General features: G+C 66.1%; 61 protein-coding genes and 2 pseudogenes (1 of these 63 running past the window's edge). 40 read left to right on the forward strand and 23 right to left on the reverse strand.

Annotation, left to right across the window (positions count from 1 at the left end; genetic code table 11):
- Positions 1-62: 62 nt before the first annotated feature.
- A complete protein-coding gene (locus DQP57_RS08010) occupies positions 63-434 on the reverse strand; it encodes a hypothetical protein (RefSeq protein ID WP_112632469.1) in 372 nt (123 codons plus the stop codon).
- A 106-nt stretch (positions 435-540) separates the two neighbouring features.
- Here DQP57_RS08010 and DQP57_RS08015 point away from each other — a divergent pair, with 106 nt between their 5' ends.
- From DQP57_RS08015 to DQP57_RS08035, 6 genes are all read left to right on the forward strand, one after another.
- Complete coding sequence (locus DQP57_RS08015) at positions 541-1,014, forward strand: GtrA family protein (RefSeq protein WP_240631705.1); 474 nt, start codon at positions 541-543, stop codon at positions 1,012-1,014.
- A gap of 83 nt (positions 1,015-1,097) precedes the next feature.
- Entirely contained in the window at positions 1,098-1,382 is a 285-nt protein-coding gene (locus DQP57_RS08020) for a hypothetical protein (RefSeq protein ID WP_112632471.1), read from the forward strand.
- Between the two features lie 54 nt (positions 1,383-1,436).
- Entirely contained in the window at positions 1,437-2,177 is a 741-nt protein-coding gene (locus DQP57_RS08025) for an SDR family NAD(P)-dependent oxidoreductase (protein ID WP_112632472.1), read from the forward strand.
- A gap of 99 nt (positions 2,178-2,276) precedes the next feature.
- The gene (locus DQP57_RS08030; protein ID WP_112632473.1) at positions 2,277-3,710 is read left to right on the forward strand and encodes an FAD-binding oxidoreductase; all 1,434 of its coding nucleotides are present in this window, start codon (positions 2,277-2,279) and stop codon (positions 3,708-3,710) included.
- A 111-nt stretch (positions 3,711-3,821) separates the two neighbouring features.
- Positions 3,822-3,992 carry a hypothetical protein gene (locus DQP57_RS26835; RefSeq protein WP_165821771.1) on the forward strand — a complete coding sequence of 57 codons (171 nt, stop codon included), beginning with the start codon at positions 3,822-3,824 and terminating at the stop codon, positions 3,990-3,992.
- A 177-nt stretch (positions 3,993-4,169) separates the two neighbouring features.
- Positions 4,170-4,847 carry a Crp/Fnr family transcriptional regulator gene (locus tag DQP57_RS08035; RefSeq protein WP_112632474.1) on the forward strand — a complete coding sequence of 226 codons (678 nt, stop codon included), beginning with the start codon at positions 4,170-4,172 and terminating at the stop codon, positions 4,845-4,847.
- A gap of 24 nt (positions 4,848-4,871) precedes the next feature.
- Here the strand turns inward: DQP57_RS08035 and DQP57_RS08040 are convergent, their stop codons facing one another.
- Positions 4,872-5,747, reverse strand: a complete 876-nt coding sequence (locus DQP57_RS08040; protein WP_165821775.1) for an alpha/beta fold hydrolase — start codon at positions 5,745-5,747, stop codon at positions 4,872-4,874.
- Between the two features lie 113 nt (positions 5,748-5,860).
- On the reverse strand, positions 5,861-6,199 hold the full coding sequence (locus DQP57_RS08045) for a nitroreductase/quinone reductase family protein (protein WP_112632475.1): 339 nt from the start codon (positions 6,197-6,199) through the stop codon (positions 5,861-5,863).
- 161 nt (positions 6,200-6,360) lie between these two features.
- Between DQP57_RS08045 and DQP57_RS08050 the strand changes: the two genes are divergently transcribed.
- On the forward strand, positions 6,361-6,714 hold the full coding sequence (locus DQP57_RS08050) for a UBP-type zinc finger domain-containing protein (protein ID WP_112632476.1): 354 nt from the start codon (positions 6,361-6,363) through the stop codon (positions 6,712-6,714).
- Positions 6,715-6,794: 80 nt separating this feature from the next.
- Here DQP57_RS08050 and DQP57_RS08055 read toward each other — a convergent pair whose 3' ends face one another.
- Entirely contained in the window at positions 6,795-7,646 is an 852-nt protein-coding gene (locus tag DQP57_RS08055) for a LysR family transcriptional regulator (RefSeq protein WP_112632477.1), read from the reverse strand.
- 169 nt (positions 7,647-7,815) lie between these two features.
- Between DQP57_RS08055 and DQP57_RS08060 the strand changes: the two genes are divergently transcribed.
- The 5 genes and pseudogenes from DQP57_RS08060 to DQP57_RS08080 all read left to right on the forward strand — a co-directional run bounded on the left by DQP57_RS08060 (position 7,816) and on the right by DQP57_RS08080 (position 11,621).
- Positions 7,816-8,739 (forward strand): DMT family transporter, encoded by a 924-nt coding sequence (locus tag DQP57_RS08060; RefSeq protein WP_112632478.1) that lies wholly within the window; start codon positions 7,816-7,818, stop codon positions 8,737-8,739.
- Positions 8,740-8,839: 100 nt separating this feature from the next.
- Positions 8,840-9,571 (forward strand): esterase, encoded by a 732-nt coding sequence (locus tag DQP57_RS08065; protein WP_112632479.1) that lies wholly within the window; start codon positions 8,840-8,842, stop codon positions 9,569-9,571.
- A gap of 26 nt (positions 9,572-9,597) precedes the next feature.
- Entirely contained in the window at positions 9,598-10,035 is a 438-nt protein-coding gene (locus DQP57_RS08070) for an SgcJ/EcaC family oxidoreductase (protein ID WP_112632480.1), read from the forward strand.
- Positions 10,036-10,075: 40 nt separating this feature from the next.
- A complete protein-coding gene (locus DQP57_RS08075) occupies positions 10,076-10,666 on the forward strand; it encodes an arsinothricin resistance N-acetyltransferase ArsN1 family B (protein WP_112632481.1) in 591 nt (196 codons plus the stop codon).
- Positions 10,663-11,621, forward strand: a pseudogene (locus DQP57_RS08080) (dipeptidase). The gene DQP57_RS08075 and the pseudogene DQP57_RS08080 overlap by 4 nt, the downstream one beginning before the upstream one ends.
- A 28-nt stretch (positions 11,622-11,649) precedes the next feature.
- Here DQP57_RS08080 and DQP57_RS08085 read toward each other — a convergent pair.
- Both DQP57_RS08085 and DQP57_RS08090 read right to left on the reverse strand, forming a co-directional pair.
- Complete coding sequence (locus DQP57_RS08085; protein WP_112632482.1) at positions 11,650-12,363, reverse strand: Mce protein; 714 nt, start codon at positions 12,361-12,363, stop codon at positions 11,650-11,652.
- Positions 12,354-12,959 (reverse strand): hypothetical protein, encoded by a 606-nt coding sequence (locus tag DQP57_RS08090; protein ID WP_112632483.1) that lies wholly within the window; start codon positions 12,957-12,959, stop codon positions 12,354-12,356. Before DQP57_RS08090 ends, DQP57_RS08085 begins: the two co-directional genes overlap by 10 nt.
- 264 nt (positions 12,960-13,223) lie before the next feature.
- On the opposite strand from DQP57_RS08090, the gene DQP57_RS08095 reads away from it, so the two are divergent.
- The 13 genes from DQP57_RS08095 to DQP57_RS08155 all read left to right on the forward strand — a co-directional run bounded on the left by DQP57_RS08095 (position 13,224) and on the right by DQP57_RS08155 (position 25,950).
- Positions 13,224-14,099, forward strand: a complete 876-nt coding sequence (locus tag DQP57_RS08095) for an MlaE family ABC transporter permease (protein WP_112632484.1) — start codon at positions 13,224-13,226, stop codon at positions 14,097-14,099.
- A gap of 1 nt (position 14,100) precedes the next feature.
- Positions 14,101-14,958: an ABC transporter permease gene (locus DQP57_RS08100; protein WP_112632485.1), complete on the forward strand. Its 858-nt coding sequence runs from the start codon at positions 14,101-14,103 to the stop codon at positions 14,956-14,958.
- Positions 14,959-16,524, forward strand: coding sequence for an MlaD family protein (locus tag DQP57_RS08105; protein ID WP_112632486.1), 1,566 nt, complete (start codon positions 14,959-14,961; stop codon positions 16,522-16,524).
- Positions 16,521-17,600 (forward strand): MlaD family protein, encoded by a 1,080-nt coding sequence (locus DQP57_RS08110; RefSeq protein WP_112632487.1) that lies wholly within the window; start codon positions 16,521-16,523, stop codon positions 17,598-17,600. Before DQP57_RS08105 ends, DQP57_RS08110 begins: the two co-directional genes overlap by 4 nt.
- Positions 17,593-18,639, forward strand: a complete 1,047-nt coding sequence (locus DQP57_RS08115) for an MCE family protein (RefSeq protein ID WP_112632488.1) — start codon at positions 17,593-17,595, stop codon at positions 18,637-18,639. Before DQP57_RS08110 ends, DQP57_RS08115 begins: the two co-directional genes overlap by 8 nt.
- Positions 18,636-19,751 (forward strand): MCE family protein, encoded by a 1,116-nt coding sequence (locus DQP57_RS08120; RefSeq protein ID WP_112632489.1) that lies wholly within the window; start codon positions 18,636-18,638, stop codon positions 19,749-19,751. The genes DQP57_RS08115 and DQP57_RS08120 overlap by 4 nt, the downstream gene beginning before the upstream one ends.
- A gap of 2 nt (positions 19,752-19,753) precedes the next feature.
- On the forward strand, positions 19,754-20,986 hold the full coding sequence (locus tag DQP57_RS08125) for an MlaD family protein (RefSeq protein ID WP_112632490.1): 1,233 nt from the start codon (positions 19,754-19,756) through the stop codon (positions 20,984-20,986).
- Entirely contained in the window at positions 20,983-22,233 is a 1,251-nt protein-coding gene (locus tag DQP57_RS08130) for an MlaD family protein (RefSeq protein WP_112632491.1), read from the forward strand. Before DQP57_RS08125 ends, DQP57_RS08130 begins: the two co-directional genes overlap by 4 nt.
- Before the next feature lie 36 nt (positions 22,234-22,269).
- Positions 22,270-22,866, forward strand: a complete 597-nt coding sequence (locus DQP57_RS08135) for an Mce protein (protein WP_112632492.1) — start codon at positions 22,270-22,272, stop codon at positions 22,864-22,866.
- 12 nt (positions 22,867-22,878) lie between these two features.
- Complete coding sequence (locus DQP57_RS08140; protein WP_112632493.1) at positions 22,879-23,664, forward strand: mannan-binding family protein; 786 nt, start codon at positions 22,879-22,881, stop codon at positions 23,662-23,664.
- Between the two features lie 162 nt (positions 23,665-23,826).
- Entirely contained in the window at positions 23,827-25,056 is a 1,230-nt protein-coding gene (locus DQP57_RS08145; protein ID WP_205869065.1) for a TetR/AcrR family transcriptional regulator, read from the forward strand.
- 270 nt (positions 25,057-25,326) lie between these two features.
- A complete protein-coding gene (locus DQP57_RS08150) occupies positions 25,327-25,551 on the forward strand; it encodes a hypothetical protein (RefSeq protein ID WP_112632533.1) in 225 nt (74 codons plus the stop codon).
- A gap of 9 nt (positions 25,552-25,560) precedes the next feature.
- Complete coding sequence (locus DQP57_RS08155; RefSeq protein WP_240631708.1) at positions 25,561-25,950, forward strand: hypothetical protein; 390 nt, start codon at positions 25,561-25,563, stop codon at positions 25,948-25,950.
- A 39-nt stretch (positions 25,951-25,989) separates the two neighbouring features.
- On the opposite strand, the gene DQP57_RS26840 is transcribed toward DQP57_RS08155, so the two are convergent.
- The 3 genes from DQP57_RS26840 to DQP57_RS08165 form a co-directional block, all read right to left on the reverse strand.
- Positions 25,990-26,157 carry a hypothetical protein gene (locus DQP57_RS26840; RefSeq protein ID WP_165821776.1) on the reverse strand — a complete coding sequence of 56 codons (168 nt, stop codon included), beginning with the start codon at positions 26,155-26,157 and terminating at the stop codon, positions 25,990-25,992.
- Between the two features lie 110 nt (positions 26,158-26,267).
- Positions 26,268-26,957, reverse strand: a complete 690-nt coding sequence (locus DQP57_RS08160) for a class I SAM-dependent methyltransferase (protein WP_112632494.1) — start codon at positions 26,955-26,957, stop codon at positions 26,268-26,270.
- A 96-nt stretch (positions 26,958-27,053) separates the two neighbouring features.
- Entirely contained in the window at positions 27,054-27,953 is a 900-nt protein-coding gene (locus DQP57_RS08165) for a class I SAM-dependent methyltransferase (protein WP_112632534.1), read from the reverse strand.
- Between the two features lie 157 nt (positions 27,954-28,110).
- Between DQP57_RS08165 and DQP57_RS08170 the strand changes: the two genes are divergently transcribed.
- The 4 genes from DQP57_RS08170 to DQP57_RS08185 all read left to right on the forward strand — a co-directional run bounded on the left by DQP57_RS08170 (position 28,111) and on the right by DQP57_RS08185 (position 31,993).
- Complete coding sequence (locus DQP57_RS08170) at positions 28,111-28,533, forward strand: nitroreductase family deazaflavin-dependent oxidoreductase (protein ID WP_112632495.1); 423 nt, start codon at positions 28,111-28,113, stop codon at positions 28,531-28,533.
- Between the two features lie 291 nt (positions 28,534-28,824).
- Complete coding sequence (locus DQP57_RS08175) at positions 28,825-30,366, forward strand: SulP family inorganic anion transporter (protein ID WP_205869066.1); 1,542 nt, start codon at positions 28,825-28,827, stop codon at positions 30,364-30,366.
- Between the two features lie 129 nt (positions 30,367-30,495).
- Positions 30,496-31,419 (forward strand): 2-hydroxyacid dehydrogenase, encoded by a 924-nt coding sequence (locus DQP57_RS08180; RefSeq protein WP_430918495.1) that lies wholly within the window; start codon positions 30,496-30,498, stop codon positions 31,417-31,419.
- Positions 31,420-31,570: 151 nt separating this feature from the next.
- The gene (locus DQP57_RS08185; RefSeq protein ID WP_205869067.1) at positions 31,571-31,993 is read left to right on the forward strand and encodes an ATP-binding protein; all 423 of its coding nucleotides are present in this window, start codon (positions 31,571-31,573) and stop codon (positions 31,991-31,993) included.
- A gap of 18 nt (positions 31,994-32,011) precedes the next feature.
- Here the strand turns inward: DQP57_RS08185 and DQP57_RS08190 are convergent, their stop codons facing one another.
- The 5 genes from DQP57_RS08190 to DQP57_RS08210 all read right to left on the reverse strand — a co-directional run bounded on the left by DQP57_RS08190 (position 32,012) and on the right by DQP57_RS08210 (position 38,023).
- A complete protein-coding gene (locus DQP57_RS08190; RefSeq protein WP_165821777.1) occupies positions 32,012-33,211 on the reverse strand; it encodes a cytochrome P450 in 1,200 nt (399 codons plus the stop codon).
- 205 nt (positions 33,212-33,416) lie between these two features.
- Positions 33,417-34,775: a WS/DGAT/MGAT family O-acyltransferase gene (locus tag DQP57_RS08195; protein ID WP_112632500.1), complete on the reverse strand. Its 1,359-nt coding sequence runs from the start codon at positions 34,773-34,775 to the stop codon at positions 33,417-33,419.
- A 330-nt stretch (positions 34,776-35,105) separates the two neighbouring features.
- Positions 35,106-35,759, reverse strand: coding sequence for a phosphate signaling complex protein PhoU (phoU, locus tag DQP57_RS08200; protein WP_112632501.1), 654 nt, complete (start codon positions 35,757-35,759; stop codon positions 35,106-35,108).
- Positions 35,760-35,828: 69 nt separating this feature from the next.
- On the reverse strand, positions 35,829-37,160 hold the full coding sequence (locus DQP57_RS08205) for an MFS transporter (protein ID WP_112632502.1): 1,332 nt from the start codon (positions 37,158-37,160) through the stop codon (positions 35,829-35,831).
- Between the two features lie 287 nt (positions 37,161-37,447).
- A complete protein-coding gene (locus DQP57_RS08210; protein ID WP_112632503.1) occupies positions 37,448-38,023 on the reverse strand; it encodes a hemerythrin domain-containing protein in 576 nt (191 codons plus the stop codon).
- Between the two features lie 352 nt (positions 38,024-38,375).
- Between DQP57_RS08210 and DQP57_RS08215 the strand changes: the two genes are divergently transcribed.
- The 3 genes from DQP57_RS08215 (at position 38,376) to DQP57_RS08230 (ending at position 40,559) form a co-directional block, all read left to right on the forward strand.
- Positions 38,376-39,260, forward strand: coding sequence for a cyclopropane mycolic acid synthase family methyltransferase (locus DQP57_RS08215; RefSeq protein ID WP_112632504.1), 885 nt, complete (start codon positions 38,376-38,378; stop codon positions 39,258-39,260).
- 349 nt (positions 39,261-39,609) lie between these two features.
- Entirely contained in the window at positions 39,610-40,125 is a 516-nt protein-coding gene (locus DQP57_RS08225) for a hypothetical protein (protein WP_240631709.1), read from the forward strand.
- Positions 40,126-40,205: 80 nt separating this feature from the next.
- Positions 40,206-40,559 carry a VOC family protein gene (locus DQP57_RS08230; protein ID WP_112632506.1) on the forward strand — a complete coding sequence of 118 codons (354 nt, stop codon included), beginning with the start codon at positions 40,206-40,208 and terminating at the stop codon, positions 40,557-40,559.
- Between the two features lie 31 nt (positions 40,560-40,590).
- On the opposite strand, the gene DQP57_RS08235 is transcribed toward DQP57_RS08230, so the two are convergent.
- Both DQP57_RS08235 and DQP57_RS08240 read right to left on the reverse strand, forming a co-directional pair.
- Complete coding sequence (locus tag DQP57_RS08235) at positions 40,591-40,857, reverse strand: YdeI/OmpD-associated family protein (protein ID WP_112632507.1); 267 nt, start codon at positions 40,855-40,857, stop codon at positions 40,591-40,593.
- Positions 40,854-41,747 carry an SCO6745 family protein gene (locus DQP57_RS08240; RefSeq protein WP_112632508.1) on the reverse strand — a complete coding sequence of 298 codons (894 nt, stop codon included), beginning with the start codon at positions 41,745-41,747 and terminating at the stop codon, positions 40,854-40,856. The genes DQP57_RS08235 and DQP57_RS08240 overlap by 4 nt, the downstream gene beginning before the upstream one ends.
- Before the next feature lie 81 nt (positions 41,748-41,828).
- Here DQP57_RS08240 and DQP57_RS08245 point away from each other — a divergent pair, with 81 nt between their 5' ends.
- On the forward strand, positions 41,829-42,548 hold the full coding sequence (locus DQP57_RS08245) for an NUDIX hydrolase (RefSeq protein ID WP_112632509.1): 720 nt from the start codon (positions 41,829-41,831) through the stop codon (positions 42,546-42,548).
- A 55-nt stretch (positions 42,549-42,603) separates the two neighbouring features.
- On the opposite strand, the gene DQP57_RS08250 is transcribed toward DQP57_RS08245, so the two are convergent.
- The gene (locus DQP57_RS08250; protein ID WP_112632510.1) at positions 42,604-43,359 is read right to left on the reverse strand and encodes a haloacid dehalogenase type II; all 756 of its coding nucleotides are present in this window, start codon (positions 43,357-43,359) and stop codon (positions 42,604-42,606) included.
- A 169-nt stretch (positions 43,360-43,528) separates the two neighbouring features.
- Here DQP57_RS08250 and DQP57_RS08255 point away from each other — a divergent pair, with 169 nt between their 5' ends.
- Complete coding sequence (locus tag DQP57_RS08255) at positions 43,529-44,419, forward strand: SAM-dependent methyltransferase (RefSeq protein ID WP_112632535.1); 891 nt, start codon at positions 43,529-43,531, stop codon at positions 44,417-44,419.
- Positions 44,420-44,440: 21 nt separating this feature from the next.
- On the opposite strand, the gene DQP57_RS08260 is transcribed toward DQP57_RS08255, so the two are convergent.
- A complete protein-coding gene (locus DQP57_RS08260; RefSeq protein WP_112632511.1) occupies positions 44,441-45,007 on the reverse strand; it encodes a PadR family transcriptional regulator in 567 nt (188 codons plus the stop codon).
- Between the two features lie 124 nt (positions 45,008-45,131).
- Between DQP57_RS08260 and DQP57_RS08265 the strand changes: the two genes are divergently transcribed.
- Together DQP57_RS08265 and DQP57_RS08270 are read left to right on the forward strand one after the other, a co-directional pair.
- Complete coding sequence (locus tag DQP57_RS08265) at positions 45,132-45,554, forward strand: nuclear transport factor 2 family protein (RefSeq protein WP_112632512.1); 423 nt, start codon at positions 45,132-45,134, stop codon at positions 45,552-45,554.
- Between the two features lie 10 nt (positions 45,555-45,564).
- Positions 45,565-46,602, forward strand: a complete 1,038-nt coding sequence (locus DQP57_RS08270; RefSeq protein WP_112632536.1) for an LLM class F420-dependent oxidoreductase — start codon at positions 45,565-45,567, stop codon at positions 46,600-46,602.
- A 20-nt stretch (positions 46,603-46,622) separates the two neighbouring features.
- Here the strand turns inward: DQP57_RS08270 and DQP57_RS08275 are convergent, their stop codons facing one another.
- Positions 46,623-47,837 carry an MFS transporter gene (locus DQP57_RS08275; protein WP_430918483.1) on the reverse strand — a complete coding sequence of 405 codons (1,215 nt, stop codon included), beginning with the start codon at positions 47,835-47,837 and terminating at the stop codon, positions 46,623-46,625.
- Positions 47,838-48,058: 221 nt separating this feature from the next.
- Between DQP57_RS08275 and DQP57_RS08280 the strand changes: the two genes are divergently transcribed.
- Entirely contained in the window at positions 48,059-48,340 is a 282-nt protein-coding gene (locus tag DQP57_RS08280) for a hypothetical protein (protein WP_112632513.1), read from the forward strand.
- Between the two features lie 157 nt (positions 48,341-48,497).
- Positions 48,498-49,457: an alpha/beta fold hydrolase gene (locus DQP57_RS08285; RefSeq protein ID WP_112632514.1), complete on the forward strand. Its 960-nt coding sequence runs from the start codon at positions 48,498-48,500 to the stop codon at positions 49,455-49,457.
- A 5-nt stretch (positions 49,458-49,462) separates the two neighbouring features.
- Here the strand turns inward: DQP57_RS08285 and DQP57_RS08290 are convergent, their stop codons facing one another.
- From DQP57_RS08290 to DQP57_RS08305, 4 genes and pseudogenes are all read right to left on the reverse strand, one after another.
- Positions 49,463-50,680 (reverse strand): GNAT family N-acetyltransferase, encoded by a 1,218-nt coding sequence (locus DQP57_RS08290; protein WP_112632515.1) that lies wholly within the window; start codon positions 50,678-50,680, stop codon positions 49,463-49,465.
- A gap of 30 nt (positions 50,681-50,710) precedes the next feature.
- Positions 50,711-51,130 carry a hypothetical protein gene (locus DQP57_RS08295; protein ID WP_112632516.1) on the reverse strand — a complete coding sequence of 140 codons (420 nt, stop codon included), beginning with the start codon at positions 51,128-51,130 and terminating at the stop codon, positions 50,711-50,713.
- Positions 51,131-51,191: 61 nt separating this feature from the next.
- Entirely contained in the window at positions 51,192-52,403 is a 1,212-nt protein-coding gene (locus DQP57_RS08300; RefSeq protein ID WP_112632517.1) for an acyl-CoA dehydrogenase family protein, read from the reverse strand.
- Positions 52,400-53,049: pseudogene (locus DQP57_RS08305) on the reverse strand (TetR/AcrR family transcriptional regulator). The gene DQP57_RS08300 and the pseudogene DQP57_RS08305 overlap by 4 nt, the downstream one beginning before the upstream one ends.
- A 225-nt stretch (positions 53,050-53,274) precedes the next feature.
- On the opposite strand from DQP57_RS08305, the gene DQP57_RS08310 reads away from it, so the two are divergent.
- Both DQP57_RS08310 and DQP57_RS08315 read left to right on the forward strand, forming a co-directional pair.
- Positions 53,275-54,603, forward strand: coding sequence for a sensor histidine kinase (locus DQP57_RS08310; protein WP_112632519.1), 1,329 nt, complete (start codon positions 53,275-53,277; stop codon positions 54,601-54,603).
- 61 nt (positions 54,604-54,664) lie between these two features.
- Positions 54,665-54,810, forward strand: the 5' portion of a protein-coding gene (locus DQP57_RS08315; protein ID WP_112632520.1) for a VOC family protein. 253 nt of this gene lie beyond the right edge of the window; 146 of the gene's 399 nt are visible here — the first part of the coding sequence; the start codon lies at positions 54,665-54,667; its stop codon lies beyond the right edge, outside the window.

Here is a 54,810-nt window from a genome sequence, read left to right on the forward strand (position 1 = left end):
CCGCGCCGCGCTCAGCGCACCATCGGCTATCGGATGCGAATCATGTTGGCAGGACGGCCGATTCAAAACGCCATGTCGTAGCAGACCCAAAGTAACGGGCCGACGAGGATCAGCGCCAGCAGCGTCACGCCACCGATGAGCCGCCACGCGATGGTCGAGCGAAAAATCACCGCCGTCAGCGCCGAAGCGGTCGACAGGACGACTAACACGGCCGCGATGACGATCTCGGTGCGCGCTGACTGCACCGCGGATTCGGACAGCGGTGGAAAGAACCCGGCTTCCAATCTGAACGCGACAGCGCGATTGCTCTCGGCCGTTAGCAGCAGCAGGAGCGCCAACATCATGGTGCCCAGACCGAACAGCGACAGGCATGCCCCAAAGACATTGCGGTTCGCCGGATCTATCGGGCCCGTGTAGTGGGGCATCTCGTCCACAACCCGAATGGTAGGGCTTGACGCAAGCCGACGGGAACGATGCGCGGTCGGCCGAAGTTGGCCAACTGATCATCTAGTGGATACCTGGTCATGGCACCGTATTCGGGTGCGAGCGGAACCCTCGGTCAACCACTCACGTCTGGCCGGCCGGTTCCATAACTGGTGCGAGGCGGTTGTCGGTCGGCTGCCGGGCAATCTGAGGGTGGTCGTCGCGCCGACGTTCGTCGGGTTCTGTGTGATCAACGGCTTCACCTTCGGCCTCGATCTAGCGATCCTGACGGCCTTGCGCAGCGGGCTTGCCCTTCCGGTGCCCCTCGCCGTGACGATTGCCTATGGATGCGCCTTCACGCTCAGCTACATCCTCAATCGCATCTTCAACTTTCGGTCCCACGCCCCGGTCGGCCCGCAGCTCGTGACCTACGCCGTGGTGGTCGTCGTCAACTATCTGGCGTTCATCCTCGGGGTGACCACGGCGCTCGCGGCCGCCGGAGTTCACTATCAGCTGTCGCGCCTGGCGGCGGGCAGCTGTGAGGCGGTGTACATGTACAGCGCGATGAGGTGGGTCGTCTTCCGGCGCTGACCGGCGCACCGACCCCGCACTTGGTGGCCGAGGTGTGGCCTGCGCGTGACCTCCTCGCAACGGCGACAAAGGACGCTCGACAGGTGACGGTAATCGCGGTCATCGCCGCGCTGGCGGTGGCAACGTGCCTCGGCTATTGGGTCGGACGGCGGGCGGCTTCAACGCCGCCGAGCTGGAAGAAACGTACGAGCCGGATCGCACTGAGCAAGCAGGCCATCAACCTGCTCGCGATGATCACCGTGCGCCGCATCCGGCGACGCGTGCGGGCCGAGCGGATCGTCTCCGACGTCGCCGCCAGATATGGCATGAGAATAGTTGCGCCCCCGCATCTTCGACGCGGTGCCGTGGTGCGGTTGCGCTCCTGGTAGAGCCCACCAACTAGTGTGCCGAATCGACTGTCACCAACATGGACGGGAACTGGCATGGCTGCACTACAAGACAAAGTCGCGTTGGTGACCGGGGCGTCGTCGGGCCTGGGCGCAGAAACCGCGAAGTTGTTCTCCCGCCAGGGCGCAACGGTTTTCGGCATCGGCCGCGATGCCGGACGCTTAGCCGACGTCTTCGCCGATATCGAGCGCGGCGGCTTTGCGTCGGTGGACATCGGATCGGTGCAGGCCTGCCGGGACGCCGTCGAGCAGTGCGTGCGTAACTTCGGTGGGCTCGACGTCCTCGTCAACGTCGCCGGGCGACACCAGATGCGCCGTACGGAGTCGATGACCGACGACGACTGGGACCAGGACCTCGCGGTCAACCTCAACGGACCGTTCTACCTGTGCAGGGCCGCCCTGCCCCAGTTGCTGGAGCGCGGTGGAAACATCGTCAATGTCAGCTCCATCGCCGGCGTCGAGGGCCAGGCCTACTCGGCCGGCTACTGCGCCGCCAAGCACGGCCTGATCGGCCTCACCCGCGCGTTGGCCGTGGAATACACCGCGGATCGCTTGCGCGTCAACGCGGTATGTCCAGGCGGAATGCTCACGCCGCAGATCGAACAGTTCAGTGCGCCAGACGATCCCAACTACGACCTGATCATGCGCACGACCTCACCGCGCGGCATGATGCAACCCCTCGACGTCGCCAACGTCATCGCATTCCTCGCCAGCGACGCCGCCGCCGCCATCCACGGCGCGGTCTATCGGGTCGACAACGGCAAAGGCGCCGGGTAACGGTTCGAGCACGTTTGGGTCAACCTCCGACACGTCGTGCGGCACCGCGATTCTCGTGGTTGACAATTCGGGGCATGAGGCAATCGCGGGAGCCCGACGATGGCGCGTGAAATCTCGCGTCAGATGTTTTTGCGGGGCACCGTCGGAGCGTTGGCCGCCGGTGCGGTGCTCGGCGCACCCCGGGTGGCCGCCGACCCGAGACCCACCGGTTGGGAGGGACTGTCCACGGCCCTCGGCGGCAAGGTGGTGCTCCCGGATAGCCCCCAATTCGCCGGAGCCAAACAGGTTTTCAACACAAACTACAACGGGTTGACGCCGGCGGCGGTCGTCACCCCGACATCGGCGACCGACGTGCAAAAGGCGATGGCCTTCGCTGCCGCCCACAACCTGAAGGTCGCCCCGCGCAGCGGCGGACACTCCTACATCGGCGCCTCGACCGCGAACGGAACCATGGTGCTCGACCTGCGTCAACTGCCCGGGGACGCCAACTACGACGCCGCGACGGGACAGGTCACGGTGACGCCGGCCACGAGTCTGTACACGATGCATCGGACGCTGGCCGCGGCCGGCCGCGGCATCCCAACCGGTACGTGCCCGTCGGTCGGCGCCGCCGGGCACGCACTCGGCGGCGGCATGGGGGCCCAATCCCGGCACGCCGGCCTGCTCTGCGACCAGCTGACGTCGGCGTCGGTGGTGTTGCCCAACGGCCAGGCGGTCACCGCGTCCGCGGCCAGCAACCCCGACCTGTTCTGGGCGCTGCGCGGCGGCGGTGGCGGCAACTTCGGCGTCACCACCGCGCTGACCTTCGCCACGTTCCCCACCAAAGACGTCGACGTCGTCAACCTCAACTTCCCGCCGCAGTCGTTCGCGCAGGTCCTCGTCGGTTGGCAGAACTGGCTGCGCACCGCCGACCAGAACAGTTGGGCGCTGGCGGACGCCACCGTCGACCCGATGGGTGTGCACTGCCGCATCCTGGCGACCTGCCCGGCCGGGTCCGGCAACAGCACCGCGGCCGCGATCACCCAGGCGGTGGGGGTGCAGCCGTCGGGCACCGAGAACCACACCTTCAACTACCTGGACCTGGTGAATTATCTGGCCGTCGGCAATCTCAACCCGTCACCGCTCGGATATGTCGGCGGATCCGATATCTTTGCCACCGTCAACGCGGGCGTGGCGCAGGGGATCGCCGCGGCAGTCAATGCCTTTCCCCGCGGCGCCGGGCGCATGCTCGCCATCATGCACGCGCTGGACGGTGCCCTCGCCACGGTGGCGCCCGGAGCCACCGCCTTTCCGTGGCGCCGTCAGTCGGCGTTGGTGCAGTGGTATGTGGAAACGGGTGATCCGGCGGCCGCAACCAACTGGCTCAGCACGGCACATCAAGCCGTGCAACAGTATTCGGTCGGCGGCTACGTGAACTACATCGAGGCCAATCAGTCGCCGTCGCGCTATTTCGGCCCGAACCTATCGCGACTGAGCGCCGTGCGGCAGAAATACGATCCCGGCCGGGTCATGTTCTCGGGGCTGAACTTCTAGCGCCCAAATGCCGACCCCGCCACGCGTCCGGCGGCCAGTTGACACTCAATGGTTAGACCGGCTTGGCACGGGGTACTTCCAGTGTGTCTTTGGCAAGTAAGGGGTTGGCGAATGGCAATCGAGCACGGTCGCGCACGGTGCCCGCGGTGTATGGCGTGGGCGCAGTACCGGTTCCTCGAACGCGATGGCCACAAGCTCGAGTATCAGGTAGGTTGCGATGCGTGCGGAAACCTGTACTCCGAGGTGACCATCGCATCGACCATCACCACGCCGGCGGCGTAAGCGGCCCGTTCGGTTCCCGAAACGGCGAGTTGTGTCACGCCCCGGCCCGGGGGCCTGACCTGCCACGTTACGAATCTGGGACCTGGTGTAAAGTCTGGGCAGCGAGCCAAGACGCCCCCACTCTGGAGCAGCGCCTAGCGCGCGCAACGCCGTGCGAAACGCGTTGAAAGGGGCGGCGTGAACGAAGTATTGGCGCGAGCGGGGATCTTCCAGGGGATCGCCCCCGGCGCGGTCGATGCGTTAGCTCGCCACCTGGAGCACGTGTCGTTCCCGCGCAGGCGCACCGTCTTCGTCGAGGGCGAGCTGGGCGACGACCTTTACGTCATCTTGTCGGGCGCGGTGAAGATTCGCCATCAGACCGCGGACGGTCGCGAAACCGTCTTCGCGGTGCTGGGTCCCGGGGACGTGTTCGGTGAGCTGGCGCTCTTCGATCCCGGCCCGCGGACCTCCACGGTGATCACCCTGACCGAGGTGGAAGCGGTCAGGATGGACCGTCGCGCGCTGCGGACATGGATCGGCGAGCGCCCCGAAATTGCCGAGCAGCTGCTGCGGGTGCTGGCGCGCCGCCTCCGCCATACCAATAACACGCTGTGCGACCTGATCTTTACCGATGTGCCCGCCCGGGTAGCCAAGCAAATCCTCGACCTGGCAATGCGTTTCGGCACCAGCAACGGGGGCTCGGTGCTCGTCGAGCATCACCTCACGCAGAAGGAACTCGCCCAACTCGTGGGCTCGTCGCGCGAAACCGTCAACAAAGCGTTATCGGACTTCACCCAACGCGGGTGGATACGGCAGCAGGGCAAGGCCCTCATCATCGACCAACCCGCGAAACTGGCCCGGCGCGCCAGGGCCTGACGGCCCGCGTAAGACGTTCGCGCCCTAGGTGATCGACCAAAATTCGAGCAAGGTCCGCAAGGTCGCGACGAGGGGGAGGGGCTGGTCCAGCATCGGATGGTGGCCGGCCAAAGCCAACTCGACGAATGGGCCACGCAGCTGAAGCAGGGAACGGATCCGTTCGGCCATCGCGGGCGGCACCAACCCTGCCTCACACCGCAAATAGCCTACCCGGCAACGCATTGCGGCCAGCATGGTCTCCAGCGATTCCTCGTCGGCCGGTGTCGGTTCGAGGAACTCACCGCCGTAGATCGCCGGATCGAACTTCCAAATCCATCCATCACCGGTTTTGCGGACCGACTCGGAAGCTATGTGCTGTCGGACGTAGGGCAGGAGCAGATCCTGCGCGGGCACCGCGGTGAAGCGGGCCAGGATCTCATCTTTCGTCCGGTACTGGGTGTGCTTGTGCCTGCGCAGCCGGCCTTCCTCCGGGGCGCGCTCCCACAGCGGAGAGTCGATCACCAGCATGCTGTTGATCTGGGGGCTGTGGTGCATCGCCGCCGTGGATACGACCCAACCGCCCATGCTGTGACCGATGATGGTCGGTCGCCCGGCTGGACCCGCGGCCGCCGCGGCCGCCATCACTTCGCTTGCCCACGTACGCAAGTCGTAGCTGCTACGCGGCTCGCTGTCACCGTGCCCGGACAGATCCGGTGCGATCACCCGATGGGTGCCGACCAAGAACGGCGCGATGTGATCCCACCAACCCGAGTGCCCTCCGCCACCGTGGACGAGGACCACCGGAGGTTGGTCAGCATCACCCCAGACGCGCAAATGTATGCGGCAACCGTCGACGTCGACGTCGAGGTGCTCCGGCTGGTGATCCAGTGCTGTGGTGAACCAGGATGGCGTGATCGGCATCTGGCGCCAACGGGAAAACAGTTTCCGACCTCCGAGGACTCAAACGCCTTGTGTTGGTGCGGCTTCCGCCCGGCGCCGGCGACGGCGGTTCGCCCCGGTCAGCATGGTGGAGATCAAGAATTCGCCCCGGTGAGCCGCACGGTCACGGTTACGCATCCTTTTTCGTCCTGTCGGGCGACGGCATGTCCAGCGCGATCGGCCCCGTCGAGGCGCAAGGTCAGGGGCCAGCCGCTGTTCAGAAAGTTGCGCCACCACGTCTTCGCATCAGGCATGCCGACGCCGATGACGATGTCGTTTCCGGAACGTCGGTAAGACACCGGGATGCTGAAGGTGCGCCCGGAGCGTCTACCCGTATAGGTCAGCATGGTGATGTTGCGGTTGAGCAGACTGCCGAAGCGCCGGGAGTCGGCCAGCGCCGCGATCGGCGCATTGAAAACGGGCGCGGCGCGCATCACGAGGCGACCAAGTTGGTTTAAACCCACGTGAAGAGTATCGCAGCAAACTCCCGCGAGTAGTTGACCGCAGCGCTGTGCGAGGCCGGCCGCAGAGACAGGCGAGTAGCATCCCCGCACAGATGCTCTAACAGCTGCCGTGCACGAGGGAGGGCGTGCCAATGACTGCTCCTGTCGACCCTTCGGTGCCGCCCAGCGGTAGGGGCTGCGTCGAGTGCGACGAGACCGGTGGTTGGTGGGTGCACTTGCGGCGTTGCGCGGCCTGCGGGCATATCGGTTGCTGCGACGACTCCTTCTCTCGCCATGCGACCAAGCACTGGCAGCAGACCGGTCATCCGATCATCCGTTCGTTCGAGCCGGGTGAGGATTGGTTCTGGAACTACGAGGCCAACGACTACTACGAGGGTCCCGAGCTCGCGCCGCCCGAGTGCCGCCCCGAAGATCAGTCGGTTCCCGGGCCGCGCGGCCGGGTTCCCCACAACTGGTTCGAACTGCTGCGCCATCGCGACGGCTGACGCGGCTGCTGCTCCCCGGTTAACGGGTTCCTCGCGCCGCGATTACACCGACAACATCTGCCTCAAGCGGCCACGCCGAATCACGTTGCGGCGGCCAGCAAGTCGCGCACCGCAGCGTCGACCGTTCCCAGCAGGTTGGGGTCGATGCCGGCACGGCCGCGCACCAGGATCGAGGCGCTGTTGGCGGACGGCAGTCCCTCGGCCGGGCTGAGCCCGTCGGGGAATTTGCCGATCATCGGCAGCAGCGCCACCCCTAGCCCCGACCGCACCGCCGCGTAGAGGCCGGACAAATCGCCGCACTCGGCGGCGATCTCATACCCGATGTGGTGGCTTTCCAGAATTGCGAAGGCCGGCTCGCGCAATGTGCACGGCTCGGCGAAGATCACCAGCGGCAGCGGTTCTCGCGGCGAGTGCGTCAGCGTGCGCGCTGAAACCCATTGCAACTGAACGACTCCCGATGCATTAGCGCGATCCAGTCCCGCCCCGTCGAGCATGATGGCCAGATCGACCACACCGCGATCGATCGAATCGGCCAGCGACACGTTGCGGTCGAGGCGGAAGCGCACCCGCAGGTCAGGGAGACGCTCACGCAACACTCTGGACAGGCCTGCCAGCATCACGTCGGCGCCGTGTTCGGTGGCGCCGATGGTCAGGACCTTGTGCTCGGTCGCACCCAGGTCCTCGAGCGCGTTGTCGTGCGCCGCCAATATCGCGCGGGCATGTCGCAGTGCCTTCTGGCCGACCTCGGTGAAGGCGACCCCGCGTCCGGAGCGTTGGACTATCGGTTCGCCGACCACCGCCTCGATCCGGCGCAGATGCTGGCTGACCGCGGACTGGCTCAGGTGCAGGGCGGCGGCGGCACGATGGAAACCGCCGCAGTCGGCGACGGCGACGAGGCTGCGCAGCGGCGCGATATCGAGCACCTGGGCCATAGCCACACTGTAATCCGATCGCAGCAGCTAATCAATCAGCGGTATCTAAGGGCGAATAGGCGTGCCACGTCGCACCTCCGATAAGGTTTCGCGATCAATCCCGATCGCCAATAATCGTTGGACTGCGTCGGTCGATCACGCGAACATTGGGGGCATGCCTCTGCCGCGCATGCCGGTGATCACAGCCACGGCGGTGACGTTCTTCTACGCCCTCGGATATCCGATCGGCACCCTGGCGGTGACCGCCATGACGCCAATGGCCGCCCTGGTGCTGCGGTTCAGTTTGGCCGCAATGATTCTGGCGGCCTGGTCGATCGTGGCCAGGGCCGGCTGGCCACGCGGCGCGCAGTTCGGCCACGTCCTGGTGACGGGCCTGCTGATCCAGGGGGTGCAGTTCTGCTGCCTGTATGAGGCTGTCCAGCTCGGGGCTCCGGCGGTGCTGTGTGCGGTGGTGATCGCGATGAATCCGGTGGCCACCGCGATCCTGGCGGCAACGTTCCTGCGGGAACCGCTCGGCACCATGCGCGCGGTCGCGCTGGTGCTCGGCGTCGTCGCGGTGCTGGCCGCCTGTTCGCGAAGGCTGATGAGCACCCACGGCGTCGACCCGGTCATCGTGTTGCTTGTCGTTGGGTTGCTGGGGCTTTCAGCGGGCGGTGTCTATCAACAGCGATTCTGCAGCGGCGTCGACTTTCGGGTGATGAGTGCCATGCAGAACGCCGTGGGGCTGCTGCCCGCGTTGGCCTTCGCGATCGTCACGCCGTTCACCGTGCACGATGGCGTCAAGGCGGTGATCGCGGTCAGCGGCATGGTGCTGTTGAATGCCACGCTCGCGGTGAGCCTCTACGTGCGGGCTATCAATGCCCACGGCGCAACGGCGGTGGCGATGCTGTTCGCGATCATTCCCGCCGTGGCCGGAGTGTTGTCGTGGATCATCCTGGATCAACGCCCCGATGCGGGCATCGCGGTCGGCCTGGTGCTGGGCGGGCTCGCATGCTGGATCAACACCAGGGCTTCCGGCCGGCGCCGACCGGCGAAGGCAAGCACGCCCACCGCCACGCCGGCGCAGGCCGAGCTGCAGGACGCGCCGCGCTGAGACCACGAGGGCCTTGCCTGCGGGGCCGTCGCCGATAGCTTGTCGACCATCCGTTCATCCCGCGCGCCGATCTGTGAGAATGCATCCTGCGGAATAGGCGATGGAGGCGTGGGTGAACTTTGGCAGCGGGCGTCGTACCGGATGGCGGTGGGTCGCGGCGGCAATCTTTGCATCGGCGGCCGCGTTGACGTGCCCTACCGTCGCCCACGCGGACGCGCAGCTGTGCAACCCGGCGAGCGTCGATGCGAATCAAATGTGTCACTTCCACGCCTCGGGTCCACTGTCGGACATCAGCATGGTGTTTCCGGCGAACTATCCCGATGAGCAGGCGATGATCGGCTATCTGAACAAGGTCACCGACGACTTCGGCAATGCCCGCGGACCACTGAACACGCTGAAATCGCCGACTGCGCTGAAGGTCACCGGCACCCGGTACAGCTCGGGCCCCCAGGCGACAGGTACCCAATCGGTCGTCACCGAGATCTATCAGAACCTCGGCGCTGCCCACCCGCTGGTGTGGTACCGATCCTTCAACTTCAATCTGGCCAACCAGCAGCCGATCACCTTCGACGCGTTGTTCCGGCCGGAAACTCAACCGCTGCAAACAATCATGCCGATCGTGCAGAAGACGCTGGCAGACCGGTATCGGGCGACGGTGTCGATTCCGCCGGCAACCGGACTCCAGCCGACCAACTACCAGAGTTTCGCGATCACCAATGACGCGATCGTGTTCTTCTTCGATCAGAACGCGTTGCAGCCGGCGATGGAGGCGACGCAAGTATCGGTGCCGCGCAACGCGATCGCGTCGATGATCAACCCCGAGATCGCCTAGCCGGATTACCCAACTGCGGAGGCATCATGACAAGCGGTGACCAGCGCTCCGACGAGCAGGCCATTCGGGCACTCGTCAACCAGCAGGTAAAGGCCTGGGCCGCAAGCGATCCCGCGGGCTACGCAAGCGTCTTCACGACCGATGCGGACTACATCACCTTTCTGGGCAGCCAGCACGTGGGGCGCGATGCCATCGCGGCATCGTATGTTCCGCTGTTCAGGAAGCTCCTCAAGGGAACACAGCTGCGGGTAGACATCACCCGAGTCCGATTCCTCACCCCCGACATCGCCCTGATCCACGCGAACGCGTCGGTTCTCAGAGCGGGACGCCGGCCAAACCGCCGCAACGCCCGCGTGAACACCAGCGTGGCCGTGCGGACGGACGGTCGCTGGCAACTCGTCGCCTCGCAAAACACCGCACGCCGGTGGCTCGCCGAAAAGCTCATGACTAAATTGTTTTCCTGAACATCACCGCCCTACTAGCGTGGTGGGCATGAGGGTGCGAATGGCCACGCCGCAGGATGCAACCGCGGTGGCGCAGAGCTATCTGCCGTATGTACGCGACACGGCGATCTCCTTCGAGGCGACGCCCCCAGGTGCCGAGGAGATGCGCTCCCGTATCACCACGACGCTGGCGCGTCTGCCGTGGCTGGTCACCACCGACGGTGACGGCATCAAGGGCTTTGCCTACGCCAGCCCGCACCGGGCGCGCGAGGCCTACCGTTGGTCCGTCGACGTCTCGCTGTACCTAGACGAACAAGTTCACCGCCAGGGCCACGGCCGCAGGCTATACGCCGCGCTGTTCAATGTCCTTGCCGCGCAGGGCTATGTCAGCGCGTATGCGGGCATCGCGCTACCCAATGCCGCCAGCGTCGGCTTGCACGAGGCGCTGGGCTTCACCGCCGTCGGCACCTTCCGCGGCGTGGGGTTCAAACACGAAACGTGGTGGGACGTCGGCTGGTGGCAGCGCCGGTTGCTCGAACCGCCCCCGGCACCGCGGGAACCGTTGGCCTGGTCCGAGCTACCCGATAATGCCGTCCGCTCGGCCCTCGCCGCGCACCCGGATGGCGGTTCCACGGCAGGAAGCGCTCGATGACCACGCTGCTGTGGGACCAGCACACGTGTCTACCGCTCAAGACGGACGCCGACATCGACCCGCTGACCCGCTACCAACGTGGCGCTGGCACATTGCTTTCGGTCAACGCCGGCTATTCACCGCACAGCTTCAGCGATGCCGCGGCGCTCTTGCGGCACTATCGTGACGCGATCGCGGGCCACCCCGACCTCGTATTAGCGACCACCATCGCCGATGTGGACGCCGCGACGGTGGCGGAGCGCATCGCGGTGGTGTTCGACCTGGAAGACTCACGCCCGCTCGACGACGATCTCGAGAATGTGCAAAGGCTGGCCGATCTCGGCGTACGCACGCTGTTGCCCACGTATAACAACGCGAACCGCGCCGGCAGGGGGTGCCTCGACCACACCGATGGCGGCCTGACCGCGTGGGGCCGTGCCGTCATCGCCGAGCTGAACGCCGCCGGCATCGTCCCGGATGGGTCGCATTGCAGCGCTCGCACCGGTCTCGATATGTGCGAGGTATCTACGGGACCAGTCATTTACAGCCATTCGTGCATGCGAACACTCTGGGATCACCCCCGTGATATCACTGACGATCAGGCGCGGGCCTGTGCGGAGACCGGCGGTGTCGTCGGCATCACCGATGTCGGCATCTTCCTGGGGCCCAACACCCCCCACCCTGGAAGCGATGACACGGCATCTGGAATATGCCGTCGGCCTGATCGGCGGCGAGCACGTCGGGATCAGTACCGACTTCTCCTTCGACGCCGCCGATTTCAACGACGAACTCGAACGCAATCCCGAGCTGTTCGATGAACAGCTACACCCGTTGGGGTCCAATCCAGTGGATGGCGCCCGAAACATTCCTGATGCTCGGCGCGCACCTCCACCGCAGGGGATGGAGCCCCAGCGACATCGATGCCGTGCTCGGCGGAAACTTCTACCGGGTGGCTCGAGGCGCCTGGCGTCCTTGAGCATGAAGGGCCTCGAAGGGCACCAGCCTCAAGGCAACTCGACCCTACTGGCCAGCCAGCGGCCGTCCACCTTCTCCATGGTCATCCGGACCCGGCTGCGGTCCAGCTGAGGTGCCGGGGCGGACCCGTTGCTCACCGACTGGTCGACGAAGAGCACGACGTCCACCTTGTCCTCGGTCGCGGACTGGACCGCGGCTTCGATCACACTCCCGTGCGCCGCCGCCTTGTTATCGATGAGCGTCTGGCGCAGCTGGGCACTGGATTTCGTGTACATGTCTTTGAATTCACCGGTTGAGCCGTCGAGGACGTCGGTGAAGTTCTTGTCAATCGCATTGGTGTCCACGCTGGTGAGTGTGAGGATGTACTTCTTCGCCGCGGCAAGCGCCTGGGCTGCCGCGACTTCCTTCTGGTGGTGCTGAAACAACAGCCAACCCTCATACCCCGACCCCGTGAGGGCGACGGCCAACACCGCCGCGGTGGCCCAGCGAACACCAGTGGCGCGTCGGTACTTTCGAGCGCCCGGGCGCTCGTCGGCCGGGCGCTCGGCGTCATCGCTCGTATCCGGTGAGGCGTCGGCGGGTGTCGCGTCGTCGCCGGCCTCGTCGGTCTCGGCGTCGGGGGCTGCCGGCGGACGGGTCACGCCATCTTCGATAGCGGCGGCGGTGAGGCGAAAGCGATTTACCAACCACGTCCGTGGGCTGCCGGCTGGGCGTAGTGCTGGGTGGTGATTCATCAGTTGCATGCGCCGGAGTCGCGAAGCGAGTTCGCCCAGCCGGTGGCCGAGACGATGTTCGCGTGGGTGACTCCCGACGGATCCTTTCTCTCGATGCTATCGCTGATGCGTGACAGTTGAAATGTCAAGTGCACCAACGCTTCGCCGCCGTATACCGGCGAGTACGGCCCGAAGTTGTCGGGCTGGTTGGTGATGATCAGTGGCTTCACTCGAGGCGCCAGGAACGCCGTCGACTGGTCGATGTTGGTGACCACGGCGCGGGCGTTGTCCTGCACGCCGCCGATCGAGTAGTCGTCATGCTGGTCGCCGAGATAGCGGTTGAAATCGTTGATCTCGCCCATCAGCGGATCGAACTGCGCCTTGAACCACTGGCACGAGTCCGACATTCCGCCGATCATCTCCGGTGTCACCCGCGCCGTGAAGGTGTTGTACGGCCAGATGTCGAAGTTCGGTGACCATTCGCTAGGCGCCGGGGTGAACACGGGCAATGGCGGCGGCTGGCCGGGATCGGCGGCGGCATGCCCCGAAAGCGTTAAGGCAACGACCAGTGCCGGCGCGGCGCACGATAGGCAGCCACCCGCTCGTCGCCACCTCGTCAGATCCATCCGCCCTTCCCCCGGAAATACGGTATCCCGCGGTCGCCGAATACCGAACCACCAATCTGGAGCCGAAATGCCGATTAACATCGGCACCATGATAGGCGATCCTCTCGCGAAGCAACCGATGCGTCAAGGGCCGCGACCAGGGCCTGCGCGCGAACAACTACTAGCCACTACGCGGGATCGCGCCGAAGCCCGACGACAAGCTGTCCACACGTGTCCGAATTCGGACCTTCCACAGAAGCTGAGCAGCGGTTAACATAGCCTCCCGTGGCGGCACAGCGAACGTTCACCGACCAGTCTCGGCACCCGCGAGCGGCCGACAGCGTGGCCACTATCCAGGAGTGGTCCGCGGGATACGTCGTGCGGCACCCCCTGGCCTCACTCAACACCCTCGGCGAGCAGTACATCCTCGCGCTCCGCACCATCGAGTACTGCGTGGTCGACCTGTTCACCGGGCGCTTCCAATGGACCGAGTTCATCCGCCAGGGCGCATTCATGGCTGCCACGGCGGTGCTGCCGACGGTGTTGGTGGCGCTGCCGATCGGGGTGACCCTGTCCATCCAATTCGCCCTGCTGGCCAACCAAGTCGGTGCGACGTCACTCGCCGGAGCCGCCAGTGGACTCGCGGTCATCCGTCAGGCCGCCTCGCTGGTGGCCGCAGTCCTCATGGCGTCCGCCGTCGGTTCCGCGATCACCGCCGACCTCGGTTCCCGCACCATGCGCGAGGAGACCGACGCCATGGAAGTGATGGGTGTTTCGGTAATCCGCCGGTTGGTCGTGCCCCGCTTCGTCGCGGCCGTCATGGTAGGGGTCGCCCTGACCGGAATCACCTGCTTCGTTGGGTTTTTGGCCAGCTACCTGTTCAACGTCTATTTTCAGCGCGGCGCGCCGGGGAGCTTCGTGGCGACATTCTCGTCGTTCGCCACCACCGAAGACATGATCGTAGCTCTGATCAAGGCCGTCATCTACGGCGCTATTGTGGCCGTAATCGCCTGTCAAAAAGGGCTTTTCACCACGGGTGGCCCCGCGGGTGTCGCGAATTCGGTTAACGCCGCGGTGGTCGAATCGATCCTGGTGCTGATGATCGTCAACGTCGGGATCAGCGAGCTCTACAACGCGCTGTATCCCAGGACGGGGTTGTGACATGACGGCCTCCGCGTACGTCCCGACGCTAGCCCGCCCGATCGTCGGCGCCTACCGCGCCGCCGCCGCCCCGACGATGCGCTTGGGGCACATGATGGTGTTCTTCGGACGGGCGGTGCTCGCCGTACCGTCCGTGCTGCGTCAGTACCGCGCGGAATTCCTGCAACTGCTGTCGAACATCGCCTGGGGCAACGGCTCGATCGTGGTCGGCGGCGGGACGGCCGGTGTCGCGGTGGTGCTCGGCTTCACCGCGGGCGCTCTCGTCGCCGTCGAGGGATACAACTTCCTCAATCTGCTCGGCTTGGGTCCAGCGACCGGCATCATCTCGTCGCTGGTCAACACCCGGGAGTTGGCGCCGATCATGGCTTCGCTGGCCTTCGCGATGCAGGCCGGCTGCCGCTTCACCGCACAGCTGGGTGCCATGCGCATTGCCGAGGAGGTCGATGCCCTGGAATCGTTGGCTATCCGCCCCATCCCCTTCCTGGTCACGACGCGGCTGATGGCCTCCGTGATCGCGGTCATCCCGCTTTACATCGCATGCCTGGCGGTGACCTACCTGACGTGCCAGGTGGTCGCCGAGGTGATCAGCGGTGGATCCATCGGTCCATACCTGCACTACTTCACGATGATGCTGAATGCCAAAGATATTGCCTATTCGGTGCTCAAATGTGTTGTCTTCGTGTGGCTGTCGTCTACCGTGCAGTGCTATTATGGCTTCTACGCCACGGGCGGCCCCGAGGGCGTTGGGGTGGCAGCCGGGCACGCCATGCGGGCGAGCATCACCGTCGTGATCATGGTCAACATGTTGCTCACCATGGCACTGTGGAGCATCGACGCGGGCGCGAGATTCGGTGGCTGAATGCCGAATTCGCTAGATTTCGACGGGCGGGGACCCTCCGATCATCAGCTGCTGGCCATGGGCGTCACGGTATTGCTGATCGCGGGACTGGTTACCGGCGCCCTGCTGTTGAAGTCCACCGGACGACTCAATGACTACATCCGCGTCGTCGCCGAGCTGACCAATGTGGGTGACGGCCTGCCCGCCCGCTCGGATGTGAAGTATCACGGGTTGCTCGTCGGCGCCGTGGACAACGTCGTCCCGTCGGCCTACGGCAAACCCAACTACGTGCACATCAACCTCAAACCCGAATACGCCCAGGACATTCCGGACGCCGTCAGTGCGCGCGTGGTACCCAGCAACGTGTTCGCGGTGTCATCGGTGCAACTCGTCGACGGCGGTCCCGGTGCGAGCATCCGCAGCGGGGCGCGCATCCCCGAAGACCAGCAGCTTTCGACGGTGATCTTCCAGACGACCATCAGCAAGCTGCGTGACATTCTCGCCGCCACGGGCCGGGGCCGCGAGGACCACAGCGTCGGACTTCTGGCCGCCGTGGCGGCCGCGACGAACAACCGCCGGGGTGCGTTGCTCACCGCGGGTGCGCAATTGACTCGGGTGCTCGACGAGCTCAACTCCATCGTCGCCGCCGATCCCGGTCCCTCCACAGTCTCCGCGCTGTTGGATGCCACACGGGGTCTGCAGTCCACCGCGCCCGACCTCGTCGATGTCCTGCATGACGCGGTCAAACCGATGCAGACGCTCGCCGAGAAGCGTGAGCAATTTCGCGCGCTGGTCACCGGTTCACAGCACACCATCGGGGTCAACCGGCAAGCGTTCGACAACCACACCGATCAACTGATCGAGATGACGCAGAACCTCACACCGGTCCTGGGCGTGTTCGCCTTGCACAGCGACAAGTTCGTGCCCATCTTCACTCGATTGAACCGGTTGTCGGACAAGTTCTTTGAAGAGGTGTGGGATCCCCAATTCGACACGGGAAACATGCGGGTCAATCTGGCGCTGACACCGACCTACACCTACACCCGCGCTGACTGCCCGCGCTACGGCCAGTTACTGGGCCCCAGTTGTTATACCGCCCCCACTATCGCAGTCCGGCCCGACCTGCCCGAAGTTCTGTTACCGCAGAACTATCACCCGCCCGCGGATCTGTCGCCGCCCTCGGGCACCCAGGTCGGCCCCGACGGCAACCTCGTTCCGGTCGGACCGCCCCTGTACAACCCGAACCCAAGCCTGCAAGACCCCAACCCGCCTTTGCCGTGGTGGCCGTGGCCCATCGGTCCGGCCCCCCGAGTACCGGGGACCGCCAACCCCGACGACGCCCCGTCACCTCCGCCGGGTCCATCGCCGGTTCCCAACCCCGGCCCGCCCGGTGTGGCCGCGCCGTCGGGCTATGGCGGCAACGTCGGACCCGTTGGCAGCCAATACGAACGCGACCAACTCGGCTTGATCACCGGCCAGGGACGCCCCGCGTCGGTAGCGACCCAACTGCTGCTCGGCCCGGTGGCCCGCGGTACGTCCGTCTCGCTGAAACCCGCGCAATCACAGCCAGCGGGCGGACCGAGATGAAAGCACGGGGACCATTGATCGGCCTGTCGATCTTCATGGCGATCGCCGTCGCCGTGACGTGGATGGTCTACGCCACCCTGCGACGTGACGTGGCCGAACCGACCACGCCTTACGCGGCGATGTTCACCGACGTCTACGGATTACGCATCGGCGACGACGTCCGGATGGCCGGCGTGCGGGTCGGGCGCGTCGAAAACATCGAACTCACCGGCAAACTGGCGAAAGTCGCGTTCATCGTCGAAAACGACCAGCACCTGTACGGCAACACCGTCGCATCGGTGACCTATCAGAACATCATCGGGCAGCGGTACCTAGGCTTGTCGCTGGGCGAAACCGGTAACAGGGGAACACTTTCCGCCGGAAGCGTGATACCGGTGCAGCAGACGGACCCCTCCTTTGACGTCGGCAAGCTGCTCAACGGCTTCGAGCCGCTGTTCACCCTGCTCAATGCCAAGGACGCCGATGACCTGACCAAGGGCGTCCTGCAGTCACTGCAGGGTGATCGGGCATCCATCCCGCTACTGGTGGAGCAGACCTCGTCGATCACGCGGACATTGTCTGCCCGCGATCAATCGCTGGGCGATCTCATCAGCAGCCTCACGAAAGTCACCGACACCGTTGCCCGCCAAAACGACGACCTCGACCATGCGCTCGACCAAACCCGCGACGCGGTGGCCAATTTCGACGACCGCCGCGCGGCCCTACAGGACTCCGTGGGTTCGATCGCACGGGTGACCCGTCGGCTCTCGGCGATCGCCGACGACGTGGATCCGTCATTAAACGAACTCATCACCCGCGAGCCGGGGTTCAGCAAGCACATGGTCGGCATCGAACCTCAGCTGGCCTTCACCGGAGATAACCTCCCGCTGCTGCTCAAGGGTTTCGCGCGCGCCGTCAGCGAGGGCTCCTACGGCAATGCCTACGCGTGCGACCTTAACGCCACCGGCTTCTTCCCTGGGCTCAACGACATCACGACATTCATCGTCAACGCGGCCACCCCCGGCAACGCCTATCCGATCACCACAAAGAACATGGGGTGGCATACCCCGCGATGCAGGAACATGGCCAATGGCTGAGTCATTCAAGGCGTGGTGGTCGCGGCGTCGTCCGCTGGAGTCGTACAACAGGACCTGGCTGGGGCTGGCGGGCCTGGCGCTGGTCGCCGTCCTCGTCGCGGTGTCGTTGGGAATCAAGCTGCTCGGTATCGGTTACACCCACTACACCGCCGAATTCCTGCAAGCCGCGACGCTTCGACCCGGCAACCCCATCACCATCGCGGGCATCGAGGTGGGGCACGTCACCAGCATGAAGCTCGACGGCGACCACGTCGAAGCCGGGTTAAGCGTCCGCAACAACATCGCCCTCGGCAAGGACACCCGAGCGGTGATCAAGGTGATGACCATTCTTGGTTCGCGCTATCTCGAGCTGGTGCCCGACGGCCCGGGCTCCCTGCCGGCCAAGACGATCAGCCTGAGCCAGACCGAGGTGCCCTACGATCTGCAGTCACTACTCGAGGACGCGACCACCACCTTCGAACAGGTCGATTCCGACCAGTTCGCGCAGTCCCTCGCGGTGCTGGGCAAGCAGCTCGGTGGCGTGCCGCCGCTGGTACCACAGGCGGTCGCGAATCTGCAGACCCTGTCGACCATCACCGCCGACCGTCGAGGCCAACTCGGGACGCTGCTGAAAAGCACTCAGCGAGTGGTTAATACGCTGCGCCGCCAGCAGACCAATATCGGCCATCTGATGGATCAAGGCCAGGATCTGCTCGGCCACCTAGTTGCCCGCGAGGCTACCTTTCACGCCATGTTCGCCGGACTCACGGACCTGGTCGATCAGCTCGACAAGGTCGTCGTCAACAACCGGCCGCTGCTCGACGAGCTGTTCGCCAATCTGCACCAACTCACGAACATGGTCGGCCAGCACGACGACTTGCTGCGCAACCTGCTGCAGGTCGCCCCGGTGACGCTGCGCGGTCTGACCAACGCCACCGGCTATGGTCCGGTCGTCGAGTTCAACCTTCCCAACGGTCTGGCAATCGATTCGTGGATGTGCGCCATCAGCGGGCGCGCCAAAGAATTCAAGATGATCCAGTATTTCAAGGACTGCAAATGACCAACGGCAGGCGCAAACTCATCGCCGTGGGCGTCGCGGTCGCGGCGTTGGCCGCCGTCGCCATCGGGTTGGTCGGCCACTACGTGAAGTCGCGTCTGGACACCATGACGGTAATCGCGCAATTCGACAGCGCCGCGGGACTTTACGAGGGAAACGTGGTGGCGGTGCTGGGGATGCCGGTGGGTAAGGTCAGCAAGGTCACGTCCAAAGGCAGCTACGTCGAGGCCGAGTTGACGGTGGACGAGAAGGTCAAGATCCCGGCGGCCGCCCGTGCGGTCACCATCACCACCTCCATCCTCACCGACCGGCAGGTGGAACTGACTCCGCCCTACCGGGGCGGCCCGGTGCTGAGGAACCACGACACGATCGGCCTGACCCGAACCAAGACGCCGGTGGCTTTTGATCGCGTACTGGACATGCTCGACAAGGTGTCTAAATCGCTGAAGGGTGACGGAAAGGGTGGGGGACCCGTCGCCGACCTGAGTGACTCCGCGGTCGCGATCACCGACGGCAACGGCAAGAAGATCCTGTCTGCTCTCGACCAGCTTTCGAACGCGCTGCGCCTCAGCTCCGAGCGCGGCGGGACCACGCGCGAGCAGTTGACCACGATCATCACCGACCTCAGTTCGATAACCGAGGCCGCGGCGCGCAACGACACCAAACTACGCCAATTCGGTTCGACGACACGCCAACTCAGCCAGATGGTCGCCGACGAGAAGTTCGGTACCGGCGCCACCGGGCGGACCATCAACCGAATCCTCGAAGAAGTCACCACACTGATCGAGCAGAACCGGGAGAACCTCAAGCAGGCGGTCCGCAACGGCGACACCGTCGCCAAGACGATCGTCGAGGATCAGCGCGGAGTATCCGAAATGCTCGACGTGCTTCCGATGACGCTGGAAAACCTCTACAACACCGTCGATCGGAACAACGGTGCGATACGGGTGCACGGGCTGCTCGACAAGGCCCTCACCGACAGCCAGTCCGCCAAGGAACTCTGCAATCTCATGCACTTGCGCCAACTCGGCTGCAGCACAGGCACACTGCAAGACTACGGACCCGATTTCGGCCTGACCTACATTCTCGATGGTCTCTCGGCGATGGGGCAGTGACGATGAATCTGGTCAAGCGCAAGACGCTGGCAGTGGCGCTCAGCGCAGTCATGGTCAGTTCCGGCTGCGCCACCAACGGGCTGTCCAGCCTGCCGCTGCCCGCACCGGGAATCGGCAGCGGTGGATATCTGCTCAACGCGGTCTTCTCCAACGCGTTGAACCTTCCTGCCCACGCAAAAGTCAAACTCGCCGGCGCCGACGTCGGACAGCTCGAATCGATGGTCGCGCTCAACTACACCGCGGTCATCACGCTGCGCATCATGGACGGCGTGCGCGTCCCCGTCGGCAGCACCGCAGAGCTGCGATCGGCGACACCGCTTGGCGACGTGTTCGTCGCGATCAAGCCACCGACCCCGATGGACCCTGGCGCGCCACTGCTGAAAAGCGGTGACACCATCGACCTGCCGGCGACGCGGGCCGCCGCCACCGTGGAGAGCGTGCTGAGCTCGGCCGCGCTGCTGGTCAACGGCGGGGCGGTCCGCAACTTCACCAATGTCGTGAACGGTGCCGGCAAGGCCACCGGCGATCAGGGACGTGCGTTCGGCGACCTGATCAACCGGACCAATCTGCTGCTGAGCAAGCTCAATTCGCGCTCGGAGCAGATCGATTCGGCGGTAACCGAAACGGCGGGACTCGCCGACCGGCTCGAACAGAAGGATCAGGCGCTCACCGACATCCTGCAAGCCGTCGGCCCGGCGACTAACGTGTTGTCCAGCGATGCCGACGAAATCGCCGACGTGGTCGACGAGCTCGGAGCCACGACTCATCAGCTGTCCAAATTCCCGTCGGTCGCCGGCACCGACAAGACGGGCCGCAGTGTCATCAAGGACGCCAACACGATCGCCGCCGCATGGAATGACGTCGTGTTGAGCCCCGATACCACCCTCGCCGGTCTCAACAGGTTGATACCGCCGTTCGTGAAAGCCACACCCAGCGACGCCATTTCGGTGCGCGGCAGCTTCGATCGGCTGGTCATGGGCTCGCGGCCCGGTACCGGTGCGGAGACCGGGGGATTCAAGGGCGATCCCGCCTTTCATGGGCCTATGCGCCGAGACTGGAACTACATGATCGGATCCATCAAATACGTCCTGTGGCGCCTGCAAGAACGGGTCGTCGGCCGGGGTCCGCAAACGCCGACGGGCCAAAGCCCCTGGACGCCGGTCGGCCCGCCGCTTCCGCCGGCACCCGCCGGCCAGGCGCCGCCGGATCCCATGGTTCCGGAGCCATCGCGGTGATCGACACCCTCGGCCGGTTCATCGTCGGCGCGGTCAAAGCGGGGCACCGGCGGCGTGCCTGGCTATCCGGCCTCGCGCTGGCCCTCACCCTCGTGGTCGGCGTGACGTACCTGGCGATCGGGGCGCTGCGGATCAATCCCTTGGAGTCGACCTACCGGGTCACCATCCGGCTCCCCGAATCCGGTGGGCTGCTGGCCAACCAAGACGTAGCGGTCAGGGGGATCCGGGTCGGGAGGATCCAATCGCTGCGGGCCACACCCACCGGCGTCGACGTGATCGCCAACATCGACGCGGACGCCAAGATCCCCACCGCCAGCCCCGTCCGAGTATCCGGCCTGTCCCCTGCCGGGGAGCAGTACATCGACTTCGAGCCCGCATCCAACGCCGGGCCGTTCCTGTCGAACGGCAGCGTGGTCGGCCCACAGCACACCGCGACACCCATTCCGCTGTCACAAGTGCTCGCCGACGCGGACGGGTTACTGGCCCAAACCGACTCGAAGAAACTCGAAATCGTCAAGCGTGAAATGAGTTTGAGCAATGAAGGGCCGCAGAAGCTCACTGACATCATCGACGGTGCCACCTTTCTGCTGTCGACAATTGACCCGGTGCTGCCGCAGACCGTGAGCATGCTCAAAACCAGCCGGGTGGTGCTGACCACGCTGTCCGATAAGAATGCCGGGCTCGGCGCCACGTCGCGCAATATCGGGGACTTCATGACCGCCGCCAACAAAATGGACGGTGGCTACCGCAGATTCGTCGATCAAACCCCGCACGCCCTGTCCTCGGTGGACAACCTGTTCGACGACAATTCCGACACCATGGTCGGGTTGCTGGCCAATCTGGTTACCACCGCGCGGATCATCTATCTGCGTGTGCCTGCGCTCGATGCGGTCTTCCCCGACTACCGCGGTTCGACACTCGAGGCCCTGATGACGGCCATTCACGAGCACGGGCTGTGGCTGACCGCCGACATCTACCCGCGCTATACCTGCGATTACGGCACCCCGCGACGGCCGTCGTCATCCGCGGACTACCCCGAGCCCTTCCTGTACACCTACTGCCGCGACGATGACCCCCAGGTGTTGATCCGGGGCGCCAAGAATGCTCCCCGACCGGGTGGCGACGACACCGCGGGTCCACCGCCCGGCGCCGACCTAGGCAAGACCGCCGATCCAACGCCCAAGGGGCGCTTCACCATCCCCACCCCGTACGGCGGACCGACCCTGCCGATAGAGCCGCCCCGCTAATCCCACGAGCCTTCACGACCCCAAGGAGACACCGCCGTGACGCCGACCGCCGACCACGATCGCAGTACGAGCGAAGACATCGAGACATCGCCTGACGACGAGCAGAAAACTTCCGCGGAGACTGACGGGTCTGACGTGAACGCCCACGCGGGGCGGTGGAAGCGTCGCGGCCGGATCGCAGTGGCCGCGGCCGTGTTCGCCGGAACGTTCGCCCTGGCGGGCGGATTGGGCTGGAAGCTGTGCGACGAGCACGCGGTGGACCAGGCCGGGCAGGCGGCCCTGCGGACCGCGATCGACTACGCCCAGGTGCTGACCAGTATCGATTCCGGTCAGGTCGACCAGAACTTCTCGGCCGTACTCAACGGGGCCACAGGGGATTTCAAGGAGACGTACACCAAAGCCAGCGCGCAGCTTCGCCAGATGCTCATCGACAACAAAGCCGCGGCGCATGGCACCGTGGTGGACTCGGCGATTCAATCGCAAACCAAGACCAAGGTGGTCGTGCTGTTGATGGTCGACCAAACCGTCAGCAACGCCGTGCGCCCGGACGGCCGGGTTGACCGGAGCCGGATGAAGATCACCATGGAGAACGTCACCGGCCGCTGGCTGGCCAGCAAAGTCGAACTGCCCTAGGACGTTTCGGTGATGCGGGTGATTCGGCTCTCGGCCAGTGTGGCGATGCTGGCAGCCGTGGTGTTGAGCGCACCGAGGGCATCGGCCTCGGCGCAGTCGTTTTGCGGCGAGCTCGGCGGTGATTGGGACGGGCAGTACTGCCACACGTCGGTGTTGTCCGAGCGGAAGGCCGTCCGGGACATCAAGATGGCGCTGCCCGGTGATCTGGTCGAGAACCCCACCAGCGGCCCGCCCATCCGTGAATACCTGCGAAACCTGATGAACAACTGGCGCAGCAAAGGCGCGTCGATGGTCCAAGACAGCTGGGGGGAGGAGAACTATCAGGTGTTCACGCACGGGCGCGCACTCAGCGTGGCCTTCCACGAGGACTACCACGCCGACGGCCCGGCATTTAACAACGCGTATCGGACGTTTACCTTCGACATGGCGGGCGGGAGGCGGTTGCAGCTGGCCGACATCACCAGACCGGGCCTTGACCCACTGACCGCAGTTCCACCGTTGGCCGAACCGTTCATTCAGGACGCACTGGACCACGCCGCATGGCAGCACAATCCGGGAACGTATCCGTTCACCCTCGATCGGTGGACACCGGACAAGGTCTTCTCGGGCGGCTACAAGGCGTGGGCGCTCACACCGGATGAGCTGATCCTGTATATGCCGGACTACCCCGTGGGGCACGATTCCCCAATCCAGTACGGGCAGGCGGGGCAGTGGTCGATGGACGGGGGCTCCGTGGAGCCGCACATTCCGCTCAGCGCACTTAGCTCGATCCTGCGCCCGGAATTCGGCGGGGCGTAACGGGGCCAGACGTCCGATGACCTCGGGCACGACGCTGCGCCCGGCCGCAGGTGGTCAGCCTGCCGGCTCGGTGATTTCGGTTGTCTACCGACCGCCCGGACGGCCCCTGCTGCGGCTACGGTGATCAGTATGCCCTCGGCTAGCCGCTCGTCCGCAGATCAAGTGAGGCGGCGCCCGAAGGACCGCAAGCTTCAGATCGCCCGTGCCGCCACCGATGCGTTCAGCGAATTGGGCTATCACGCGGTCAGTATGGAAAACATCGCGGCGCGGGTCGGAATCTCCGCGGCCGCACTGTACCGACACTCGCAAGGCAAATACGACCTGTTCCGCGACGTCTTCTTGGCACTGGGGCAGCAACTGGTCGACGCCACCGCGTTCGCCGACGATTTGCCCGCCGATGGCGACCCCCAGGAGCAACTCGGCGCCCTCATCAGGGCGCTGATCGACAGCACGATTGTCAATCGCACCGCCGGTGGGCTATATCGGTGGGAGGGCCGCTATCTGCGCGGCGATGACCAGCGCGCGCTGGCCGATCAAATCAAGTTGATCAACCGGCGCCTGCAGCGGCCACTGATGAGACTTCGACCGAAACTCACCTCACGCCAACGCTGGATCTTGTCGGCGGCCACACTGAGCGTCATCGGCAGCATCACCGACCACCGGTCCCGGCTAGGCAACTCCGAGATCCGCGCGGCGCTGGCCGACATCTCGGGCGCGGTGTTGCGGGCCGACTTGCCGCCGCAACGTGGTCGCGGACCCGAGCAGCCCCGAGCGCCGACGCTGACCAGTGCGGCCGGAAGCTATGAGCTGCTCTTGCACGAATCGATGCGCCTGTTCAACGAGCGCGGCTATCGCGAAACCGGGATGGAGGACATCGCCGCGGCGGTTGGCATTCCGGTTGCCAGCATCTATCAATACTTCCCGGGGAAGGCCGCCATTCTGGCGGTCTATTACAGGCGCGCTGCCGATCAACTCTCCGGCGACCTGTCCAGCATCTTGGCCACCAACGCCGACCCGGAACAGGCGCTCGCACAACTCATCGAGGCCTACGTCAACCGGTCGTTCGCCAACCCCGAATTGGCATGCGTCTATTACACCGAGCGTCACAATCTGCCCGACACGGACGCGGTGCTGCTGTACAACATTCAGCGTTCCACCGTCGAATCCTGGGCCAGCCTCGCGGTCGCGGCCAGGCCGGAACTTACCCTCGGCCGCGCGCGATACGCCGTCCACGCCGCGTTCGCGCTTGCGGTGGACATCGGGCGACTGGTGTATCCCGACACCGGTGTGGCCGCCAGCCTCACGGTGCGCCGCCTGATGGAGGTCACGGTGCTGGGGCGGCCGGCCAAAACCTCCCGCGATACGTCTCGCGCCGGCCGTCAACGCCGCTGACATGACGTAGCGGGATGTCCGCGACAGAATCCCCTTAAACTTGCTTCTTAGAAAAGAGTCCCCGGGATGCAGTCACGCGGGCCGAAGATCACTTTGCAGCACCATATCTGAGCTTCCGGCTGCGGGGCCGTCGGATCTCGACACTACCGAATCGGCCGAACGACCATTAACATAGATGGGTCTTGTCCGCACGCCGGGACGCGGCGGGTCCTCATCGGATCGGTGTGGGTCGGCTTCGAATCCGGCAGCGCCCGTGTGAAAGGCATGCCCATGCTGAGCAGAATTCGCACAGTGCTCGAGTATCAACTGACCATCGCCGAACTGCTGGGCCTGGCGATACTGTTAGGTACGCCGTACCTGATCGTGGGCGTCATCTGGTCGAGTACCCACACCCAGCATCTGCACGACATGCACGGTGTCGATTTGGTGGTCTCTTTCCTCGGCTCGATCGTGTCATGGCCGGTGTTGCTTTTCGCCAACGTCTGCATGACCTAGGGGGCGCGCATGACCAACCGGGGGCCGCTGCTCGTCTCCGCTGCTGTGGTGTTGTTGGCCGGGGGTCTCTTCGCGCTGTACTTGCCGGTCTTCATCGCCGCCTTCGATCAGTACGGCTGGCAGGTCAAGTGCGGCAGCGGCTTTACGACCGACCTGACTCAAGCGTCCACCGCGGTCGGCGCGGTGGGCGGCGACTTCGTCGACCAATGCGGTAACGCGCTCTTGGTTAGACGGTTGTGGGCCATCCCCGCTGCGGCACTGGGCGGGTTGACGTTGATGTGGCGGGCAGGATTGGTGCTTGTTCACGATTACCGACGCTCGACACCGGAAGGGCCACAAGCGCACTCGGCACCATCGCGCCCGGCCGTAGTTTCCCTCCGCGAAATACCCTGCCTGTGACGGGGTTCAGTGGACCGATTGCCCGCCGACGAATGGCGACTACCGCGTGCTCTCGTCGGGCAGGTCGTGTCGGGACTGGTGCAATCCGGGCCCGTCCGGATCCTCGTCCTGGTGCTCGAGCTGCTCCTGCAGCTTGCGCTGTTCCTCGGTTGCCTTTCGAGCGTCCTCGGGCGCCGCGGGCGGGTCGAAATTGACTTGCTGATCCACCGAGATCTCCTCTGAACGTCTGCGATGTCTTTCGTTAGGTTCGCCCGAATGACGAGCGTTGAAACCCGGACGCGGCCGCCGACACCGACCGTGCCGCTCAGATGCGCGCGTCAGCCGAGGTGAGCGGACAGTAACCAGGCGCCCACGGACTTGCGGCCGTTGTCCTCGTCGCGAATGTCGGCGCCGGCGAAGGCCTGGAAGCCGGAGAGAAAGCTCTCGGGCACGTTGGCATGGATGCGGGCCGGCCGAATGTCGTCGATCACCCAGTACTTCGAGACCACCTCGCGCAGCTCATCTTCGGTGACCGCATTGACGGGCCCGTCGGCGGGCATCGCGGCGCGGTCGAAGACGAGCACAAAGTACGAGGCGCCCGGCGCTGCCGCCCGCACGATCGACTGCTGATAGCCCTCACGCAGTTCCACGGGCATCGAATGGAAAAGTGTGCTGTCGACGATGGTTCCAAAGCGGCCGTCGTAGCCGGTGAAGGAGCTGATGTCCGCGACCTCGAAGGTGGCGCTGGTCAGGCCTCGCCGGGCCGCTTTTTCCGTCGCCAGCGCGATGGCGGTGGGGGATTGGTCCAGTCCCACCGTGGTGAATCCCCGCTCGGCGAGGTACATCGACACGGCCGCCTCACCGCAACCGGCGTCGAGCACGTCGCCGTGGAATTTGCCCTCGTCGATGAGGGCCGCGATCTCTGGCTGCGGCTCGCCGATACTCCACGGCGGCCGGTTGCCCTCGCCCATTTCGGGAGCCTCGCCCCGGTAGGCGGATTCGAACATCTCTTGCGTGGGTTGGGTCATGCCATCGTTTATATCAACGCGCCTGATACATGTCAATCAGGCTGATATAAGGGGGCGGCCGTCGTCACGCGGTGAAAGAGCCGTCGGACGGCTTAACTACTTGAGGGTCGCCGTCAGGTAGCCCGAAGCGTCGCCGAATGAGGCCAATTCGTCGTTCGGCACTGCGAACCCGTGCGCGGCAAATGCCTGCTCGGTTGTCCGGATATCGATGTCCCAACCACGCGCGGCCAGGTATTCGGCGGCGGTGTTGCGCTCGCCGGTGTAGAACAGCTCGGCCAGATCGATACTCGAGCCGATCCGCCGAGACCGTTCGGTCAACTTCTGCGCCCAGTCCGAGGGGATGTTGCTCAGGTCCAGGTGTTCGGTGGCGATCCGGCTGCCCGGCGCCGAAACGGCCGCAATGCTGTCGAATAAGCGGTCTTGCGCCTCGGGCGGGAGGTAGACGAGCAGTCCCTCGGCGCTCCAGGCGGTCGGCTGCGCAGGATCGAATCCGGCGGCGGACAGCGCCGCCGGCCAGTCTTCGCGCAGGTCGATCGACACCGTGCGGCGCTCCGCGCCGGGGGTGGCGCCCAGGTCGGCCAGGGTCCGCGTCTTGAACTCGATCACCTCGGGTTGGTCGATCTCGTATACGACCGTGCCCGCAGGCCAGGGCAGCCGATAGGCCCTGGTGTCCAACCCGGAGGCCAAAATCACCGCTTGCTTGATGCCCGATTCGGTCGCTTGAACGAAGAAGTCATCGAAGAACCGGGTGCGCACCGTGATCTGCTCTTTCACGGCCTGACGGTTCAGCAGCGGATCGTCGCTGCGGTCGATCCGGTTGTCGAGCAGCTTGACGAAGGTGTCGCTGCCGACTGCGCGGACGAGGGGGTCGGCCCACGGGTCATTCAATAAGGCCTCCGGCGGGCTGGAGGCGATCGCCCGCTGCGCGGCCACCGCGGTTGCGGTCGCTCCCACGCTGGACGCCAGGTCCCAGGTGTCGTTCTCGGTGCGGGCCACGCCCGTCTCCTCTCCGCGACCGCCGCGCAATTAGTTAGCTCGTATAAGTTGACGACTCGACTGTACGCCTGATTGCGGGAACCGGCGTTCGAGCGGGGCCGGTGGGTGGAACGGGCCCCGGGAATGGAGTCGCGGACCCCAGGTGTTCGGTGTAGGTATGGCTGACGAAATCGAGTTGAGCCCCAGGGGCTGGGTCCGCGACCAGACCGAACAGATCTTGAATCAGGGCACCACCGACGGAGTCGAGGTTTTCGACCGGCCGATCGTGTTGCTGACCGTCACCGGGGCGAAGTCCGGCAGGCAGCGCTATGTACCGCTGATGCGGGTCGAAAAGGATGGCCGCTACGTCATTGTCGCGTCACACGGCGGGGCCCCCGAACACCCACTGTGGTACTTCAACCTGAAGGCGAATCCGGCCGTGACGCTGCAGGACGGCGACAAAGTGCTCAGGCTGACGGCGCGCGAGCTCGAGGGCGCCGAGCGCGAGCAGTGGTGGCAGCGGGCCGTTGAGGCCTTTCCGCCCTACGCGGAATACAAGGCGAAAACCGCACGGCAGATTCCGGTTTTCGTTCTCGAATAAACGCTTTCCATCGGATGGCGCTGCTGCCAGTAGCGGCCACCGAAAAATTTGCATTCGATATGCGCCCGGCCCGTCCGGTTGACCCCTTTGCGCCCGCCCACTTACCTTCGAACGCATAGGCCAGGCAAGCCCCGCCGAACAATGACGTTCGTGGCACTTGAAACAGCCTGTGCTACGCGGCTTTTGCGTATTACCGACCTGCCGTGACCCGGGCGGATATCTAAATGCCCACCGCTTACGACCAATTCGGGAGGGCCGGTGCACAACGTGAAACAGCCAAGTCGACAGGACATGGTAGATGCGGCCCCGTCCCGGATCGACCGGATGCGAGAGACGCTTCGATACGATCTCCCAGCCTCGCTGGTGGTATTTTTGGTCGCCCTTCCGCTGTCACTCGGGATCGCGATCGCCTCGGACGCACCGGTTCTCGCGGGATTGATAGCGGCGATTGTCGGAGGCGTGGTCGCGGGTTGGATCGGCGGCTCCCCGCTGCAGGTGAGCGGCCCAGCCGCGGGGCTGACCGTTGTGGTCGCAGACCTGGTGTCCCAGTACGGCTGGGCCATAACATGTTTCATCACCGTGATCGCCGGAGCCCTGCAAGTCCTGTTGGGCTTCAGCAAGATCGCCCGGGCCGCCCTGGCGATCTCGCCCGTCGTGGTGCATGCCATGCTGGCGGGCATCGGAATCACGATCGCCCTGCAGCAAGTTCATGTATTGCTGGGAGGCGCCTCGAAAAGCTCGGCCTGGAGCAATGTCACCGGCCTGCCCGCCCAGATCCTCGATGCACACCGCCCCGGAGTTGTCCTGGGCCTGCTGGTGATCGCCATTCTGGTTGCCTGGCGCTGGGTTCCGGCAAGGGTGGCCAGCATCCCGGGCCCGCTGGTGGCGATCGTGACGGTCACCGCTATCTCGATGATCTTCCCCTTCCACGTGTCCCGGATCGTCCTGGAGGGCTCCGTCCTCAAGGCGTTGCGGTTACCGTCGCTGCCGCACGGGAATTGGGGAGCCGTCGCCATCGCCGTCATCACGGTCACCTTGATCACCAGCGTGCAGAGTCTGCTGACCGCGGTGTCGATCGACCGAATGCACACCGGAGCGCGGACCGACTTCAACCGCGAGCTGATCGGGCAGGGTGCGGCCAACATTGCGTCGGGCGCCATCGGCGGGCTTCCCATCGCCGGTGTCATCGTGCGCAGCGCGGCCAACGTGAACGCCGGCGCGAAAACGCGCGCATCGACCATCCTGCACGGCATTTGGATATTGCTGTTCGCCGTGCCCTTCGCGGGACTGGTCGAAGAGATACCCACGGCGGCGCTTGCCGGCCTGCTCATCGTCATCGGCATCGAATTGCTCAAGCCTGCGCACATCGAAACCGCGTTGCGCAACGGCGATCTCGCCGTCTACCTGGTGACCGTGATCAGCGTCGTCTTCCTCAATCTGCTGCACGGCGTCATGATCGGACTCGCGCTCGCCGTCGTCGTCACCGGATGGCGCGTGGTGCGAGCCAGGATCGAGGCCAAGCCCGTCGGGGACGGATGGCACGTCATCGTCGAAGGCGCGTGCACCTTCCTGGCGCTGCCCCGGCTGACCGGCGTGCTGGCGTCCGTTCCCGAACGGACGTCGGTCACGATCCACCTGCTGACGAACTATCTCGATCACGCCGCGCACCAAGCGATCAGCGACTGGCAACGGCGGCACTGCGCTACCGGTGGGCAGGTCCATATCCGAGACACGGTCGAAGCGGCTGAGCCCGCAGCGAAGCGATCGACCGCCGGCCGCCGCAACGCGCATTTGAGCCTGGTCGAGGAGTTGTCCGCGGCGGGGAGCCGGTAAAACCGGCGCGACTAGGCAAGTGGTCGCTTGCCGGGCCATGCCCCGGCGCTCGGCCGGTCCGATGGCGCCGTCGAGCATGATGAAGGCGTGACGGCGAAGAAGGTCAGCGGGGTGCTCAGGGTCGGCGAGATGGAGCCGACCTTCGCAGAAGAGCTGTCCGCCAGGTATGAGATTCCGCAGCTGCCCGGTGGTGGCGCGCGCACGCCATTCCTGGCCGAACATGGCGCCGACGTGCGCGTGCTGGTGACGTCGGGATCGCCTGGCGTCGATGCGGACACGATGGCGGCGCTGCCCAATTTGGAGGTCATCGTCAACAACGGGGCCGGGGTCGATCTGATCGATCTGGAGGCGGCCAAACGCCGCGGCATCGGTGTGAGCAATACCCCTGAGGTGTTGTCGGACACAGTCGCCGACACCGCGGTGGGCCTGATCCTGATGACGCTGCGCCGTTTCGGCGCCGCCGACCGCTACGTCCGCGCGGGCAGATGGGCACGCGAGGGCCCGTTTCCCTACGCCAGGGACGTGAGCGGCCTCCAGGTCGGCATCCTGGGACTGGGCCGGATCGGGTCGGCGATCGCGACCCGGCTGCTCGGATTCGACTGCGCCATCGCGTATCACAACCGCCGCCGCATCGAGGGGTCACCGTTCCGCTATGCCGAGTCGCCCCTAGAGCTCGCCGAGTCGGTGGACGTCCTGGTCGTCGCGACCACGGGCGACCGCAAAACGCGCAAGTTGGTTGACCGCGCGGTGCTGCGGGCTCTGGGCCCCGAGGGTTACCTGATCAACATCGCGCGGGGCAGCGTGGTCGACGAGGACGCACTGGTGCAATTGCTGGCCGCGGGTGAGCTGGGAGGCGCGGGCCTGGACGTCTTCGCCGAGGAACCGCAGGTACCGGCCGAATTGTTCGGCCTGGACAACGTTGTGCTTCTTCCCCATATCGGCAGCGCCACCGCGCGCACCCGGCGGGCCATGGCACTGCTGGCGATCCGCAATCTCGACAGCTACCTCGACACGGGAGAGCTGGTCACACCGGTCCTCTCGCCGCGCCCTTAGCGCCTGCCGAACTGTGTGCGGCGCCATGACCTGCTCATTCGGGACGGCTATCGATCTGTGGCCGAAGCGATACTCGCAGAAGGTTATTGACCCAACTGCAACTGGGTATGCGGCTGTCATGAGTCCACTACAGCCGGAGACCGCCGCGCCGGTGCGGCTGACGCTCGCCGGCACAGCCCGCCCCGATACGGTGGCGAAGTGGCGTCGTGCGCTGCAACGGTGGCTGCAGCAAGAGGTGCACGCGCCAGAAGAGATCCTCGAGGACGTCGTCCTGGGAGTCAACGAAGCGCTGGCGAATTGCGTTGAGCACGCGTATCGGTCGCATCACCAGGTTGGTGTCATGAAACTGCAGGCCAGCTACGACCCGGTCGCCGAGTCGATCCGGGTGTGCGTCAGCGACCGGGGCAGTTGGCGCAACCCCTCGTCGAGGCAGTCGAACGATCCGCACTCGTCGCGCGGCATCATGCTCATGCACCGCCTGTCGGATCACTGCACCATCCATGCCCGGCCCAACGGCACCAGCGTCTACCTGGATTACGCGACCGACGCGGAGCTTGCTGGTCAGCGGCAATGAACCGGCGAACCACCCCGGTCAGGCACCGGAGCGCCCGGTCGGCGTGAATGCGACCGGCATTTTTTCCAGACCACTGACGAAGTTGGCCGGCCGCAGCGGAAGTGGGTCCGGTGACGCCAGCCGCATATCCGGAAGGCGTTTCAGCAATCGCTCGAGCATCATCGACAGTTCCAGGCGGGCCAGCTGATTGCCGAGACAGAAGTGGGTGCCAAACCCGAACGCCAGGCGGTTGTTGGGGTAGCGGTCGATCCGGAAGTTCTCCGGATCGCCGAACACCACTTCGTCGAAGTTCGCCGATTCGAACAGCAAAATGATCTTCTCGCCGGCTTTGAGGTGCGTGCCGTGGAAGTCGACATCCGACGTCATGGTGCGGGCCATGTTCTTCACCGGCGCGGTCCAGCGCAGCATTTCCTCGATCGCGTTGGGTAGCAGGGCGAGGTCGCTGACCAGTTGCCGGTGCTGTTGCGGGTGGCGCAGGATCTGCGCGGTGCCGCCGGACAGAGTGTGCCGAGTCGTCTCGTCACCGCCGATGAGCAGCAACAACACCTCGGTGACGATCTCGTGGTCGGCCAACCTCTCGCCGTCCACCTCGGCATGCACCAGCACGCTGACCAGGTCGTCGGTCGGCTCCGCCTTGCGCGCCGCAATCATGCCCGTCATGTATTCGGTATAGGCGGCGAATGCGTCCACCGAGACCTGAAAATCCTCCTGCGCGGTCGTGCTGCTGAGCAAGGTCACCATGTCGTCGGACCAGCGAAGGAACATCTGGCGTTCCTCCGGAAGCACCCCGAGCATGTCGCCGATCACCGCCATGGGAAGCGGAGCCGCGAGGTCCCAGACGAAGTCGCACTCGCCTCGTTCACAGACGTTGTCGATCAACGCATCACACAGCGCGCCGATCGAGCGCTCCCTGTCCTTGACGCGTTTGCGGGTGAAGCCCGCGTTGACCAGCTTGCGCCGCAGCAGGTGTGCGGGATCGTCCATCGCGATCATCATCGGCGGTGCGTCCTGGTCCGGCCGGATACCGCCGGCGTTGGAGAACAACTCCGGTGCGCGCTCGGCGTCGATCACCGCCTGGTAGGTCGCCGCGGCGGCCAGGCCGTTGCGATCCCGGAAGACCGGCTCGTTTTCGCGCATCCACCGATAGACCGGTCGCGAGTCGCCCGCGTAGAAGGCGCCGTCGGTCAGATCGACGTCGGGCCGCTGCTGGCCGCGCATATCAGTAGTGCTTGGCACGGTCGCCCCTTCTCCCGCATGCTCCGAGTTACCGTGGACCTTACAGTAGGTGATGTGATATTCCCACAAAAGACGCCGCTGCTGCGATTGGTGCGCAGTAAGGACCGGCTGGTGGAAGCGCGCGCCGAACCACCGATGGTGTCGCATCGTAAGCGGTTGCGCCGCTCATCGAGCGCCGCAACGCATTTCAGACGCCCGCCACGAGCTCCAGATCCTTCAGGGACGCCTCCAGATGGCCGAGCATGCGCTGCAGGTGCGGGACGCTGCGGCGGCATCCGACCAGGCCGAAGTCGAGGTTGTCCGCATTGTTGGTCACCGTGATGTTGACGGCCTGGCCGTCGAGCGGGATCGACAGGGGATAGTTGCCATCCAATCGCGCTCCGCGCCAGTACAATTGGTCCGAGTTGCCGGTCGATACGTTCGAAATGACGATGTTGAACGGCGGCGAGCCGGCGGCGAGGTAGCCGGGGATCAGGCCGAAGAACAAGCCGCCGATGTTGAACGCGGACAGGGCCAGCTGCTGGACCGGAGGCAGCTGCCAGAACACCTCTTTGGTGTCGCGGATGGACGCGCTGATGACCTCCAGCCGCTTGGCCGGGTCGTCGACGTCCGTTGCGAGATTGCACAGGAACGTCCCGACGTTGTTGCCCCCGCGGTCGTCGTCCGGCTTGCGTAGATTCACCGGGACCATGGCCGTCAGGGGCGCATCCGGCAGGGCGTTCTGATCGAGGAGGTAGGCGCGCAGGGCCCCGGCGGACATGGCCAGTATGACGTCGTTGACGGTGGTGCCGGTGGCCGATTTGACGGCGTTGATGCGCTCGAACGAGTAAGACTGTGCCGCTACCCGTCTGGCGCCACCGATCCGGACGTTGAACATCGAGCGGGGCGCCCGGAACGGCAGTGTCAGTTGCTGTTCGAGGAGCGCGGCGCGCGCGAGCTTGAGTGTGGATGGTGCCAAGGCGAGCGCCGACCCGGCGGTGCGACCCACGCGGTCAAAGAGGGATGGCTGTTGGCGCCGCCCACTGCGCTTGCGCGGACCCAAACTCCACGGAACCCGCACCTCGTCGTCGTCGGGATCGGCGGTGAAGGCGCGTTGCAGCAGGCGCAGCGCGGAAACACCGTCCATGAGGGAGTGGTGATACTTCGTGTAGACCGCATACCGCCCGTCCTTCAGGCCTTCGACCAGGTGCGCTTCCCACAGCGGTCGATGCCGGTCGAGCAGGCTGCCGTGCAGCCGGGAAGCCAGCTCGAGCAAGTCGCGAACTCGTCCGGGCTCGGGGAGAGCGGAGCGGCGAAGGTGGTAATCGAGCTCGACATCCTTGTCGAAGGACCACGCGACGTTGGTGATGCCGCCGAAGAAGGCCGGACGCTTACAGAAGGCCGGCTGCACGTCCGTGCACTCGAGCATCGCCTGATACGCATCGCGCACGAAATGGGGACCGGCATCCTCCGGGGGTTCGAAGAGCTGCAGCGAGCCCACGTGCATCGGATGTTCTCGTGACTCGCCGATGAGGAACAACGCGTCCGTCGGTGATATCGGTTCCATAGTCGTTCCCATCCCGTCCGCTGTGCCGTCCGTCAAGCACATGCCCCTCTCGTATTAGCCGCAGCGAGCGATTGCTAATCGCGAATGAGCCACCGGACTGGCCCCAGGTTGGCGCGCTTGTGTGCGGGCATTGACGCTCCACGGGGTCGAGATGCCGGCGTACTCGGGGCGCTCGTGGTCGTCGCACACCGGACACCGCCCCTCGAACACATTGGACGGCAATCATTTTCGGCACCTGGTGGTCTTGTAGACCATCGACCAGGGCGCGCTTCGCGTGCAGCAGCGGCTCGATGCGGCATTTCTCTTGCGCCGGTTGGCCGACAGGCCGCGTCATTCGTCGAGCGCCGGCTCGCGACCGGTGGCCTGGAAGATGACGCGGCGCGCGATCTGCACCGCGTGATCGGCGAAGCGTTCGTAAAAGCGCCCCAACAAGGTGGCGTCCACCGCGGCGGCGACCCCCTCCGTCCACGCGGGATCCTTCAGGACCGCCAGCAGGCGCCGGTGCAGGTCGTCCATCGTGTCGTCGCCCCGGCGAATCTGAGCGGCCCGGCGCGGATCTTGGGACACCAGCACCTCCCGCGCCCCCAGCGCCAGCGCTTCGGCCGCCTCACCCATGGCGGCGAGATATGGCCGCACCTCGGCGGAAACGGCGGGATACGGGTGGCGGCGGCGGGCGATCTCGGCGATGTGCACCGCCAGCTCGACCATCCGTCGCGCATCCGCGGCGATCCGCAGGGCGCTGACCACCGCGCGGAGGTCGGTGGCCACCGGCGCCTGCAACGCCAGCAGCGCGAACGCGGTTTCCTCGACGTGCGCGTCCATAGCGAGGATGTCCCGATGACGGGCGATGATGGCTTCGGCCACCGTCAGGTCGGCTTTCAGCAGCGCGTCACTCGCCTCGTTGATCGCCTCAGCGGCCATCGCGCACATCTGGGCGAGCTGTTCGGTCAGCGTGCGCAGCCGCTGGTGGAAACCGGTCCTCATCCCCACCGAATAGCCCGCCGCGGCCAACTTAACGCCGCGAGCAAAACAAAAGCTCTGCCGGGTTGTCCGCTACCTGACGTCCTCGGCGAGCTCGCGAGCCTCACGCTCGGTTTCGACGGCGGGCCCGGAACCGAGCAACGGCTTGCCCGCGACCTCCGGAGTGAACAGCAAAGTGATGGCGCCCACCACGCCGCCGAAGATCAGCATGTACGCGGGCACCATCACGTTGCCGGTGCCGGAGACCAGCGCTTGGGCGATCAGCGGGGTGACGCCGCCGACCAGGGAAATCGAGATGTTGTACGAGATGGCCAGCGCCCCGTAGCGCACGTTGGTGGGAAACAGCGCGGGCAGCATGGCCGGGCCGGTGCTGTCGAAGCACAGCTCCATCAGGCCGATCAGCAGGACGCCGAGGAAGATCACCGGGTACACGCCACCGAAGCGGATGAGCAGGAACGCGGGGATGGAGGCCACGATCAGCAGCCCGCAGCCGGTCCACATGATGGGTTTGACGCCGATGCGGTCAGACAGGCTGGCGACCAGGACCACGGTGACCATCAGGATCGCCAGCGTCGACACGATCATGACCAGCCCGGCGCTGTGCCCGACGCGCACGAACAGCCTCAGATATGTCGGCAGGTACCCCGTGAGCATGAAGTCGGCGACCTGGGAGGTCAGCACCAGCGCCGCGCAGATCAGCATCGGGCGCCACTGCGCCAAAATCGTGTGCCGAATCTGCTGCCCGCCGTGATCGCCCGCCGCGGGCGCGCCGTCGTGCGCGCTCTGATAGGCGGAGGACTCCTTGAGCCGTAGCCGCAAGAACAGGGCGACCAGGCCGAAGGGCAGCCCGAGCAACAGCGGAATCCGCCAGCCGTAGGCGAGCATGTCGTCGTCCGGCAGCCAGGTTTGCAGGCCCGTCACCAGTAACCCGGCGAGGACGAATCCGACCAGGTTGCCCATCGGTAGGAACCCGACCATCTTGCCGCGTTTGTGGTCGGGGGCCTGCTCGACCAGGTAGGTCATCGCGCCGACGTACTCGCCGCCGGTGGACAGGCCCTGAAATATTCGGGCGATGACGAGCAGGATCGGCGCCCAGATTCCGATGGTGCTGTAGGTGGGCAGCAGGCCGGTCATGGTCGTGCTGACCGTCATCATGAGGATGGTGACCACCAGCACGCGGTGCCGGCCGATGCGATCACCGAGCGGCCCGAAGATGAACCCGCCGAGCGGGCGCACCACGAACGCCGCCGCCAGCGTGCCGAAGGTCGCGATCAGGTGGACGCCGCTGACGCTCTTGCCCGGATAGAACACCTGCGCGATGGTGGTGGCGATATAGCCGTAGACCCCGAAGTCGTACCACTCCATGAAGTTGCCGATCGCGGTGCCCATGATGGTCTGCCGCATCGCCGGATCGGCGACCCTGATGTCTTTACGTGCCCATTTCCTGCGGCGCCGTCGAGTACCCATCGAATGATGGCTTACCCGAAACGTTCCCGCGACGAACCAGCGGGGTCGGGTAACCGCGCGCGTTGGCGGGCCGCCGCGACGGTGCCGCGGGGTGCTGGCCGGACGCGGTCACGTCCGACAAACGCCAGCTAGACGTGGCTCGCGAACGGCGGCGAGTTTGGCACGCCGCGGCGCGGCGGCCGGGCCGGGTTATTCGCATCACGTCCCACCGGGCGGGCCGCGCCTCATTGGCCTTTCAGGCTCCCGATGCGCAGCGAGAAGTCGGTGGGTTTGGCCTGGGACGGCTCTTCGAATTGCTCGACGTAGCGACGGGGGTCGCGGTCCGCGATGGGCAGCCCCTCGGTGGTGGGGTGCTCGGCCATGAACTCGCTGTATTGACGCCCGAGCGCTTCGCGAAGCCCGATGGGGGCATTGCGGCGGAAATCCGACAGCCCTTCTCGTTCCTCCTCGCCCATGTGATCGTCGTTGGCCACCCGAGTCCGCCCGACGGCCGCCCACCACTGCTCGCTGCCGAGTGTGGCGGCGTTGGCATCGCGCACGCCGTCACGAATGTCGTTGTGATCACCGATCGCGTCCAGCGTCTCGCCTTCGGCATCCTCACCCCCGCGTTTGAGCAACTGCGGATAGAAGATCTTTTCTTCGATGTAGGCGTGCACGTCCAGCTTGTCGGCGAGCGGACCCCATACCCGCTTGAGCGCCGCCCGGTCGTCGGGGCTATGCGCCTGCAGGTCGTCTAGCCGCGCGAACTGTTCGCGGAACCATTCATGGTCGGCTAGGATCAACATGGTGATGTCAGCCATCGGACAAGTCCCGCCTCTTACGAATACCGGTCGGCCGGGGCTTACCCGGATTATCAGCCGAGGTAACTACCCGGCGCCGGTTCCGTCAACTGCGTTCATTCAGGCTGGAGTCCGAGCCGGGACCGGCTTGCGCGGCGGCGCGGATCCTTCACCAATTTGACGTCGCCGTCAGCCAACCGGTGACCATGCGGTGCCGGTGACGCCGTCAGCCCCCGTTCGTACGCGCAACGGCCCTGAACAGGAACGCACTGGGCAGGCCCGGTTATCCGGGCGGATACACTGGGGCCGTCCGTCAGGCGATCACCTTCGATCGCGCCCGTTAAAACAATAAGAATCAGTCAGAGGTTGTGCCTTGTCCGAAAACCCCGGCGATGCCGTCAGCTTGGAACCGCATTTCGAGGACGTTCAAGCGCACTACGACCTGTCCGACGAATTCTTCGCGCTCTTCCTGGATCCGACGCGGACCTATAGCTGCGCCTATTTCGAGCGCGAGGACATGTCGCTGGAAGAGGCGCAATACGCCAAGGTCGACCTCTCACTCGGCAAGCTCGGCCTGCAACCGGGCATGACACTGCTCGACATCGGGTGCGGGTGGGGCACCACGATCGTGCGTGCGCTCGAGCGCTACGACGTCAACGTCGTCGGCCTGACACTGAGCCGCAACCAGCAGGCGCACGTCCAGCAGCGCCTGGACCAGCATCCGTCGTCGCGAACCAAGCGGGTGCTGCTGCAGGGCTGGGAGCAGTTCGACGAGAAGGTCGACCGCATCGTGTCGATCGGTGCCTTCGAGCACTTCGGCCGGGATCGGTACCCCGACTTCTTAAAGATGGCCTACGAGGCGCTGCCGGACGACGGGGTGATGATGCTGCACACCATCATCAAGCCCAGCGATGAGGAATTCGCCGAGCGCGCACTGCCCATCACCATGACCAAGATCCGGTTCATGAAATTCATCATGGACGAGATCTTCCCGGGCGGTGACCTGCCCCAGGCCAAGGGAGTCGTCGAGCACGCCGAGCGGGCCGGCTTCGGCCTCGACCGTTACCAGCCGCTTCGCCTGCACTACGCTCGCACCCTCGACACCTGGGCGGCCGCGCTCGAGGCGCGTCGCGACGACGCCATCGCGATCCAGTCCGAAGAGGTCTACGACCGGTACATGAAGTACCTGACCGGATGCGCCGACCTGTTCCGCGAGGGCTACACCGACGTCGCGCAGTTCACCCTGACCAAGGGCTGACCGCGCGTCTGTTGACCCTCAGACCGAAAGCCGTGCCGGCGACGGGGTTTCGGTCTGTGCGCCGGTTCGCGTGCGGTCTCGACGTCCAAGGCGGGCGCTGAGTTTTGCTCCGCACGCGCGAGCGTTTTCCGTGGCACGAGTTGGTCGCCGGCCCCGCCTCACTCGTGGACGTCGGCGCCCTGCTGACCGCACCCGCGGGACCTACGCCGCGGTACTCGATAGCCCCATAGCCGTGCTCGCGGCAGCGCACCTGGGTTTACCTCACCCAAGCTGCGGGTAATTTCCCGGCAACAACCTGATTCGGTGGGCGCCGATGTCCCTTGGTGCAACGCCGCTGGAAGGACTGACCGTGAGCGCCAAACACCGCATGCCGGCGTCGCCGGAGCAAAACCCGTCGCCGACCGATGGTGGTCGGCGGCGTGGGCTGTCCGGCGCCGCGGCGGTGTGCGACCTCGTCTCCGCGTCGCTGCTGGGCGCCGCCTGCCTGATGGCGCTGGTGCTCAACGCCGGCAACCCCGAGAAGCGCGCTGTTGCCGCCAATCTCGAACCGCCCGCCATCTCGCAGCCGGTGAGCCAGGAAGGAACCGTGGTGGCCGTGACGGCGGACTCGGTGACCATGCGCAGCGCGGACGGGCATGTGCAGACGTATGGCTTCACCCCGAGCACCACCGTCGTCAACCACGGTAACCGCCAACCCATCACCGCCGCACCGCATTTCACGGTCAACGACAAGGTCGTTGTGGTGGGGACGATCGAGGGCGGCAAGGCTCTGGCTACCGCCGTTGCCTACCGCGGCGCGGGACATGGTGAGGCCCCGCCGATGGATTACCTTGACGGCCAAGCCCTTCCGGCCGGCGCCGCCTGAGCCGTTGGGGTACCGGCCGTCCCCCGTTCCGTGAAGCGCGGACCGCCTAGTCTGGTAGCGACCCGGACATTGGAGGCGCCGTGAGCGAGTGCGAAGCGAAGATGATCATCTTGTCGACCGACGACTTGGACGAGTCGATCCGGTTCTACACCGAAACTTGTGGGATGCCGCTGAAGTTTCGCGATGGCGCGCACTTCGCGGCCCTCGATGCGGGCCCCGTCACGCTGGCACTGGCGACCGCGGTGGACCATCCCCTTCCCGGGCAGGTCGTGGTCGGGATCAAGACCGCGGACGTCGACGCCGCGGCAAAGGCCGTCGAGGCCAGCGGCGGGGGCATCGTGAAGGGCCCCTACGACGACGCCCACCAACGACGAGCCGTGGTCTACGACAACAAGGGCAACGGCCTGGTCTTCTACACGCCCCTGTCCAAGTAGCCGGGCCCTCCTCGAGAGTGCCGGTGCGGCACTACTTTCCGGTGCGCTCGCGGTGCTTGCAGCCCGGCCAGCAGCAGGGACGGCGCTTGCCCTCTTCCAGCTCCTCCTGGGTCCGGCGGATGCGGCGCTCCCGTGTCGTCTGCTGTTTGGCATCCTCAACCCAGCAGATGAACTCGTTGCGGGCTAACGGCGTGATGTCCTTCCAGGCGGCGAGCGCGGTGGCGTTGCCGATCAACGCGTCGCGCAGATCCGCGGGCAATTTGTGTACCACCCCACCGGGCAGCCGCTGGCCGCTCATCTGACCGCCAAATGCGCGCTGTCGTCGTGCAATTCGTCGCGCCGCAACGTCATCGGGGTGAGGGCGGGGACGTCGCCTCCCGCGACCACGGCGCGGGTGATCGGGGTGAGCGCCAAGAACAGCGTTTCCACCTCGTCGTCGCTGAGGGGGTCGAGCGCGGACAGGGCCAGCGTGTCGGTCATCAATTCGATGCGGTCCTTCAGTTGCCGTCCGGCCGGGGTCAGCGCCCCTTCTGCGTCGAGCAGCCCCCGCTCGGCGAGTCGTTGCTCGTGCTGCCGCCAGGATGTCTCGTCGTAGTCACGGGTGCGGGCGATGTAGTCGCGAGAGACGTTGCCGGCCGCGGCATGTAAGACGTTCGATTCCCGGCCGGATACGCCGGCCGCGGCGAGCACGGCCACGTGCGCGTCGCCGCGCTGTTCGCGCAGCAGCGTCGTGCCGTGCCAGAGCGCGGCCAAGGGGTCCTCCGGCCAGGGCAACGCCAGATTCGCGGCGAACAGCGGACGCGCATCGAGGGGCGCGTGGCGGGCCGCCTTGCCGGCGAGTTCGGCTGCCACGCAGACGTTTTCGTCCGCGCCGAGGCCGTAGCGGCGCAGCGCCGCCACCGCGGACTCCTGCCGCGCCTGCAGGGCGGCCTGCGGGCCCGCGACCTCCCATGCCGCCGGCAGCGCCTTGGCGACCCGTTCGGGCGCGAAGTTGTAGAAGATCGCCGTGACCAACTCCCGGGGTGCCTCACCCAACGGCGCCGACCGGGCCGCGAAATAGCCCATCCAAAAACCCCGGTAACCCAGCGCGTCCAACGCCGCCCGCGCTTCGGGCGCAAAATATGTCACCGCATGCACCGGTTCGTAGCGATCGAAGAAGCGTCGGGCCAGCACCGGTTGTCGTCGCATGTTCGCAGTTAACCACTGGCGCCGGTGACGACCAAGCACGGACCTCCGCGGCGCGAAAACGCCTCGGCTTAGGCTCGAGCCGTGACCATCCCCTATGACCGGGCGCTGCGCGAGCGGATACGAAACAATCTGGCCGGCCACCGCCGCCGGGCAGTAACCGACCCGACGAAGCGCCACGCGGCCGTCGCGGTGGTGCTCGTGGACTCCGAGGTGGGGGAGGACCGGGTGGACCCGGTGGCCGTCGACGATTGGAACGCGGGCCGCCCGTTGCCGGCCGCTCACCTAGATGGCCGCATGGTCGATGTCTCCGGCGGCGCCGCGTTCCTGCTGTGCCGCAGGGCATCTCGGCTCAGCACGCATGCGGCACAGTGGGCTCTGCCCGGTGGCCGGCTGGACCCGGACGAGACGGTTGTCGACGCCGCGCTGCGCGAACTGCGCGAGGAGGTCGGCGTCGAGTTGCCCGAGTCGGCCGTCCTGGGCCTGCTCGACGACTACCCCACCCGTTCCGGCTACGTGATCACCCCGGTGGTGCTGTGGGGAGGTGGACGGCTCGATCTGCATCCGGCGCCCGACGAGGTGGTGGCCGTGTATCGGGTGGGGTTGCACCAACTTCAGCGCGACGACTCGCCACGGTTCATCACCATCCCGGAAAGCCCACGACCGGTCGTGCAGATCCCGCTGGGCAACGACCTCATCCACGCACCGACCGGCGCCGTGCTGCTGCAGCTGCGCTGGCTGGGCCTGGAAGGGCGGCCCGATCCGGTCGACGGGCTGGAACAACCTGTGTTTGCATGGAAGTAGCTAGAGCACAACCACTTTGCAAGGACCCTGGACCGCACCCGTGGTTGGGCTCACCTCACCGCGGACCCGCCGCATCGAATAGCAAGCCGGCCAATTCGCCCAGCGATGCGCCCGAGACGTCCCAGGCGCGGGTGGAGTCGAGCTGCGGTTCGGAGCCCGGGCCGTATTCGTCTGGCCGCGCGACGTAACCGGTCGCCAGCCCGCTGTTCTGGGCGGCCTCGAGGTCGGAGGGGTGCGCCGCGACGAGCATCACTTCGCCCGGTTCCAGACCAAGGAAGCGTGCCGGGGCGTGGTACGCGCGCGGGTCGGGCTTGTAGGCCTTTTCGACATCGGAACCGAGCACCACGTCCCACGGCAGCCCGGCGTACTTGGCCATGTCGACGAGCAGTCCGGTGTTGCCGTTCGACAGCGGCCCGACAATGACATGCCGCTTCATGGCCGCGATGCCCGCGACGCTATCCGGCCACGGCGGTAGCCAGCGCCACGAGCGGGCGAGCGCGTCCACCTCGTCGGCGGGCAGCGTTTCGGCGGCGACGCCGAACTCCTCGAGTGATGCCAGGAGGTTCTCTCGATGCAGGACATCCAGGGAGACGAATTCCCGGCGACCCGAATGGATCTCGGACATGGAGGGCAGGTAGCGACTCCGCCAGTCGAGCGCGAACGCGTCCGGGTCGAGGTCAACGTGGTGGCGTTGCGCGAATTGCCGCACCGAGGCGGCGATTCCGGATCGCCAATCGACGACCGTCCCGAAGGTATCGAACACAACGGCACGTACGACCCGGCCGGTCGAAGGCGAGCGGTATTCGGTCATTCCTCAGGCTAACGCCGCGCTCGGCGGCGCACCCGGGCACCGACCAGCCTCTCGCCCGGGCGTCGCGCCGCGGGCCGACTCGGGCACCGCGACCGGCCGGCGTACGATATCGTTAGCCGTGCGAACGAACTCGTGACGCGCCTGATTGATGACTCGATGGGAGGCTGTGGTGGCCCGAAGTGCCGGCGATACCTGGGACATCGTGACGAGCGTCGGCTTCACCGCGTTGGCCGTTTGCGCAGCGCGTGCCCTCGACGCCGCACTGCAGCCGCCATTGGCGAACGACGACTTCGCCGCGGGCTTCGTGGCCGCCGCCGGCGAGCCGAATTTGATTGCGGCAGTAAGCAGCGCGGACATGGATAGCGCCGCGGCCTTCAACGCACAGTGGGTGGGGGTGCGCACGCGTTTCTTCGACGACTTCTTCGGCGACGCCACTCGGTCCGGCACCTGCCAAACGGTCATCTTGGCGGCCGGGCTGGATTCTCGCGCATACCGTCTGCAATGGCCCGCCGGACATACGGTGTTCGAAGTCGACCAGCCCCGGGTGCTCGAGTTCAAGCAGCGGGTCCTCGACCAGCGGGGCGCCGTACCGTCGACCCGACGCGTCACCGTCGCCACCGACCTGCGCGACGACTGGGCGGGAGAACTGATCACGGCGGGGTTCGACCCCGGCCAACCGACGGCATGGGCGCTCGAAGGCCTGCTGCCCTATTTGCCTGGGGCCGCGCAGGATGCGCTGTTCGACACGCTGCACGAGCTCTCGGGTCCCGGTAGCCACATCGCCGCGGAGCTCGGGCCGGCCCCCGGTGAAGTGCAGGAATTCGCCGATAACGTCCCCACCATCAGCCAGGACACCGACCACCCGCCGGTCGCCGAGCTGTGGTACGACGATCCGCGTACGGACACCAAAGAGTTTCTTGCCCAACATCATTGGCGGGTCACCGGCGTGGACTTGGTGGACAAAGCGGCCACCGAATACGGACGGCCCTTCCACGAGCTGCCGGTGGTGTTCGACCGGTTGCTGCGCACCAGGTTCTTCACCGCGGTCCGGGAACGCTGAACCCGGGGGTGGCCGGCGAACTCAGCGGGAAGTGGCCGACAGGCGGCGTTCGACGATGCTCAGCGCGCGTTCGGCCCATCGAATGTTCTCCTGTTCGAACGAGATTCCGCGGCTCAGCGTCAGGTAGGGGCCGATTCGTTCGGTGTGGAGCAGGTATTCCTCTTCGCTGCGGTCGTCCAGCATTCGCGCCCGCAAACGTTCGTAGCGTTGCACTTTGGCGCTCGCCCAGTGCAGTCGTTCGCGGATGAACTCGCGGACGGCCTCGATATCGCCGGCGTCGGCGGCTTGCACCTTGACCAGAAGCTCATCACGGATCACCGAGGGCTTCGGCGCCTTGGTCGTGAACTGCCGGATCGCGTCACGGCCGGCCTCGGTCAACGAGAACATGCGCTTGTTGGGCCGGCGTTCTTGATGCACGACCCGGGCCTGGATGAGCCCTTGCTCCGCGAGCCGGTCGAGCTCGCGATACAGCTGCTGCGGGGTGGCCGGCCAGAAATTCGCGACCGAAGCGTCGAAGTCTTTGGCCAGGTCGTAACCCGACGATTCGCCCTCGAGAAGGGCGGCCAACACCGCGTCACGCAGCGACATCGGTCGATGCTACAACGGTGCGACTATTCAACAAAGTGACTAATCGCACTCTGGACATGGCGCGGCCGGCGCCCTAGCGTCAGACGCGCACCTACTCAACTAGTTGACTATGTGAGGCCGCCTCATGCACCCATTCCGCAAAGCCGTCGAAGAGCGAGACGAGGGGGCCATCCAGGCGATGCTCGCCGACACCGTGGTCTTCACCAGCCCGGTGGCGTTCAAGCCCTACGTCGGCAAGCCGATCACCGCCGCCATCCTGCGCGGCGTGTTACGGATCTTCGAAAACTTCCGCTACGTCCGCGAGATTCACGACCCCGGCGGTCGCGACCACGCCTTCGTGTTCGAGACCGGGATAGTCGGGGCGCCGGGGGTCACGATCACCGGATGCGACTTCCTGCACTTCGACGACGACGGGCGCATCGACGACTTCATGGTGATGGTGCGGCCGCTGTCGGGCGCGACGGCGCTGTCCGAGGCGATGGGTGCCCAATTCGGTCGCATCCAGCAGGAGGCGCTGGAATTGGCCAATCAATCCGGCACCGCGTAGAAGTATGACCATGCGGATTGGACTGAGCATCAACTATGCGGGCGGCTTCAAGGACGTCGCCGCCGAGGTGGCCGACCTGGAGCGCGCCGGGCTTGACATTGTCTTTGTGCCCGAGGCGTATTCGTTCGATGCGGTGAGCGCGCTGGGCTACCTGGCCGCCAGCACCCAACGGGTTGGCCTGGCCTCGGGCATCCTGCAGCTCTACACCCGCACCCCTACCCTGACCGCGATGACCGCCGCCGGCCTGGACTACGTCTCCGACGGCCGGTTCACCCTCGGCCTGGGCGCGTCCGGCCCGCAGGTCATCGAGGGCTTTCACGGCGTGCCCTACGACGCCCCGATCGGCCGCACTCGCGAAGTCATCGACATCTGCCGCCAGGTGTGGCGCCGCGAGGCCGTGCAACACCAGGGCAAGCACTACACGATCCCGTTGCCGCCCGACCAGGGCACCGGGCTCGGCAAACCGCTCAAGCTCATCAATACGCCTGTCCGAGAACGGATCCCGATACTGGTAGCCGCCCTGGGCCCCAAGAATGTCGAACTGGCCGCCGAGATCGCGGAGGGCTGGCAACCGATCTTCTACCTGCCCGAAAAAGCGCAGGACGTGTGGGGAGATGCCCTGGCCGCGGGCCGGGCCAAGCGCGATCCGGCCCTGGGCGAGCTCGACATCTATGCCGGTCCCGTCCTGGCCATCGGCGAAAACGTCGAGCCGCTAAGGGAATTCGTCAAACCGCACCTGGCCCTCTACATCGGCGGAATGGGCGCCAAGGGCAAGAACTTCTACCATGCCCTGGCGACCAAATATGGCTACGGCCCGCAGGCCGACCGGATTCAGGAGCTCTACCTGGCCGGTGACAAGGACGGCGCCGCCAAGGTGGTGCCCGACGATCTGGTGCGCGACGTCAATCTGATCGGCACCCGCGAATTCGTCAGGGAGCGCCTGGCGGCGTTCCGCGACGCCGGGGTCACCACCCTCAACGTGGCGCCCATCGCGTCGACGACGGCGGAGCGGATCAGGCTGATCGAAACGCTGCGCGACTTGGTTTGATCGCACCCGCCGGGCTCGAATCAGTCCTGGCGGTGGCTATCTCGCCGTAACCGCACCGCGCGGGCGACCGCCGTTGCCGAAGCCAGCACGGCCATCACGGACAGGATCATCACCGACACCGCCGAGCCGACCGTGGCCAGGATCAGCGGCAGGGCGAAACCGACGTACGTGACGACGTAGAACACTCCGGTCAGCGCGCCGCGCAGGTGCGGCGGCGCGGCGGCCTCCAAATCGATGAGGCCTTCGCGCAGGCACAGGCCCGACGCGCAGCCGAGCACCACGAGCAGCGGTAGGCCCAGCGCCGGCGTCAGGCCCTGGGGCGCCAGCGCGGCTATGGCGTAGCCGAGCGCCGCCAGCACCGCACCGACGGTGCCGGACTGCGGACCCCACCGCAGCGCGCGGGCCACGACCTGCACGACGCCGCTGACGCCGTTGACGATCAGGGTGGCGGTGCCGGCGGCCAGGGGAGCCGCGAGGGCGGTGTGCAACCGGGTGGGGATGGTCACGAATCCCAGTGTCGCCGAGGCGTATACCCACGGCGCGAGGGGCAGGGCCCAACTCAAGGCCCGGCTGATTCCCTGCGCGGGCGGTGCCCCCGCCGAGTCGTACTCGGCAGCCGGGCGAGCCACCTCGGTGCGCCGGGCCGCGGCGATGACAGCACACGTGGCCAGCACGACGATGGCGGCGGCGACACCGAACGACACCCGGATCCCGGATCGTCCGGCCCACGCGATGAATCCCCCCGCGAACGGCCCGATCGCGAAACCCGCCGTGAGCACCGCGCCGGCGGTCGCGGCGCCGGCGGGGCCGCGCAAGTCTGAGGCCCACGCGGTGCACGAACTGATGGCGAGGCCCACACCGATCCCGACGATCAGGCGACCCAGCAGCAGCGCGTCCGCGTGCTGGGACGACAGCATGACCGCCGTCCCCGTCAGGGCGGCCCCCGAACCCGCCAGCGCCACCGTGCGGCGCCCCAGCGCGTCCGATGCGCGCCCACCCACGAGCAACCCGGGAAGCAACCCCAGCGCGTAAATGCCGAAGATCCCGTCGAGCGTGGTCGTGCTGAGGTGGGCCCGGTCGCTGATCACCGGCATCAACCCGACGAAGTGGTTGGCGACCCATCCCGTCGCCAGCAGCAGAGCCAGCACGCTGACAAACAGCGCCCCGGTACCCATCGGCTCGCGTCGAGCCCCGGTGACGCCGGCGTTCCCGGTGCGCACGTTCGATGAGGTCACTGAGATTCTCCCCTTCCCCACCGAGTGCGTGCGCAGCCAACCGCCGATGGTAGAACGCGAGGTGACCCGGGCGGTTATTCCCGCTGGGGGCGATCGCACCGCGATGTGGCCGATTCCACGCCGTCCTGCAAACACGGCGGTCTTCGGTCCGGGGCGCCGTTCGGGGTTTGAAATCAGGTGATTTGGTGTACTGATACCACTACTCGCACCTAGGAAGGCAAATGATGAAGTACATTGCGGCAGCCGCGATCGCGATCTCCGCCTTGCTGTCCAGCGCGTGTTCGGCCTCACAGATCGTCAACACCGGCGGGGACACCAAGTGCAAGGACTTCACCACGCAGGACGAGAAGAAGCAGAACGACGAAGTGAGCAAGATGCTCAAGGACAAGAGCGGTACCGACCCGACCAATGTGGAGATTTCCGCGACGCGCCTGTCGGTGACGACGTATTGCCAGACGCTCGGCAAGCCCGACACCAAGATCTCTGAGGCGCCGCACGGCTGACCGCGGCCGGCGGGCCCGCCTCAGCAGGCAAGCGGTACCCAAAACGGCGCGGTCCCTTGCGTTGTCGGGCACAGCGTCAGCAGCGCCGGTGGGCCCGCCGGGCGGCAATAGGCAGGCCACGCTTTCACGCGGGGCGGCTTACCCGCACAATAGCGCGATGCACGCCGTGCGGGAGATCCGACGAATTGCTGCGGGTGTTCCGCGGCACCTGTTGACCCTCGCGTTGCTGATTGCGGTGGCGGGCTGCGCGAATCCCGCGCAGCGCGGCGCACCGTCGTCCGGCGGTGTCTTCGCCGGTCCGGTCGAGATCGGCAACGGTCGGCACCTGTATCTTGAGTGCCACGGGAAGGGCGGCCCCACAGTCATTTTGGAGTCCGGCTATCACAACTCGTCGGATCCGTGGAGTCACTCCGACGCCACCGCACCGGCCACCGGCCCGGCCGTACTGACTGCCCTGGCGGCCGACCACCGCGTCTGCGCCTACGACCGACCCGGCACGCTGCGCTATCCCGATCCGCCCAGCATCACCGACCGCAGCTCACCGGTTCCGATGCCGCGCACCGCGCAGGACGTGGTCGGGGATCTGCATGCGTTGCTGGCCGCCTCCCACCTGCCGGGGCCGTACGTTCTGGTCGGGCACTCGCTCGGCGGGTTGTTCATCCGCTTGTACGCCCAGACGCATCCGGATCAGGTGCGGGCGCTGGCGTTCGTCGATGCCTTCCCGGTCGAGATACCGGGCCTGCTGGGACCGGATTGGCCGACCTATCGCCAGGCGCTCGACCAGCCGTTGCCCCAGTTTGCGAATGCGCCGTCGTTCGAGGAGATCGACATCGACAAGAGCGTCGAACAAGTCGGTGCGGCACCGGCTTTTCCGCCCGTCCCCACCGTCGTGCTCACGAGGACCGAGCCGTTCGCGATCCCGGGCACCGCTTCGCCCGAGCAGGGCGCGAAGCTGGAGCAGGCATGGCGGGAGGCCTCGGCCGATCTGATCGCGCTGCGGCCCCAGACCCCGCACCTGATCGCCACCGGCAGCGACCACTTCATCCAGATTCACCAGCCCGATCTGGTCGTGGCCGGGATACGCCTGGCGATGCAGAGGTCGGACCCCCAGCGCTGAGCCCGTTAGAAGAACGTGCCGGCATGCGGCACTTCGGGCACCGCGAACAGTCGATCGGCCACGTCGAGCGCGACAGGATCGTCAGCCCGGGCCAGCCCCGCGGCCGCGAGACTGCGCCAGCGCGTGCCGCCGAGCAGCGCGGCGCCCAGCCCCTCGATCCCCACCCGGACATCGGGGCGGCGGGTCGTCGGTTCGGCACCGTCCCCGGTGATGACGAAAGTCGCCGAATTGTGCGGTAGCAGGGGGTCATTCACCGCGATCGTGACGGTTCCGCCGCCAACATAGGAGCGCGCCGCCAGCGCCCGGTGCGCATCGATGATCCGCAGCCACGTCTCGTCGTGGACCGCGGTGACCTTCGCCGCCCGGCGATCGAGGAACAGCCAGGGCAACGCGTCATCGAGGGGCAGCATCCAAAACAGCACGCGGTGAACGAGATCCAGGCCGAGCAGGAAACGCAGCAATCCCAGATAGGCGTCCGCGGTCGGCGCGAAGAAATCCTCGACCACGACGGTGCGCTGGTCACTGACGAACCAATTCGCGGTGTCGACGGGCCGGTAGCGGGCGAACCCCGACTCGGCGCCCGGTTCGCCATGAACGGCGACATACCAAGCGCCCGGCGAGGATTCGGTGCGACGCCGCGCACTGCCCCACCACGTCCGAGGGCGGGCGATGGTGCCGGGACGGGACGGTCGATGGGCGTCATAGACACGGGGCAAGACCTCCCACACCTCGGCGGCGTCGAGCAACCGCACCGGACCGCCCGACCCGACGTCGGGGCGAAACGCCGCCCGCGCGGTCGCGATCTCCACGCTCTGGAAGGAACTCGCCACGCCGTAGCCGTATCGCTCATAGATGGTGGCCTCCGAGGCCCGCAACGACGCCACCACCTCACCGCGCGCGGCGATGTCGTGCAGCTGGTGACCGATCAGCGCGGTGGCGACGCCCCGTCGGGTGTGCGACGGCAGCACGCCGACGTGGGTCACGGCGGCATGGTTCACGGCGGCTCCGCCGGGCAGGGTCAGCGTGCTCGTCACGGCGTCCGCGGTCCCGACGAGTCGTCCGTCGACGAATGCGCCGATGGTGCGGCCGGGGTCGAGCATGGTGGTGATCTGGCCAGGCAGCAGGTTCGAGATGGGCGGCAGGCCCACCATCGCGGTGCGAAACAACTTGGCCGCGGCGAGGAGGTCGTCCTCGGTGTCGAGAACCCGGATCTCGGTGCTCATTCGGTCATCATGTCTGCCTGGCGCACCCGATCACCCGATGGGCGTGATGCCCGTATTGGAGATCGTGAAGCCATGGCCCGAGGGCACCGTGCAGGTGACGCCGTCGGTCTTGGAAGCGCAGCCGAAGGGGCCGACTCCGGCGGTGTGGTCGTAGGGGAGAACCGGAGTGCCGGTCCCGGCGTTGCCGAGACACGAGATGCCCGTACAGTTCGTCACCGCGCCGGTGCTCGACAGACGCACCGACGCGGGCGGCTCGTTGGTTTGGCAGTAGGCCTCGTCGGGGATGCCGGGATCGCGCTGGTAATTGATCTCGCAACTGATGTTGCGGGACGGGGACAAAAAGGCGCACATCGACGACGTGCACGCCGGGTTATCCGCGCTCGCGCGGGGCGCGCCGACGTAGCAGCCGACGAGGACGAATCCGAGTGCCGCGATGACCGCACGCTTCACTTCAGCCCCTAACGGTTGGTGTGCCGCAGAAGCTATCAGACGTCAAGGACGGGTACGCCCGCTAACGGATGGGCAGACCGGTCACCGCCCGCGAAATCACCAACCGCTGGATCTCGCTGGTGCCCTCGAAGATGGTGAAGATCTTCGCGTCACGGTGCATGCGCTCCACGGGGTAGTCGCGGGTATAGCCGTTGCCGCCCAGGATCTGGATGGCCTCGTCGGTGACGTAGACCGCGGCCTCGCTCGCGACCAGCTTGGCCATCGACCCCTCGGCGGAGTCGAAGTTCTGGTTGTTGCGCGCCATCCAGCCGGCCCGCCATACCAGCAGGCGGGCCGCGTCGACACGGCTCTTCATATCCGCGAGCTTGAACGCCACCGCCTGAAACTCACCGATCTTGCGGCCGAATTGCTCACGCTGGCAGGCGTATTCGAGTGCGTACTCGTAGGCGGCCCGCGCGACGCCGACGGCCATCGCTCCGACCGTGGGCCGGGTGCGCTCGAACGTCTTCATCGCCGCCTGGCCGCCGGTGGAAGCACCGGACTTGACCCGTGCGATCCGGGCCTCGAACTTCTCCCGGCCGCCCAGGATGGCGTCCTCCGGCAGGCGCACGTTGTCGAGGACCACCTCGGCGGTGTGGGAAGCGCGGATCCCGTGCTTCTTGAATTTCTGGCCCTGCGCCAGACCTTTGGTGTCCGGTCCGATGACGAAGCTGGCCTGGCCGCGGCTGCCGAGCTCGGGGTAAACCGAGGCCACCACGATGTGGACGTTGGCGATGCCGCCGTTGGTGGCCCAGGTCTTGGTGCCGTTGAGCACCCATTCGCCGGCGGCCTCGTCGTAGCGCGCCCGGGTGCGGATGCCGCCGACGTCAGAACCGGCGTCGGGCTCCGACGAGCAGAACGCGCCGAGCTTAGGGTCGTCGGGCGTGCCGAACATCTCGGGAAGCCACTGGCCCAGCTGTTCGGGAGTTCCGTTGCCCGCCAACGCCGCCGCGGCCAGGCCGGTGCCCATGATGGACAGCGCGATGCCGGCGTCACCCCAGAACATCTCCTCGAACGCGGTCAGCATCCCCAGCCCGGTCTCTTCGGCGGCCTGCTGCGCGAAGAAGTCCGGGGAGTACAGCCCCACCTTCGCGGCCTCCTGGATCACCGGCCACGGGGTTTCCTCCCGTTCGTCCCATTCGGCCGCGGCCGGGCGGATGACGTCGGCCGAAAACTTGTGCACCCAATCGCGGACTTCGATCACGTCGTCGGACAGTTGCATGGAAAATGTCACAGCTGTGCTCCTGAATCATTGGTGTTCAAGGGTTTTGAGGGTTTCTGTACTGGGCGAGGACGCTGACCGTTTGGTTGACCCACGCCTCGAAATAGCGTTCTTCGTCGGTGTTACCGGGAAGGCGACCTGTCAGCGCCTGCAGCGTCGCCGCATAGGACAGCGACCCGATCGCGACGGCGGCGGCCGCCTCGGGGTCGGGAATGCTGGTGCGGCCGGACCGATTCGAAGCGGCGAGCTCGTCGGCGAAGCGTTGGTAGGCGTTGTCGGTGATGACCTGCCACGTCTTCTCACCGAGATCGCCGAGCTCGTCGGGTTCGCGCAGCATGACCTTGAGCAGATCCTCGCTCTGCTTGAGGTTGCTCCAGATCAGCTGGCCGGCGATGCGCACCGCCCGCTCGACGCTGCCCGGTTGCCCGGCGTCGTACTGCTCGCGCGCGGCGACGATGCTGTCGATCCGGTGGGCGACCGCCGCCTCGAGCAGTTCGCGCTTGGAGCCGAAATGCTTGTAGAGCGCCCCGGACCCCGGCGCCAGCCCCGACTCCCGCTGGATGTCGGCCACCGACGTCGCCGCATAGCCCTTGGCGGCAAACAGCCGCAGGGCCGCGGAGAGCAGCCGGTCGCGTCCCCGGCCCGGCTCGGTGAGCATGGTGAGAGAGTACTCACTCACCCTGGTCAGGGCAAAATCGGAGCGGTTTTGGCACGTGACGGAGGGGAAGGCGATGCGGTTAGCGTTAAATTCTTGCGAAACGCCACCGCGCTTGATCGCGCCGGACCGGTACCACTGTGAGGGTGGTAGCCGGATTGATTGAGAAGGACCGGCGATCGTCTGAAGGAGCCTGACATTCGCGTCCTACCGCGTATACAGCTACCGATGCGGGTGCTGTCGCTGCGCACCATCGTCATCGTCGCCGCCATATCGGTGATGACGCTCGTCGTCCTGCTGGGCACCTGGGTGTGGGTGGGCGTGACCAACGATCAGTACAACCAGCTCGATCGTCGGCTCGATTCGGTCAGCAGCCTGGGTGACATCAGCAGCCTGCTCAACAACGCGCAGCACGCGAGTCCCGATCGGCCGGCGCCGGACGGCAACCTGGTGCGCACCGCGCGCATCGGCGGGGTGACCGTGTCGGTGCCCAGCGGCATCGTGTTGCCTCAGCTTCCCGACGGCTATGCCAACACCACGATCAACGGGGTGCAGTATCGGGTCCGCACCTTCACCGCGGGCCCCGCCTCGATAGCGTTGGCCGCGCCGCTGGCCGAAGCCCAGCATCGGATCAACGAACTGCACCTGCGGGTGCTGCTGATCTGCGCCAGCGTCATCGGCGGCACCGTGGTGGTGGGCTGGGTGATCTCGCTGATCATGGTCAACCCGTTCCTGCTGCTCGCCCAGCAGGCCCGCGCGATCAATGCCCAGTCCAGTCCCGACGAGGTGCAGGTTCGCGGCGTGCGCGAGGCCGTCGAGATCGCCGAAGCGGTCGAGGGGATGCTGGCCCGCATCGGCAAGGAGCAGCAGCGCACCAAGGCCGCGCTGGAGTCCGCCCGCGACTTCGCCGCGGTCGCCTCCCACGAGTTGCGCACGCCGCTGACCGCCATGCGCACCAACCTGGAGGTGCTCTCCACGCTGGATCTGCCGCATGAGCAGCGCCAGGAGGTGATCGGCGACGTCATCCGCACGCAAAGCCGCATCGAGGCGACGCTGACCGCGCTCGAACGGCTGGCCCAGGGGGAGCTGACCACCGTTGACGACTTCGTCCCGTTCGACATCACCGAGCTGCTCGATCGCGCCGCTCACGACGCGCTGCGCGTCTATCCCGACGTGGAGGTCTCGCTGGTGCCGTCGCCGACGGTGCTGATGATCGGGTTGCCCACCGGGCTGCGGCTGGTGATCGACAACGCCATCGCCAACGCCGTCAAGCACGGCAATGCCGGCAAGATCCTGCTGACCGTCGGCAGTTCCGGTGAGGGCGTGGAGATCGCGATCGACGACGACGGCACCGGCGTTCCGGAATCCGAACGCGCCACGGTCTTCGAACGGTTCGCCCGGGGCTCGACAGCCTCGCGGTCGGGCTCCGGGCTGGGCCTGGCGCTGGTCGCCCAGCAGGCCGAATTGCACGGTGGCACAGCGGCATTGCAGACCAGTCCGCTCGGTGGCACCCGGCTGCTGCTGCGGCTGGCCGGCGACGGGCGCGGTCCGGCCTAGCGGCGGATCGCCCCGGCCGGGCCGGCCCCGCACCCGCGCCGCGGATATCGGACAATGAGGCATGCTCGGCCACCTCGGGATCAACGTGCCCGATCTGTCAGCCGCAAAGCGGTACTACGACGCGCTGATGCCCCTGGTCGGTTTTGAGCCGTTTTTTCATGCCGTCGACGAATTCTCGTATCGGCCCGCCGGCAACAAGCCCGGCGC

The organism is Mycobacterium colombiense, from assembly GCF_003284935.1.
Classification (GTDB): Bacteria; Actinomycetota; Actinomycetes; order Mycobacteriales; family Mycobacteriaceae; genus Mycobacterium; species Mycobacterium arosiense_A.

Excerpts from the sequence above, each read along its gene's own strand:
- DQP57_RS08025 (WP_112632472.1), top strand. The coding sequence starts at position 1,437 with ATGGCTGCACTACAAGACAAAGTCGCGTTGGTGACCGGGGCGTCGTCG.
- DQP57_RS08030 (WP_112632473.1), top strand. The coding sequence starts at position 2,277 with ATGGCGCGTGAAATCTCGCGTCAGATGTTTTTGCGGGGCACCGTCGGA.
- DQP57_RS26835 (WP_165821771.1), top strand. The coding sequence starts at position 3,822 with ATGGCAATCGAGCACGGTCGCGCACGGTGCCCGCGGTGTATGGCGTGG.
- DQP57_RS08040 (WP_165821775.1), bottom strand. The coding sequence starts at position 5,747 with ATGCCGATCACGCCATCCTGGTTCACCACAGCACTGGATCACCAGCCG.
- DQP57_RS08045 (WP_112632475.1), bottom strand. The coding sequence starts at position 6,199 with ATGCGCGCCGCGCCCGTTTTCAATGCGCCGATCGCGGCGCTGGCCGAC.
- DQP57_RS08050 (WP_112632476.1), top strand. The coding sequence starts at position 6,361 with ATGACTGCTCCTGTCGACCCTTCGGTGCCGCCCAGCGGTAGGGGCTGC.
- DQP57_RS08055 (WP_112632477.1), bottom strand. The coding sequence starts at position 7,646 with ATGGCCCAGGTGCTCGATATCGCGCCGCTGCGCAGCCTCGTCGCCGTC.
- DQP57_RS08060 (WP_112632478.1), top strand. The coding sequence starts at position 7,816 with ATGCCGGTGATCACAGCCACGGCGGTGACGTTCTTCTACGCCCTCGGA.
- DQP57_RS08065 (WP_112632479.1), top strand. The coding sequence starts at position 8,840 with ATGGAGGCGTGGGTGAACTTTGGCAGCGGGCGTCGTACCGGATGGCGG.
- DQP57_RS08070 (WP_112632480.1), top strand. The coding sequence starts at position 9,598 with ATGACAAGCGGTGACCAGCGCTCCGACGAGCAGGCCATTCGGGCACTC.
- DQP57_RS08075 (WP_112632481.1), top strand. The coding sequence starts at position 10,076 with ATGGCCACGCCGCAGGATGCAACCGCGGTGGCGCAGAGCTATCTGCCG.
- DQP57_RS08085 (WP_112632482.1), bottom strand. The coding sequence starts at position 12,363 with ATGCAACTGATGAATCACCACCCAGCACTACGCCCAGCCGGCAGCCCA.
- DQP57_RS08090 (WP_112632483.1), bottom strand. The coding sequence starts at position 12,959 with ATGGATCTGACGAGGTGGCGACGAGCGGGTGGCTGCCTATCGTGCGCC.
- DQP57_RS08100 (WP_112632485.1), top strand. The coding sequence starts at position 14,101 with ATGACGGCCTCCGCGTACGTCCCGACGCTAGCCCGCCCGATCGTCGGC.
- DQP57_RS08105 (WP_112632486.1), top strand. The coding sequence starts at position 14,959 with ATGCCGAATTCGCTAGATTTCGACGGGCGGGGACCCTCCGATCATCAG.
- DQP57_RS08110 (WP_112632487.1), top strand. The coding sequence starts at position 16,521 with ATGAAAGCACGGGGACCATTGATCGGCCTGTCGATCTTCATGGCGATC.
- DQP57_RS08115 (WP_112632488.1), top strand. The coding sequence starts at position 17,593 with ATGGCTGAGTCATTCAAGGCGTGGTGGTCGCGGCGTCGTCCGCTGGAG.
- DQP57_RS08120 (WP_112632489.1), top strand. The coding sequence starts at position 18,636 with ATGACCAACGGCAGGCGCAAACTCATCGCCGTGGGCGTCGCGGTCGCG.
- DQP57_RS08125 (WP_112632490.1), top strand. The coding sequence starts at position 19,754 with ATGAATCTGGTCAAGCGCAAGACGCTGGCAGTGGCGCTCAGCGCAGTC.
- DQP57_RS08140 (WP_112632493.1), top strand. The coding sequence starts at position 22,879 with ATGCGGGTGATTCGGCTCTCGGCCAGTGTGGCGATGCTGGCAGCCGTG.
- DQP57_RS08150 (WP_112632533.1), top strand. The coding sequence starts at position 25,327 with ATGCTGAGCAGAATTCGCACAGTGCTCGAGTATCAACTGACCATCGCC.
- DQP57_RS08155 (WP_240631708.1), top strand. The coding sequence starts at position 25,561 with ATGACCAACCGGGGGCCGCTGCTCGTCTCCGCTGCTGTGGTGTTGTTG.
- DQP57_RS08160 (WP_112632494.1), bottom strand. The coding sequence starts at position 26,957 with ATGACCCAACCCACGCAAGAGATGTTCGAATCCGCCTACCGGGGCGAG.
- DQP57_RS08170 (WP_112632495.1), top strand. The coding sequence starts at position 28,111 with ATGGCTGACGAAATCGAGTTGAGCCCCAGGGGCTGGGTCCGCGACCAG.
- DQP57_RS08175 (WP_205869066.1), top strand. The coding sequence starts at position 28,825 with ATGGTAGATGCGGCCCCGTCCCGGATCGACCGGATGCGAGAGACGCTT.
- DQP57_RS08180 (WP_430918495.1), top strand. The coding sequence starts at position 30,496 with ATGGAGCCGACCTTCGCAGAAGAGCTGTCCGCCAGGTATGAGATTCCG.
- DQP57_RS08190 (WP_165821777.1), bottom strand. The coding sequence starts at position 33,211 with ATGCGCGGCCAGCAGCGGCCCGACGTCGATCTGACCGACGGCGCCTTC.
- DQP57_RS08195 (WP_112632500.1), bottom strand. The coding sequence starts at position 34,775 with ATGGAACCGATATCACCGACGGACGCGTTGTTCCTCATCGGCGAGTCA.
- phoU (WP_112632501.1), bottom strand. The coding sequence starts at position 35,759 with ATGAGGACCGGTTTCCACCAGCGGCTGCGCACGCTGACCGAACAGCTC.
- DQP57_RS08205 (WP_112632502.1), bottom strand. The coding sequence starts at position 37,160 with ATGCGGCAGACCATCATGGGCACCGCGATCGGCAACTTCATGGAGTGG.
- DQP57_RS08210 (WP_112632503.1), bottom strand. The coding sequence starts at position 38,023 with ATGGCTGACATCACCATGTTGATCCTAGCCGACCATGAATGGTTCCGC.
- DQP57_RS08235 (WP_112632507.1), bottom strand. The coding sequence starts at position 40,857 with ATGAGCGGCCAGCGGCTGCCCGGTGGGGTGGTACACAAATTGCCCGCG.
- DQP57_RS08240 (WP_112632508.1), bottom strand. The coding sequence starts at position 41,747 with ATGCGACGACAACCGGTGCTGGCCCGACGCTTCTTCGATCGCTACGAA.
- DQP57_RS08250 (WP_112632510.1), bottom strand. The coding sequence starts at position 43,359 with ATGACCGAATACCGCTCGCCTTCGACCGGCCGGGTCGTACGTGCCGTT.
- DQP57_RS08260 (WP_112632511.1), bottom strand. The coding sequence starts at position 45,007 with ATGTCGCTGCGTGACGCGGTGTTGGCCGCCCTTCTCGAGGGCGAATCG.
- DQP57_RS08265 (WP_112632512.1), top strand. The coding sequence starts at position 45,132 with ATGCACCCATTCCGCAAAGCCGTCGAAGAGCGAGACGAGGGGGCCATC.
- DQP57_RS08270 (WP_112632536.1), top strand. The coding sequence starts at position 45,565 with ATGCGGATTGGACTGAGCATCAACTATGCGGGCGGCTTCAAGGACGTC.
- DQP57_RS08280 (WP_112632513.1), top strand. The coding sequence starts at position 48,059 with ATGATGAAGTACATTGCGGCAGCCGCGATCGCGATCTCCGCCTTGCTG.
- DQP57_RS08285 (WP_112632514.1), top strand. The coding sequence starts at position 48,498 with ATGCACGCCGTGCGGGAGATCCGACGAATTGCTGCGGGTGTTCCGCGG.
- DQP57_RS08290 (WP_112632515.1), bottom strand. The coding sequence starts at position 50,680 with ATGAGCACCGAGATCCGGGTTCTCGACACCGAGGACGACCTCCTCGCC.
- DQP57_RS08310 (WP_112632519.1), top strand. The coding sequence starts at position 53,275 with ATGCGGGTGCTGTCGCTGCGCACCATCGTCATCGTCGCCGCCATATCG.